The 54,752-nt window shown below is 47.7% G+C and carries 50 protein-coding genes, 1 tRNA gene and 1 pseudogene; 37 read left to right on the top strand and 15 right to left on the bottom strand.

Annotated elements, in window-relative coordinates; genetic code table 11:
• The coding region (locus NTW12_09665; GenBank protein MCX5846601.1) for a radical SAM protein at nt 1-552 on the top strand (552 nt) is incomplete at its 5' end.
• On the opposite strand, the gene NTW12_09660 is transcribed toward NTW12_09665, so the two are convergent.
• The 3 genes from NTW12_09660 to NTW12_09650 form a co-directional block, all read right to left on the bottom strand.
• Nucleotides 549-1,466, bottom strand: a complete 918-nt coding sequence (locus tag NTW12_09660; GenBank protein ID MCX5846600.1) for an MBL fold metallo-hydrolase — start codon at nt 1,464-1,466, stop codon at nt 549-551. The two genes, NTW12_09665 and NTW12_09660, sit on opposite strands and share 4 nt — an antisense overlap.
• 148 nt (nt 1,467-1,614) lie before the next feature.
• On the bottom strand, nt 1,615-2,085 hold the full coding sequence (locus NTW12_09655) for a TlpA disulfide reductase family protein (protein ID MCX5846599.1): 471 nt from the start codon (nt 2,083-2,085) through the stop codon (nt 1,615-1,617).
• A gap of 61 nt (nt 2,086-2,146) precedes the next feature.
• Nucleotides 2,147-2,854, bottom strand: a complete 708-nt coding sequence (locus tag NTW12_09650) for a sulfite exporter TauE/SafE family protein (protein MCX5846598.1) — start codon at nt 2,852-2,854, stop codon at nt 2,147-2,149.
• A gap of 280 nt (nt 2,855-3,134) precedes the next feature.
• Here NTW12_09650 and NTW12_09645 point away from each other — a divergent pair, with 280 nt between their 5' ends.
• The 6 genes and pseudogenes from NTW12_09645 (at nt 3,135) to NTW12_09620 (ending at nt 6,922) form a co-directional block, all read left to right on the top strand.
• A complete protein-coding gene (locus NTW12_09645; GenBank protein ID MCX5846597.1) occupies nt 3,135-3,974 on the top strand; it encodes a formate dehydrogenase accessory protein FdhE in 840 nt (279 codons plus the stop codon).
• 60 nt (nt 3,975-4,034) lie between these two features.
• The gene (locus tag NTW12_09640; GenBank protein MCX5846596.1) at nt 4,035-4,691 is read left to right on the top strand and encodes an endonuclease III; all 657 of its coding nucleotides are present in this window, start codon (nt 4,035-4,037) and stop codon (nt 4,689-4,691) included.
• A gap of 84 nt (nt 4,692-4,775) precedes the next feature.
• Nucleotides 4,776-5,635, top strand: a pseudogene (locus NTW12_09635) (type I glyceraldehyde-3-phosphate dehydrogenase).
• A 1-nt stretch (nt 5,636) separates the two neighbouring features.
• Entirely contained in the window at nt 5,637-6,386 is a 750-nt protein-coding gene (tpiA, locus tag NTW12_09630) for a triose-phosphate isomerase (GenBank protein MCX5846595.1), read from the top strand.
• Nucleotides 6,387-6,414: 28 nt separating this feature from the next.
• Nucleotides 6,415-6,759, top strand: a complete 345-nt coding sequence (secG, locus tag NTW12_09625) for a preprotein translocase subunit SecG (GenBank protein ID MCX5846594.1) — start codon at nt 6,415-6,417, stop codon at nt 6,757-6,759.
• A gap of 76 nt (nt 6,760-6,835) precedes the next feature.
• A tRNA-Leu gene (locus NTW12_09620) sits at nt 6,836-6,922 on the top strand.
• Between the two features lie 169 nt (nt 6,923-7,091).
• On the opposite strand, the gene NTW12_09615 is transcribed toward NTW12_09620, so the two are convergent.
• Nucleotides 7,092-7,334 (bottom strand): hypothetical protein, encoded by a 243-nt coding sequence (locus NTW12_09615; protein MCX5846593.1) that lies wholly within the window; start codon nt 7,332-7,334, stop codon nt 7,092-7,094.
• A 227-nt stretch (nt 7,335-7,561) separates the two neighbouring features.
• On the opposite strand from NTW12_09615, the gene NTW12_09610 reads away from it, so the two are divergent.
• The gene (locus tag NTW12_09610) at nt 7,562-7,741 is read left to right on the top strand and encodes a hypothetical protein (protein ID MCX5846592.1); all 180 of its coding nucleotides are present in this window, start codon (nt 7,562-7,564) and stop codon (nt 7,739-7,741) included.
• A 90-nt stretch (nt 7,742-7,831) separates the two neighbouring features.
• The gene (locus NTW12_09605) at nt 7,832-8,548 is read left to right on the top strand and encodes a Crp/Fnr family transcriptional regulator (protein ID MCX5846591.1); all 717 of its coding nucleotides are present in this window, start codon (nt 7,832-7,834) and stop codon (nt 8,546-8,548) included.
• Between the two features lie 13 nt (nt 8,549-8,561).
• Here NTW12_09605 and NTW12_09600 read toward each other — a convergent pair whose 3' ends face one another.
• The gene (locus NTW12_09600) at nt 8,562-9,488 is read right to left on the bottom strand and encodes a 2-dehydropantoate 2-reductase (GenBank protein ID MCX5846590.1); all 927 of its coding nucleotides are present in this window, start codon (nt 9,486-9,488) and stop codon (nt 8,562-8,564) included.
• A 236-nt stretch (nt 9,489-9,724) separates the two neighbouring features.
• On the opposite strand from NTW12_09600, the gene NTW12_09595 reads away from it, so the two are divergent.
• The 13 genes from NTW12_09595 to NTW12_09535 all read left to right on the top strand — a co-directional run bounded on the left by NTW12_09595 (nt 9,725) and on the right by NTW12_09535 (nt 21,057).
• Nucleotides 9,725-11,353 carry a 2-oxoacid:acceptor oxidoreductase subunit alpha gene (locus tag NTW12_09595; protein MCX5846589.1) on the top strand — a complete coding sequence of 543 codons (1,629 nt, stop codon included), beginning with the start codon at nt 9,725-9,727 and terminating at the stop codon, nt 11,351-11,353.
• A gap of 12 nt (nt 11,354-11,365) precedes the next feature.
• Entirely contained in the window at nt 11,366-12,193 is an 828-nt protein-coding gene (locus NTW12_09590; GenBank protein MCX5846588.1) for a thiamine pyrophosphate-dependent enzyme, read from the top strand.
• 930 nt (nt 12,194-13,123) lie between these two features.
• Nucleotides 13,124-13,672 (top strand): hypothetical protein, encoded by a 549-nt coding sequence (locus NTW12_09585; protein MCX5846587.1) that lies wholly within the window; start codon nt 13,124-13,126, stop codon nt 13,670-13,672.
• Between the two features lie 226 nt (nt 13,673-13,898).
• Nucleotides 13,899-14,465, top strand: coding sequence for a hypothetical protein (locus NTW12_09580; GenBank protein ID MCX5846586.1), 567 nt, complete (start codon nt 13,899-13,901; stop codon nt 14,463-14,465).
• Between the two features lie 2 nt (nt 14,466-14,467).
• On the top strand, nt 14,468-15,643 hold the full coding sequence (locus NTW12_09575) for a TIR domain-containing protein (GenBank protein ID MCX5846585.1): 1,176 nt from the start codon (nt 14,468-14,470) through the stop codon (nt 15,641-15,643).
• A 63-nt stretch (nt 15,644-15,706) separates the two neighbouring features.
• Entirely contained in the window at nt 15,707-16,192 is a 486-nt protein-coding gene (locus tag NTW12_09570; protein ID MCX5846584.1) for a DUF4468 domain-containing protein, read from the top strand.
• A gap of 96 nt (nt 16,193-16,288) precedes the next feature.
• Nucleotides 16,289-16,972, top strand: coding sequence for a hypothetical protein (locus tag NTW12_09565; protein ID MCX5846583.1), 684 nt, complete (start codon nt 16,289-16,291; stop codon nt 16,970-16,972).
• Nucleotides 16,973-17,066: 94 nt separating this feature from the next.
• The gene (locus NTW12_09560) at nt 17,067-18,398 is read left to right on the top strand and encodes a hypothetical protein (protein MCX5846582.1); all 1,332 of its coding nucleotides are present in this window, start codon (nt 17,067-17,069) and stop codon (nt 18,396-18,398) included.
• A 173-nt stretch (nt 18,399-18,571) separates the two neighbouring features.
• On the top strand, nt 18,572-19,102 hold the full coding sequence (locus NTW12_09555) for a hypothetical protein (protein MCX5846581.1): 531 nt from the start codon (nt 18,572-18,574) through the stop codon (nt 19,100-19,102).
• Between the two features lie 27 nt (nt 19,103-19,129).
• Entirely contained in the window at nt 19,130-19,630 is a 501-nt protein-coding gene (lspA, locus tag NTW12_09550) for a signal peptidase II (GenBank protein ID MCX5846580.1), read from the top strand.
• A 44-nt stretch (nt 19,631-19,674) separates the two neighbouring features.
• Nucleotides 19,675-20,379, top strand: coding sequence for a hypothetical protein (locus NTW12_09545; protein ID MCX5846579.1), 705 nt, complete (start codon nt 19,675-19,677; stop codon nt 20,377-20,379).
• Nucleotides 20,380-20,515: 136 nt separating this feature from the next.
• Nucleotides 20,516-20,746 carry a ribbon-helix-helix domain-containing protein gene (locus tag NTW12_09540; GenBank protein MCX5846578.1) on the top strand — a complete coding sequence of 77 codons (231 nt, stop codon included), beginning with the start codon at nt 20,516-20,518 and terminating at the stop codon, nt 20,744-20,746.
• The gene (locus NTW12_09535; protein ID MCX5846577.1) at nt 20,746-21,057 is read left to right on the top strand and encodes a type II toxin-antitoxin system PemK/MazF family toxin; all 312 of its coding nucleotides are present in this window, start codon (nt 20,746-20,748) and stop codon (nt 21,055-21,057) included. The genes NTW12_09540 and NTW12_09535 overlap by 1 nt, the downstream gene beginning before the upstream one ends.
• A 171-nt stretch (nt 21,058-21,228) precedes the next feature.
• Here NTW12_09535 and NTW12_09530 read toward each other — a convergent pair whose 3' ends face one another.
• A complete protein-coding gene (locus tag NTW12_09530) occupies nt 21,229-22,803 on the bottom strand; it encodes a cache domain-containing protein (protein ID MCX5846576.1) in 1,575 nt (524 codons plus the stop codon).
• Between the two features lie 388 nt (nt 22,804-23,191).
• Between NTW12_09530 and NTW12_09525 the strand changes: the two genes are divergently transcribed.
• The 7 genes from NTW12_09525 (at nt 23,192) to purF (ending at nt 33,194) form a co-directional block, all read left to right on the top strand.
• Complete coding sequence (locus NTW12_09525; protein MCX5846575.1) at nt 23,192-24,418, top strand: ammonium transporter; 1,227 nt, start codon at nt 23,192-23,194, stop codon at nt 24,416-24,418.
• Nucleotides 24,419-24,455: 37 nt separating this feature from the next.
• Nucleotides 24,456-24,851 (top strand): P-II family nitrogen regulator, encoded by a 396-nt coding sequence (locus NTW12_09520; protein ID MCX5846574.1) that lies wholly within the window; start codon nt 24,456-24,458, stop codon nt 24,849-24,851.
• 80 nt (nt 24,852-24,931) lie between these two features.
• On the top strand, nt 24,932-25,630 hold the full coding sequence (locus NTW12_09515; protein MCX5846573.1) for a gamma-glutamyl-gamma-aminobutyrate hydrolase family protein: 699 nt from the start codon (nt 24,932-24,934) through the stop codon (nt 25,628-25,630).
• Nucleotides 25,631-25,918: 288 nt separating this feature from the next.
• Nucleotides 25,919-27,097 carry a glutamine-hydrolyzing carbamoyl-phosphate synthase small subunit gene (carA, locus tag NTW12_09510; protein ID MCX5846572.1) on the top strand — a complete coding sequence of 393 codons (1,179 nt, stop codon included), beginning with the start codon at nt 25,919-25,921 and terminating at the stop codon, nt 27,095-27,097.
• Nucleotides 27,094-28,623, top strand: coding sequence for a glutamine-hydrolyzing GMP synthase (gene guaA / locus NTW12_09505; protein MCX5846571.1), 1,530 nt, complete (start codon nt 27,094-27,096; stop codon nt 28,621-28,623). The genes carA and guaA overlap by 4 nt, the downstream gene beginning before the upstream one ends.
• 6 nt (nt 28,624-28,629) lie before the next feature.
• Nucleotides 28,630-31,860, top strand: a complete 3,231-nt coding sequence (carB, locus tag NTW12_09500) for a carbamoyl-phosphate synthase large subunit (GenBank protein MCX5846570.1) — start codon at nt 28,630-28,632, stop codon at nt 31,858-31,860.
• Nucleotides 31,861-31,874: 14 nt separating this feature from the next.
• Nucleotides 31,875-33,194: an amidophosphoribosyltransferase gene (gene purF, locus NTW12_09495; protein ID MCX5846569.1), complete on the top strand. Its 1,320-nt coding sequence runs from the start codon at nt 31,875-31,877 to the stop codon at nt 33,192-33,194.
• Nucleotides 33,195-33,472: 278 nt separating this feature from the next.
• On the opposite strand, the gene NTW12_09490 is transcribed toward purF, so the two are convergent.
• The 5 genes from NTW12_09490 to NTW12_09470 form a co-directional block, all read right to left on the bottom strand.
• A complete protein-coding gene (locus NTW12_09490) occupies nt 33,473-33,865 on the bottom strand; it encodes a hypothetical protein (GenBank protein ID MCX5846568.1) in 393 nt (130 codons plus the stop codon).
• 190 nt (nt 33,866-34,055) lie between these two features.
• Nucleotides 34,056-37,865 (bottom strand): hypothetical protein, encoded by a 3,810-nt coding sequence (locus NTW12_09485; protein MCX5846567.1) that lies wholly within the window; start codon nt 37,863-37,865, stop codon nt 34,056-34,058.
• A gap of 74 nt (nt 37,866-37,939) precedes the next feature.
• Complete coding sequence (locus NTW12_09480) at nt 37,940-39,235, bottom strand: O-antigen ligase family protein (GenBank protein MCX5846566.1); 1,296 nt, start codon at nt 39,233-39,235, stop codon at nt 37,940-37,942.
• A gap of 312 nt (nt 39,236-39,547) precedes the next feature.
• Nucleotides 39,548-40,969: a caspase family protein gene (locus NTW12_09475; protein ID MCX5846565.1), complete on the bottom strand. Its 1,422-nt coding sequence runs from the start codon at nt 40,967-40,969 to the stop codon at nt 39,548-39,550.
• 223 nt (nt 40,970-41,192) lie between these two features.
• On the bottom strand, nt 41,193-41,645 hold the full coding sequence (locus tag NTW12_09470; GenBank protein ID MCX5846564.1) for an LEA type 2 family protein: 453 nt from the start codon (nt 41,643-41,645) through the stop codon (nt 41,193-41,195).
• Between the two features lie 676 nt (nt 41,646-42,321).
• Here NTW12_09470 and NTW12_09465 point away from each other — a divergent pair.
• On the top strand, nt 42,322-43,503 hold the full coding sequence (locus NTW12_09465) for a hypothetical protein (GenBank protein ID MCX5846563.1): 1,182 nt from the start codon (nt 42,322-42,324) through the stop codon (nt 43,501-43,503).
• A gap of 93 nt (nt 43,504-43,596) precedes the next feature.
• Here the strand turns inward: NTW12_09465 and NTW12_09460 are convergent, their stop codons facing one another.
• The gene (locus NTW12_09460; GenBank protein ID MCX5846562.1) at nt 43,597-43,833 is read right to left on the bottom strand and encodes a 4-oxalocrotonate tautomerase family protein; all 237 of its coding nucleotides are present in this window, start codon (nt 43,831-43,833) and stop codon (nt 43,597-43,599) included.
• A gap of 13 nt (nt 43,834-43,846) precedes the next feature.
• Entirely contained in the window at nt 43,847-44,878 is a 1,032-nt protein-coding gene (locus NTW12_09455; GenBank protein ID MCX5846561.1) for a sensor domain-containing diguanylate cyclase, read from the bottom strand.
• Between the two features lie 198 nt (nt 44,879-45,076).
• Here NTW12_09455 and thiM point away from each other — a divergent pair, with 198 nt between their 5' ends.
• The 7 genes from thiM to NTW12_09420 all read left to right on the top strand — a co-directional run bounded on the left by thiM (nt 45,077) and on the right by NTW12_09420 (nt 51,336).
• Nucleotides 45,077-45,880, top strand: a complete 804-nt coding sequence (gene thiM, locus NTW12_09450) for a hydroxyethylthiazole kinase (protein ID MCX5846560.1) — start codon at nt 45,077-45,079, stop codon at nt 45,878-45,880.
• A 2-nt stretch (nt 45,881-45,882) separates the two neighbouring features.
• On the top strand, nt 45,883-46,518 hold the full coding sequence (thiE, locus tag NTW12_09445; protein ID MCX5846559.1) for a thiamine phosphate synthase: 636 nt from the start codon (nt 45,883-45,885) through the stop codon (nt 46,516-46,518).
• Nucleotides 46,519-46,529: 11 nt separating this feature from the next.
• Entirely contained in the window at nt 46,530-47,366 is an 837-nt protein-coding gene (locus NTW12_09440) for a hypothetical protein (protein ID MCX5846558.1), read from the top strand.
• A gap of 31 nt (nt 47,367-47,397) precedes the next feature.
• Nucleotides 47,398-49,083 (top strand): energy-dependent translational throttle protein EttA, encoded by a 1,686-nt coding sequence (gene ettA / locus NTW12_09435; GenBank protein MCX5846557.1) that lies wholly within the window; start codon nt 47,398-47,400, stop codon nt 49,081-49,083.
• Between the two features lie 2 nt (nt 49,084-49,085).
• Nucleotides 49,086-49,712 (top strand): class I SAM-dependent methyltransferase, encoded by a 627-nt coding sequence (locus tag NTW12_09430; GenBank protein MCX5846556.1) that lies wholly within the window; start codon nt 49,086-49,088, stop codon nt 49,710-49,712.
• 41 nt (nt 49,713-49,753) lie between these two features.
• Nucleotides 49,754-50,368, top strand: a complete 615-nt coding sequence (locus NTW12_09425) for an NAD(P)H-dependent oxidoreductase (protein ID MCX5846555.1) — start codon at nt 49,754-49,756, stop codon at nt 50,366-50,368.
• Between the two features lie 77 nt (nt 50,369-50,445).
• Complete coding sequence (locus tag NTW12_09420; GenBank protein ID MCX5846554.1) at nt 50,446-51,336, top strand: MBL fold metallo-hydrolase; 891 nt, start codon at nt 50,446-50,448, stop codon at nt 51,334-51,336.
• 48 nt (nt 51,337-51,384) lie between these two features.
• On the opposite strand, the gene NTW12_09415 is transcribed toward NTW12_09420, so the two are convergent.
• A complete protein-coding gene (locus NTW12_09415; GenBank protein MCX5846553.1) occupies nt 51,385-53,322 on the bottom strand; it encodes an FAD-dependent oxidoreductase in 1,938 nt (645 codons plus the stop codon).
• A gap of 37 nt (nt 53,323-53,359) precedes the next feature.
• Nucleotides 53,360-54,286 carry a DUF475 domain-containing protein gene (locus NTW12_09410; protein ID MCX5846552.1) on the bottom strand — a complete coding sequence of 309 codons (927 nt, stop codon included), beginning with the start codon at nt 54,284-54,286 and terminating at the stop codon, nt 53,360-53,362.
• Nucleotides 54,287-54,752: the final 466 nt, after the last annotated feature.

The raw sequence follows: 54,752 nt of genomic DNA, 5'->3' as shown, positions 1-54,752 counted from the left end.
TGTCACAATATCAACTTTGTAACACCATCCCACGTGGTACCGCAAATCCTTCAGGGGCTTTTCATCGCCATCGAACGCGGCCTCAAGGTGCCCCTCGTCTATAATACAGGCGGATACGATAAGGTTGAGACATTAAAGATTCTAGAAAACGTCTTTGACATCTATATGCCTGACTTCAAGTTCTGGGAAGCAAGGTGGTCTGAAAAATTCTGCAAGGCCCCTGACTACAGGAAAATTGCCACGGCGGCCATAAAAGAGATGCACCGCCAGGTGGGCGACCTGCTCATCGATGAATCGGGTATTGCAGAAAAAGGTTTGCTCGTGCGCCACTTGGTCATGCCTAACGACGTTTCAAATACGGGGGAGGTCATGACATTTCTCGCCGATAAAATTTCGGAAGACACTTATGTAAATGTGATGGATCAGTACCATCCCTGCGGAAAGGTCTTCGGGGACACGACAATCAATCGCCGGATCACGAGAAATGAGTATATATCGGCTCTCCGCTCGGCAAAGGAAGCCGGTCTTCACAGGCTGGATTCGTGGATTTAAGCCGGTTTCTTATCCTTTTCCTTGAAGTAATCCCACATCCCCCGGATACTATTGAGAGAAAAAATCTTTTCCCGGGACTGTACATCTTTAGGCAAGGTGCTGTACAAAGATAGCCCCCGGTCGTTTTTCAACAGGTCCTCATAGATTTTGTCTTCCAATAACTCGCCTCCCCCTCGATAATGCTTTTCCACCGTGGCCATCCAGTTTTCCAACTGGTCGAAACCCGTGTCAAATACGTTCTTCACGTCTTCCCGGTAACCGTAATGGCCGAAACAAACATGGGATACATCTAAGGCCGCAACCTTTTCCAGAGAGCTCCGGTAAATCTCATAGACAAAGGGCGGGGGAGTCGCGATACGGAGGTAGAGTCCCTTATCCAGCGGATAGTTTATCCCTGCGACCTCTCCGAGAAACAATATATCCCCGATCTGATAGCATAGATGATTGAGTGCGTGACCGGGCGTCTCAAACACGTTGATCACTGCCTTCCCGGTGTCAAGCGGATTCGCATAGCTGAAATTCTTCTCGGGAACGGCAGCGATTTCCCCGTACACGTCGGCAACCTTTCCAAGGAACTTGCGGGAGCCCTCCCACAACTTGGAAGGATCAACCATGTGACGAACGCCCTTGGGATGGCAGATGACCTTCGCTTCCGGAAAATGCTGTACCAGAACCCCTGTGCCCCCGGCGTGGTCAATATGGATATGCGTCAGCAGGATATAATCCAACTTCTCCACGTTGAGCTGCTTCAGGGCCTCCACAAGAACCGGGATGGTGGAGCGTGGACCAGGGTCCACTGCCATAGTCAGGCCATCCTTCCTATATATCCAGCTGTTGAGGAAATTATAGAATCCCTCCAGCGGTTGATCCAGATCTACAATGGTGAGATTTTCCATGGGTTGATGTATTGCCATTTACGCCTCCTTACTTAATGTAATTATCAGTGTACATCCTACATTTGAGAGCTTTAAAAAACTTCCAATCTGTCATTTCGACTGAAAGGAGAAATATTACAACCTATTGATAGTAAATAATATTCATCTGAACGGCCGCCAAAGAAAATTACTTTTTCCCGAAGAGTGTTTCCAAAAGAATGTCAATGGCGAGATACTGTCTGCTTACTATCTTGCCGTCTTTGTCGATCAGGACCATGGCCGGTATGCCTACAATGCCGTAAGTACCGGCTATATCTCCATTTTCATCGAGAAGCGTTTTGTAGGAAATCTGGTATTTTGCCGCAAACTGCGACACTCTGTTTTTCGGCTCCTGAATGTCGATGTTCACCACTTCAAGGCCACGTTGGCCGTAGGTTTCATAAATGCTTTTGTAGTGCGGCATCTCAGAACGGCAGGTGGGACACCACGTTGTGATAAAGATCAACAGTACCGGTTTGCCCCTATGGGTACTGAGTTTGAATCTCTGATCAGACAAATCTTTCAGATTAAAATCCGGCGCCATTGCTTCGGGGAAACTTTTGCCCCTATCCGGTGATTTGCTTTCGGTGCATGAGATCAATGGAGGTAGCACAGCCATAATCAATCCCAAAACCACAAACAAGAAAAACCTGACCCTGGTATTCATAAAGTGAGTTCCTCTAAACCCATACGCTTCCCGCCATTATGAGAAAGTATTCTCCGATTGCCAGGAGTATCCATCCGGACATGTGGCTAATCCTTGTCATCCACATGCCTGATTTTGGTATACTGGCTAAAAGGCCGGCAAAAGTTCCAAGTATAATAAGAAATGTTCCCATTCCAAGAGCGAAAATAAAAAACAGACTCATTCCGAAGATTATGTCCTGGCTGGTTGCAACATAGCTCAACAGCACCGCAAATACAGGAGCCGTACAGGGACCTATAACCAGTCCTGAAACAGCGCCGATAAAAAAACTGCCCAACAAACCCTTTCTCCGTGATTGTACCTTCGTTACAAAGCCCGGTACGCGCACGGGCAGCGTAAAAACTTCAAGCATGGATAATCCCATGAGGATACATATATTGGCAACAATAAAATATGTCCAGGGGTTTGTCTGGATCTGTCCGAATAATTTGCCAGTTAAGGCGGCAACGGCGCCTAAAGCTGTATAGGTTAAGGACATGCCAAGAACGTAGACAATTGAGAGGACAAACCCTTTCACCTTAGAACCGCTGCCGTGGGCGCCGATAAAGGCAAGCGTGATGGGTATAACCGGGTAAATACAGGGAGTAAAACTGACGAAAACGCCTCCCAGGTAGGCGGCTAAGTAAGCTAAGATGAAAGACCCGTGCAGATAAACAGACAGGCCGTCAATGAAATTTTCCATTTACGTTTCAATCGGTAATAAGCCTTGAAATAGACACTCGTATCAATTAAACTAATAGAGGATTCTTGAATAGCATAACATCTTCCACTTATCAACTTTATACAGATGTTGCCTGCTTTAAGAAGGGTGTTCAGGATGTGCCCTTTTAACCTTCATTACGAGACAAGCTTTCCGTGATGGAGGCTTTGGGATATCATGGACGACACTTATCGCTTGCACCGGACACAGAAAGGATATATACAATTATATTAAATATAAAAAACAAGGAGATTTTGTTTGAATGGCTAAAATGTTGAAGGATGCGTTAAAAACCATCGAGAAATACAAAAGTACAACCCCCCACTATAGCGAGCTACTGGATATCCTTGGGGAAATATTAATTATCAGGGAAGAATACCGGCGCAAGATGAAAGAGATTATCTTTCCGATAGATGAGGGACTCATGAAGAAGAAAATAGCCGGTGGATTACCACTTATTGATTTTGCTAACGGAACTTTTGACCTGACAGCACCGAAACAGTACTTTTTGTCACTCCTGGAAATTGCCGAAAAGCGTGTTCCCGGGGAAACGAAAGAGATTGTTCAAAAGATTCAAGATGGCAGCTTCGATTTTGAAAAAATGATTTGTGACTCTTTCAGTTCACTCCATGATGATGATGATGATATTCCGGACGATCTGGACGAAGATGTGATAGATCTCATTGATCTGTTTCTTGAAGAAAGTCTAAGACCAGCCCTGGAAAAGGTTGCAGAAAAGTACGGGAAAATCATTACGGAGACCGGATGGAATGAGGGATACTGCCCGATCTGCAGCAAGGAACCGAAGATCGGAGAAATAAGAGAGGAAGAGGGAAGGCGGTATCTTTTTTGCACACAGTGCGGATTTGAGTGGCGTTTCAGACGCATCAAATGTCCGTTCTGCGGCAATGAGGAACAGCAGACACTGGCCTTCTTCAGCATTGATGGAGAGGAAAAATACCGGGTTGATGTTTGTCATGAGTGCAAGCGATATATAAAAATAGTGGATTTCAGAGAATCAAAAGAAGAGGCCAACCTCGATGTCGAGGATATTGCTACGTTACATCTTGATATGCTTGCCAACGAAGAAGGGTATGATTAACAACGACTGCTTTGCACAAAGTCACTATTTCGAGATCATCAACGCTGAAGCGCAGCATATATGAATGACAAAAACATCAGGGAAGTCATTCGCGACCTTGAAAAAGATTTTAGTAGATGGGAACTGCCAATCGTATCCTCGCTGGCCGAAAAGCATAGCGGTCCCTTCACGATCCTGGTATCAACAATCCTGAGTCTGAGGACAAAGGATGAAGTGACTGCAAAAGCGACGGAGCGACTCTTAGCCCTGGCGGTGACCCCGGAGGATATGGTAAAGCTCTCCGAAGAGGAGATCATCAAAGCTATATATCCTGTTGGCTTTTACCGAAACAAGGCGAAAACGATTCTGTATATCTGCAGAGAATTGATTGACCGCTTTGATTCACGTGTGCCCGATACCATCGAGCAGTTACTCACCCTGAAGGGTGTTGGCAGGAAATCAGCCAATCTTGTTGTAACTCTTGGATATAATAAAGAGGGGTTATGTGTCGATACGCATGTCCACAGGATATCAAATCGTTTGGGCTATGTCAGAACAAAAACCCCTGAGAAAACGGAATATGCGCTGAGAAACAAGCTGCCGTCAGAATACTGGATGAGATATAATACCCTGATGGTTGCATTTGGTCGGCACATCTGCCTTCCCGTCTCACCGTTGTGCAGCAGGTGCCCCGTTAAAATATACTGTGACAGGGTCAGTGTTGCCAGAAGCAGGTAAGGCGGAAAGGGTTGGGATGGTTGCCGGAATATATATGTTTTTCTTAAACGTGGAATCATCTGAAAATTGAAGAGGAGGTGTTTCATGGGCGTTAAAGTTGCTATTAATGGTTTTGGCAGGGTCGGCAGATATCTCGTCCGGGCGTGTCTGGGGCATGATGAAATCGAAATAGTAGCTATTAATTCGAGAGCAAAGCCGGGGACACTTGCCCATCTTCTTAAATATGATTCTGTTCATGGTAAAATCAAAGCAGATGTTGCGGTAGACGGAGACAATCTTCTGGTAGATGGCAAAAGAATAAGAATAACAAATATTACTTCAGGCTTGGCAGGCCTCCCCTGGGGGGAACTGGGCGCCCAGATAATTTTTGAATCGACGGGTAAATTCAGAAAAAGAGATGAACTTTCGGGTCATTTGTCCGCCGGGGCGAAGAAGGTGATACTGGCAGTTCCCGGAAAGGGGGTTGATGGTACATTCGTTATGGGTGTTAATGAAGGGACCTACAATCCGGATAAACATCATATCGTATCCAATGCGTCGTGCACCACCAACTGTCTTGCGCCTGTGGTTAAGGTCCTGCACGATCAATTTACGGTTGTCAGAGGTTTTATGACTACCGCGCACGCTTATACAATGGATCAGAGGCTTCTGGACGGCTCCCACAGCGATTTGAGAAGGGGACGGGCCGCTGCAATGTCGATCGTTCCGACATCGACGGGAGCAGCCACTGCTGTGGGTCAGGTAATTCCGGAACTGAAAGGGAAGCTTGACGGAGTGGCGCTGAGAGTTCCAACCCCCAACGTTTCGCTGGTTGATCTTGTGGTGGAAGTGGCACGGCCTGTTACCGTGTCAAGGTTTTTTCCTGGTATGATAACGAAAGCGGGTATGCATGCAGAATGAGGGATCTCGCCCTTTATATGGCAAAAAAATCGTTTGGAGCATGAAATGAGAAGACCCTTTATTGCCGGCAACTGGAAGATGCACAAAACGATCCGGGAAGCCGTTGATTTTGCAAATCAATTGAAGAATGCGCAAAGAGGGTATGATGACAGGGAGGTAGTTATTGCCCCCCCCTTTCCTGCACTGTACGCTGTTGCGGAGGTGCTGAAGGAATCGGGGATTCGTATTTCCGCCCAGAATCTCCATGAGAAGCCGGAAGGTGCATATACAGGAGAAGTGTCTGCCGGCATGCTGATAGACGCAGGGTGTGAGTATGTCATCGTAGGCCATTCGGAACGCCGGACGCTCTTTGGTGAAAAAAATGATGTCATCAACAGGAAGCTCAAAACCGCGTTATCATTCGGTTTGAGGCCGATATTCTGTATCGGAGAAATTCTGGAAGAGCGGGAAGAAGGCAGGACTTTTACCGTTGTCGAAAAACAGATAAAAGAGGGGTTGAATAATTTGACCACTGATGATATAAGGCACCTCTTCATTGCCTATGAACCGGTCTGGGCAATAGGTACCGGCAAGACGGCGACGCCTGAACAGGCACAGGAGGTGCATGCATTCATTCGTGACGTAATGGGCAAGGCATATGGAAGGGATGTCTCAGAAGATATCGCCGTGATCTACGGGGGAAGCGTTAATCCGGGTAATATCGGCGGTCTTATGGTCCAAGCGGACATCGATGGTGCTTTGGTGGGGGGAGCGAGTTTGGATATTGACTCGTTTGTCAGGATAATTCGATTTTAAATGGATTTTTTTAAAGGGATATAATAACGTGCAAATAGTATTTACGATCGTGCATATTGTGGCATGTGTCGTCTTGATCCTCGTTGTTCTCTTGCAGGCAGGCAAGGGGGCAAGCATGGGGGCGGCCTTTGGCGGATCAAGTCAGACAGTTTTCGGGAGCAGTGGTCCGGGAACCTTTTTAGGAAAGATGACAACAATTATTGCCACTGTCTTTATGTTGACGTCCCTTACCCTGTCATACACGGCACTTCACAGGGGGTCGTCATTGACGGAAAAAGCGGTACCGCAGACACAGCAGCAAACAGTGCCGGCGCCGGCAGAAAAAGCTCCGGCTGCCGCTGAACAGCAGGCGCCGCCAGTACAACAGAAATAGTTTTTTCAAAGTCATTCCCGACCCGATCGGGAATCCAGCTCTTTATAACGCTACTGTTAGCGAAACAAAAACAAATGCCGAGGTGGTGGAATATGGTAGACACGCTATCTTGAGGGGGTAGTGGACAAAATCCGTCCGGGTTCAAGTCCCGGCCTCGGCACCACTAATAAAATCGGGTGGTTAGCTCAGTCAAGGGTTAGCCCTCTTTGACTTTTCCACCTTAACCAAATTCTCACCACAAGCACAAAAGCGGTGACTTGCGTTTTACTTCTTGCGGCATATTGGACACTCTGCCAAAACCGCCATTTTCCTTTCTTGTTTTTCCTTAAAATCTACCTGATTAACATTCTCAAACAGACCACACCAAAATACAGCGCCGCAATTCCAAGTACAGACCAGCAGAAGAAATCAATCCATTTTCCCCCTTTCATGATTTCCTGGTCCCAATCGGTTTCTTCAATAAGATACTTGATTTTCCTGGTCATATCGCTCTTCCTTGAAATGATACGGGGAATCCGGTCGGCAGTATTGGTTGGAATGTCTAATTCATAGACTCTCAAATGTTTGACTCTCATAAGCGGTCCTTCTCTTCTTATCGGAAAAATGTATTGTTATTTTATGTAACCCAAACGCTATAGATGATATTTCCTGATAACGGCGGCCACGACACCTGCTATCCTCAATTTCTCTCATGGGTGCAGTGTAATAGAACAATCGTTCTATTGTCAAGATATTTTTTCTGTTGACCCATTATCTGTGCGTGGTAAGCTATGTAAGATTCATATTTACCAGGAGGATAAAAATGAAAAACGTTGAAATGAAAGTAGAAGGCAATGTTCTGACAATTCAGGTTGATCTTACAAAAGAATTTGGTCCATCATCTTCGGGAAAGACCATAATCATTGCATCAACAGAAGGGAATGTTTCCATTCCCGGGTATGAGGAAGCGAAAATAGGATTGAATGTCTATAAGAAGAAGTAAAACGGCAAATGCTGAAATTATCTATTACAAGGTGGTTATATCACTTTTCAGGTGTTGCGGAAAAGACAGCACTTATTGTATTCTACTGCCATGAGTAATAAAAAAGATAATAAGCCGCAGAAAACACAGTTTGATTTTCTTGTTCAAAAAATCCCATTTTTGGCCTGCCTTTCGGAAACTGAGTTAGCCGTATTCAAAAACCACATTATTGAAAAAGACTTCTTAAAAAACCAGGTTATCCTGCACGAAGCGGATACGCTCAATTACCTCTATTTTGTTTATTCCGGTAAGGTAAAGGCCATACAAATCAGCGCCGATGGCCAGGAGATGATTCTCGCTATTCGTAAAAGAGGTGATTTCTTTGGTGAAATGGCAATACTCGATGGGATGACGGCGCCGGCTACCGTTGTGGCTATTGAGGACACGAGGGTCGGCTTTATCTCAAAACAAGATTTTGAGAACCATCTGCTGCAGAATAGAAAGGCCCTTATGGAAATTATTTCCATGCTCTGCTCGCGATTAAGAGAGGCATGGTTAATGCTCAAGGTCTTGAGCTTTGCGGACGCCGATCAGCGGATACGGATGGTGCTGATAAATATCGGCGACCAGTTCGGGGTTAACGATCCGAGAGGAACAATAATCAATTTAAGACTTACGCACCAGGACATTGCCAATCTCGCAACTACCGCGAGAGAAACGGTGACCCGTGCCATAAGCCGTTTCGTTCAAGCGGGGGAGATTGAAATACTGGAAAAAAAGTATATTATTCTTAAACCTGACTTTATCAAAAATACTGATCTTTTGTGATCCGAAGGGTTTCTCAGACCTGCTGCGCTTTCAAATTTCCCGGCTTGAGCATTGCGTAAGCGAACTGCATCACCGGCGTGGACACGTTGTGTTGAGCGCCCATGCGTACGACTACGCCGATCATCGATTCCAGTTCGGATGGCTTTCCTGATTCCACATCGCGCTGCATCGAAGGCTTTATGCCCGGTGCGCTGCTGTCAATAAACGCGAGTGTCTTTTCTACCACATCTGTATCGAGCGTCACGCCTCTTGCCTGTGCAACCGCAGCCACTTCGCCGATGGCCTCGGTCAGCACGGCGCGCGCTTCCGGCACACTGCGGTACTCGCCGAATGTAACTCGCGTCAGGCTTCCCATCGCCATGACGGGTGCGATAAACACAAATTTTGTCCACAGGACTTTCAGGATATTGTCGCTAACTTCAACGGTTGCGCCGGCTGCTTGCAGCATGGAGTAAACCTCATCCAGCCGCGGCGTCGTCCGGCCGTTGAACTCGCCCAGCACGATACGGCGGAACTGGCTGTACTGGCCGATTACGCCCGGCGCTTCAATCGCTGCGGAAAGCCACGTCGCTCCGCCCAACATGTGTTCCCTTCCTGCCACGTCGCCGATGCGATCCGCTGCGTCTATACCGTTCTGGAGCGAAATGATCACTGTATCCCGGCCGACCATCGGTTTGATCAGTTTTGCCGCTTCGTCGGTCTGATGCGTCTTGGTCGCAAAGAGTATCACGTCCACCGGCCCGACCTCGGAAGGGTTATCGGTTGCTTTGGCGGGCACGATTTGGAAATCTCCATGGACGCTTTTTATGTGAAGACCTTTCTCACGGATGGCCTGAAGATGTGCCCCGCGCGCGATGAAGGTTACGTCCTGCCCGGTTTGTGCAAGCAGCCCTCCGTAATATCCTCCGACTCCGCCTGTTGCCATGATCGCGACTTTCATAGAATCCTCCTCTTCAATGACGAACACTAGGTACATTACATCAAAAAGGGAATAAATACAATGATTGCTGAGATTGGTTGAAGAGACGGAAAGGGGTGAGACGGTAAATCGTATTGCAAAGAGTTTCGTCTTGCAATATCATGCACTATCAGGATGCTGAGTGAAAATTCGAGCCTTATGGAAATTATTCATCGTATCCGCTCACTGCGGATTCATATGTAAAAGGGGAGGTCTCTATGGAATTTAATCTATTGGTAGGGGGAGAGGCGGGACAGGGGCTTGCTTCAATCGAAAATGAATTGATAGAGCTCCTTGCCCGGCTTAATTACTGTTATTTCGCGACGAAGAACTACATGTCCCGAATCCGAGGTGGCCACAATTTTCACATGTTCCGTGTTGCCGATGAGCCTGTAAGCGCTTTGAGCGGAAAGGATTGGGATATGATCATAGCCCTGGACGAAGAAACGGAAGCCAGGCATAAGCCCGACCTGAAAAAAGGCGGGATTTTCCTGTCAAGCAAGCACGTGCAGGAGATCGAAAAAGCGGCTGTTGATACGTATAAATCAGCTATTGCGGGTAATTCGATCATGGTGGGAATCATTTTCGGTGTTATCGGCTGTACACAGGAATCTATGGCAAAAGCAGTAAATGATCCTCAGCTTATTGATAAACTGCAGACAGGGTTTGCCTTTTCCGAACGCTGGAATTTAACCAACACGGCGCCGGTGATTCCGAAAGCAGGGGCGCGGTTGAAATTTGACGGCAATCAGGCCCTGGCCCTGGGGGCCCTCCTCGGTGGTTGCCAGTTCATGGCGGGTTATCCGATGACGCCGGCAACGTCAATCATGATGTATATATCGAGAGCTTCCCTGGAGTTACCCGTTCATTTTGAGCAGGCGGAAGATGAAATTTCCGCAATTAATATGGCCCTCGGCGCCTCCTATGCCGGACTGCGCTCAATGGTGGCCACTTCCGGCGGCGGTTTTGCCCTCATGCAGGAGGCGGTTTCATTGGCCGGTATGACGGAAACGCCTATCGTGATTATAGAGGCACAGAGACCGGGACCGTCTACCGGGCTGCCCACACGAACCGAGCAGGGAGATCTTAATTTTGTCTTGCATTCCGGTCATGGAGAATTCCCACGTGTAGTATTCGCCCCCGGTTCGATAGGTGAGGCAGTCGCCCTCGCCAAGAGGAGTTTCGAACTGGCAGACAGGTATCAGGTGCCGGTTTTTATTCTTACGGATCAGTATTTTGCCGATTCAATGCATGTTATCGAAGAAGAAATCCCAACAGATGTAAGTCAACGGGAGTATCAAACCTACGATGCTCGTTATAAGCGCTATCAATTGGTTCCCGACGGCATATCTCCGTTGACATATCCGGGGTTAAGTGATGCCCTGGTAAAAGTCGATTCCGACGAGCACACGGAAGAAGGTAAAATTACGGAAGATCTCGATCTGCGGGTCAGGATGGTGGACAAAAGGCTGAAGAAAATGGAGCTTCTCAAAAAAGAGGCCGTAATGCCCACACTCTTTGGTGATGGGGATGCGGATGTGTTTCTTCTGTGCTGGGGTTCCAACAAGCTTATCGTAAAAGAGGCCGTGGAAAGATTTCGTGCTGACGGCAAAAAAATGGGAGCCCTCCATTTCAGTCAGGTATTTCCACTTACCGGGGAGATGGTTGCGGCCTTCGATCTTTCTAAAAAGAGATTACTAAACATCGAAAATAATGCGACGGGCCAATTTGCGAAGCTGTTGAAGCGTGAACTGGACCTCAGCATATCCGACTGCATTCTGAAGTACAACGGAGCGTGCTTTACGGTTGAGGAGATTTACCAGTCAATCCGGAAAAAAATTGCCTAAAGGAGCTGAAAAATGAGTCTGAAAAATGAAACAGCATGGTGTCCCGGGTGCGGAAATTTCGGGATTCGCTCTGCCATTGAAGAGGTCTTGAGGGATATCCCCGTTTCTCCGCAGGATACTGTCTTTACTTCCGGGATCGGACAGGCCGCAAAGATGCCCCATTACTTAGATGTCAATTATTTCAACGGCCTCCACGGCAGATCAATTCCGGTTGCAGTCGGCATTAAACTCGCGAGGCCGGAATTAACCGTTATTGCCTACTCCGGCGATGGTTGTATCTATGGGGAGGGTGGAAACCATTTCATTCATACGATCAGGAAGAATATCGATATTACTATCCTCATCAGCGATAATAAAGTGTATGGTTTAACCAAAGGCCAGAGTTCTCCCACGACGGATACGGGTTCCAAGAACACCCTGGATCCGCAGGGAAATGCAAACATACCGCTCAATCCCCTGTCGCTGGCGATTACCATGGGTGCTCCATTCGTTGCGCGGGGCTTTGCCGGAGAACAGGAGCACCTGAAGGCTGTCATTAAAGAAGCGATCCTGTTCAGGGGGACGGCCATTGTGGATATCTTACAGCCCTGCGTCACGTTTAATAAGATCAACACCTATCAGTTTTACCGGGAACGGGTCTATAAACTCGATACTCCCGTTACCGACAAATACGAGGCGTTGAAGACGGCAGAAATCTGGGGAGAAAAGATCCCGATCGGCGTCATTTATAAGAATGAGAGCATCAGAGCGAGGGAAACGGAAAAGTGGTTATTCAGGAATCCTGTTTCAAAAGAAGGGATTATCGGTTTGTTGAAAACGAGGCATGCCACAGCGGCATAGGAACGGCGCTTCGAAACTGAGGCATATCTTCAGCAACCTAAATATTTTATAACAGACAAGATTTTCGAAATCCTGACTTTAAAAAGTTGACGGTTTCGAAAAAGTTGAGTTTCGTCTCAAATTGTCATTAATACGAAAGTAGCTTTACTCACCCCCTTTTCTAAAGGGGGCCGGGGGGATTTTTTATTCCCTCTGCAAAATCCCTCTAAATCTCCCTTTATAAAAGGGAGACTTAATAGAATCGAAAATTTGCATGCCTTCGCGGTGTCACCACAGAACATGATGGTTTCCCGCGAAGGCGGGGACCTGAGTGACATGGTTTTTGACTTGTTAAGAGTTCATCAATTTCAACAGGATTACTTTCTGGAGCTCACTGCCGGATATACTGCATGGGAAATCACTTCTGAAATGGTGTCACTGGTACAAAATCCCATATTATACGTACTATCTATTTTGTGATAATAAACAGATATTACGGAACAACCTAACAATTATTTGACAAATATTTCAAATACCTATACAAATTACTCAAATTTCGTTCAGCTTTTTTCAGGGGACCAGGAAAAGCGTACTACGTATATTAATTGTAAGGCGGGCCGCTTGAGCTGCGCCATGATACATTATAATAAAACAAACATTAATGGCGCATCTCCACGCTCTCGCTTCCTCGCTGTCCGGCTGTGCCGGACTGATTCGCTCGGTCGCTTGCCCGCCTTACGGGAAGCTGACCGGCTACATTCTGTCTCGCGTTTACCGGCGGACCGCTGACAGCGGCCCGCCTAACAAAAACGCTCGACCTGCGTTGTCACGTGCCTGCATGCTATGCAGCAGCAAGCACGCGCCACCGCCGGTCAGCTTCCCGTTAAACAGTAGAAATGAAAATAAATATCGTTCATCATAATTTTCAATTATGTCAGGAGGAATTATCTTATGTTAAATTCATCTCGCGTATTGTTACTGATGTTACTGTTATTCACTTTAATGTCTGGATGTGGCAGCACAAAAACAGGACTATCTGCTATTGCTGGACACAGTGGTTTTGATAACGCCCGAACAGTCAATATATATCCGCATGCAAATGTGAGTACTGGGCCGTCGATCTACACAGGACTTGGTGCGCAATGGAACGCATCACGTCCCGATACTGTATTAATAATTGTCGCTGTGTGGCAACTGCAATCGTACACGGGAATAACTGAAGCTGAGTTGAACATTGATGGCGAGAAAATTTTATTAACTCCACCTTCAGGTTCAACAACAGATTTTGATACAATTAAAAATTATTGGGTTTATCGACAGTCAACGCGGGCATTCGCAACAGACATTGCTATCGTTAAAAAAATAATAGCGTCAAAACGCACATGGTTGCGTATACACACACCTACAGGGTATATCGAGGATGCAGTAATTGACGGCGCAACAGATAGTAAAGCATATAACGCACTAATTCGCTTCATTGCAGCAGTCGAAGAGAAGTGATATTCATCCCAAATCTCGGCAGACTAGTAAAAGTAAACACCATATAAACCTATAATATCATGGCTCTTTTAATTATTTTCGGTTAAGCTGGCAAAACAAAATATATTGAGAAAAGCAAAAAAAAGAAAATAAAATCGTTCAACCAGACAATCCACCCGATCGCTACGCTCCGGGTGATTTTTTCGTTAGCAGTGCAAAAGATGTATAGATCAGAACGAAGGCACTTATGATAGAAACCATCAAAGCATATGATATTATAATCAAAGGTCTTAATGAAAATATCAGGGGCCTAAAAGCACATCCAAAAATTCTTGATAAAGAAGAGCATAAATATCTGCATCCAGTTTATGAAAAATCCATGTATATTGCAATTTGCTTATCCGATCTGATCATTGGTTTAAAGTATCTTGATGTCTCAAATGCATTGAAAAATGGCTATGAAACGAGCTATTTTTCTCGAAATGTTGCACACATGTCTTATGAGCTTATTAATCATCAGGAAAAGATAGTTGGCACAGAAGTGGCCAAGACAATCAAAAATCGGATAGGCGATGCGGCATTTTCTGAATTTAAAGGTAGCGCTAAAGAACTCAAGGATGTCAAAAAGGAATATTGCAAAAAGCTAAATTACATTAGAAACAATCTGTTTGGTCATAGAACTGCTAATGGTTCTGAAATGGCCGCAGCTATGCTGGAAATTGATGCTGCCGAAATCTATAAAATCGGTAAGCAAATATTTGATGTATACATTAGAGTAATCGTAGCCTACGTCAATTTATTGAGTAAACTATAAGCATGAAAAATGCAGCCAATCCAGCCGATCGTCGCGTTCCGGCTGATTTCTACGTTCATGCGTCAAAGGAGTCATTACAGACCATGTCGTTGAAGGACAAATGCACCGAAATCCAACGCTTGATCGACGCGTTTGAGGCCGAGGCTGGAAAGTTCCACGAAATCCAATTCCACACCTACCACATTACACAGGATGGCAGCCCAATCTTGACGCGTAAGTTCGTGCGCCCGAACCACGCGATAATGCTCTGGCAGTACTACGGGAGCCTCGACACCGACGAAGATATTGAGCAGTTCGTTGCGAACGTAAATGATAGCAACTTGCAGTGGGGGCTTCGCGGCTCCGCGCTTACACTTATGGGCGTCATTGAAGGTGATGCCACTCCTTTGTTTGTTCGCATGGCAATTCGAGCGGGGAGCCTTTTCAGCGAAGATGAGTCACGCTACATCAAATCGCGTGTAGTTTCGGAGATCCAAGAGAAAGAGAAGGCGAAATCAACGTCGGGAAAGTCTACAGCAGCAGTCAATGACAACCCACTTGCGATTTGGCTGAATTTTTTGCTGTACCACCTGTCTCTCTCGAACCCCGGCAGAGATCAGGCCCACCGAATTGAGCCGGAACCATTCGCACTGTCTCTATTGGCACTTGAGCGTCTCGCAGAGGGTATGGTGGTGGGCAAGATTGATCGTTCGACAATCGCACTGTCAGACCTGCGCTTCAAAGTTGCTGTGTCCTTTCCTGGCGAGAAACGGCGGTACGTCTCAAGAGTCGTCGATGCTCTTCGTTCACCGCTGGGCAAAGATTCCGTCTTCTATGATTTCGACTACCAAGCACAACTCGCCCGCCCCAACGTTGATACATTGCTGCAGCAGATTTACCGCGATCAGGCTGATCTCATCGTTGTCTTCCTTTGTGCCGAATATGCAAAGAAACAATGGTGCGGTTTGGAGTGGCGTGCGGTCCGGGAGATAATCAAAGCAAAGCAAGACGATCGTGTTATGTTCGTCAGGTTCGACGACGCGCCTATTAACGGGCTGTTGTCTATTGACGGCTATATTGACGGCGCCACACATACTACAAAGCAAATTGCTGACTTTATACTTATGCGTGTGGCGTCACTCAAAAAAACGCATAACCCCGCTGCGTCAGGGGACGGCGAAAAAGCGCGCCGCCCCTGAGCAGCCCGTTCATGCCGCCGCTTGCGCGGCGGCATGAATCTAATTGTCTAAAAGGAGAGAGAAATGCGGAAAAAACTGAATGTGTTGTTGGCCATTACTTTTTTCCTAATATCAGGCTGCGCGGTCACCAAACAAGCGCCGGTTGTGCCTCCTGAGGAGCTGACTCTCCAAGAGGTTCACGAAATTACTTTAAGTAAAAACGCAATATTTACGAGATCGCTCGAATGGATGGTGCGAACCTTCGTTGATTCTGCACAGGTAATTGAATTGCGAGATAAAGAGGATGGCAAGATTATAGGGAAAGGTATGACAGAGTTCTATAATGGAGAAATGTCCACTCCATGTCGTTTCACGATGATGATTGAAGCAAAAGACAATAAATACCGGGTCACTTATAGCAATTTCACCGGTATGTGGGGTGCGGCCCGCAACCTACCAAGGCCACTCTGGCACTCAGGGCACATCGAACAAGTGAAGGTGAAATTGAGAAAATTAGACGCCAGCCTTTATTCGTATCTTTCAGAGGAGAAAAATAGCAAGGATTGGTAGCAGGCATGCTCCGGTTTTCTACAAGAGCGCTAACCACGAACTTCATCGGAGCCGCAGAACAGCGGGCCGCTGAGCTTTTCGTTGGGGTAAATATTAATGGCATCTAGGATATCAAAGATAAAGTCTATTATTGAAATCATCATTGGCGTAGGTGCTATAGTTTCAATAATATTATCTTTTTGTAGCATAAGAATAGCTAACGAAGCTAATCAGATTGCTAAAAATACCGCTTCAGTTTCACAACTGCAATTTATTCAAGAGAACAGACCCTATCTAGAAGTTATCCCTGTTAAATTTGATGATGGATCATATATGGAGTTTGCGGAAATTGATACTAAGCAGTGTGAGATTGGTTTGAAATACAAAATTAATAATGTTGGAAAAGTTCCTGCAACTGATATTTTAGTGCCACAACTTGCAAAGCTTTCAGAAGACATGATTAAAAATGGTTCTAAATTAGAAGGCTTCAAATCACAACCTACTATCAGTTTAGCACCCGGGGAACATGTTTTTCTGAAAGTTAAAGAAATAATTAAGCCTCATACTGTTACATCCGAAGCTTATCTGAGGAACTATAAAGATGGAAGTCAGTCTGTGAGTCTGGAATTTCAAGTAATTTATCGAAGTGAAATAAATAAAGAAGAAATTTACTCAACTAAAACATGTTACAAAATATTTAAAAATAATTTAATTTTAGAATCATATAAACATACGAAAATAAATGATCCTGTATATGTGGAAGGTTATAATAAACTGTTTCATAGTTTTTCTAAACAATAGTGAATAAAGGACACCCCAACCAGCCGCTGCACCCGATCGCAGCCCGCTGGGCTGCTCCGGGTGAGATTTTCGTTGGGCGTAAAGGAACACAGGGATGCAGGAAATAAAGCCATTATTTGATTTTACCACCAATAAATCAAATACATTGATTCATCAATCTTCAGCAGAAATATCGATTAATCAACATACCTATACGGGGAATGGTGAGGTTCGATTAGAACTAGTACCTCGCGCCAATATATATTTCTATGGATATTTCCAAGGTGTATCTCTCAAGGATGCTATGGATGTTTTCTCAGGGCAGACCGATATTACCACCTTTTCAATTAATAGTCGTCAGTTTGAAGGATTTCGCCTGAGCAGTGGGGGTGATGCAAATTCTCAAGAATTTCATCTCAAATGGTGTCCAAAGTCGGAACCTGTTTATGGTGTTGGTGATGAATCAACTAAAATGTCATTACTTGTTTTTCACATATTCAATTTTGTTGATTTGTTGGGAACGCATAGTTCAGTACAGAAAGACGAAAATGGAATGCATAGGATTGAGCACGTAGACTTAATGTGCGTTCAATGGCATGTTGAGTTGAAGTCGCTACTCTCAACACGAGAGGAAATCAAAAAACTTAAGGAAGAAGGTGGATACCGCTTAACTCACGTTGGCGGCATTAAGCGAGTTGATAATGCATTGTTTTCTGGAAAAGATGCGCAAGAATGCTTAAAGGCACTACGTTTCTTTCTGTCCTTTGCCAAGGGTGGCTGGTGTGAACCAATATGTGTTGTTGGTTTCGACGAATCTGGCAATCGTGTTTGGGAGTCCTGGTCATCACCCATGGAGCCTTGGCATGTCCCCTTGTCTTGGTTTGACCACCATACTGGCTCTCAACTAACTGCCTTGTTTCCTATATTCATGAGGAAATGGGAAGATGGCAGCTGGCGAGATGCCTTGGAAGAAGTTATTTATTGGTATTTGAATGCGAATTTCTCATCTCGCGGGATAGATGCTGGCATCATTTTAACGCAAGCGGCAATCGAAAGGCTTTCATACGAATATGCGGTCAAGGACAAAAGGCTCCTCCTGTTAAATGGGTTTAAAGATCTATGGGCGTCAGATAAATTTCGCCTTCTATTTTCTTCGCTGAAAATACCGCTCGAAATACCATCGGAGACACCTGAGATAGCTAAACTTGCCCGAGATTTCAATTGGCTGGATACACCACATGCGTTAACAGAAATCCGTAATTCTCTTGTTCATCCCGAACACAAAAGACGTGGCCAACTTGATTCTGTTTATTATGAGGCCTGGAATCTTGGTTTGTGGTATCTCTCGATGGGACTATTGGCAGTCTGTGATTACGCTGAAACCTATGGAAACAGGTTAATGAAAAAAAGAATAGTGGGGCAAGTTGAGAAAGTTCCGTGGGGTTGAGTGATAATTATTGCCCAACCAAATAATCCAGCCGATCGCTAACGCTCCGGCTGATTACGTCGTTGGCGATAGAGAGCATGAGCAATGGGTAATGCGTGAATACGGTAGTGATTATGTCTATTTCGACAATGGGATTATGACATCATTACGGCAATCAAAATAAGGAGACTTAAATGAAAAAAGTAGCGGCAATAATCTTTATTTTTGTTATTTCGATCATGTTTTCTGTTCCGGTGTATGCTCAAACGGCAAAAGATATTAAGGGCTGGAATAAGGCTAAGTGGGGAATGACAGAAACGGAAATTGTTTCGGTATTTGACGGGTTAGTATTAAAAGATAAAGAAAACCCCCTCGACCAGTACGCAAGTTTAAGAATACCAAAATATTCAGTTGGTGGAATTGATTTTTTGGTTAGGTTTGAAATGGGCAGCGATGATAGGTTGAGGCGCGTGGTCTTAGTCCATGAAGGTTCAATAGCCTCTCATTTTGGACAGTTTGAGCAATTACTAACAACAAAATATGGGCAAGCGGCACAAAAAGACGAGTCAAAACCATCTTGGACAGGGTACGATAAAACAACAGCATGGGTGTTGCCATCTACTAAGGTAGGGTTAAACTACACATGCACACGGGGGATGGGGTGTGCTTTGATAATTAAATATGAAGACCGATCCTTAATGAAGGATGATGTGGATAAATTATAGCCCTGCCCTGCGGAGAAAGGATTGAATATGAAAAGATTAACAATGATATTTTTGCTTTTATTCGTTTGTGTTGGTTGTGATCAGAGCACAAAATACACAGCCAAACATTTCTTGGAAGGTCAGCAAACGCTGAGCTATATGGGAGATATTTTTAGGCTGAGTTACACTGAAAATACAGGAGCTTTTCTAAGTTTGGGGGCAGGCATGCCGGAAAAACTGCGTTATGCAATGTTGGTCGTTATGGTATCCATATTTTTATTTGGATTTTTGCTTTTTGTAATTCTCAGCAAAAAACTCAATTCCTTAGCGGTATTATCTAGCGCGCTAATAATTGGTGGTGGCTTGGGCAATTTGATTGATCGAATTATAAATAAAGGATCGGTTATTGATTTCATGAATATCGGTATAGGCACGATCCGGACTGGTATTTTCAATGTAGCAGATTTGGCTATTATGGCAGGTGTTTTAATGTTTGCAGCATTCTATGTAAAGAAACCGCATAACCAGGCAAATCCAGCCGACTCGTAAACTCGCGACTGATTTGCGTCGTTAGATTTCTCGAAAGAAGAACGATGAAAAGAGAAGAACGCATCGCAGAAGCATATCTGAAATCATTAGGCCTTGGAGACGTGGTTTTTGAGCCAAATGGCAATATCCCTCCCGACTTCTCGTTGAACGGAACAATTGCGATTGAAGTCAGACGACTGAATCAGCATTCTTTCAGAAACGGTGAAGTGCGTGGGCTGGAAGAAGCCAGAGTGCCTTTGTTCGGCCTCTTGCCGTCAGCGCTAAGCGAATTCGACTCGTTGTATGACGGACATAGCTACTGGGTTTCCGTAAGATTTCGTCGACCGATCGGAAAGAGTGCTGTCAATAAGAAGGCAATCGCCAAATCGCTGTCCGCCTTTCTAAAGAGACCTCTTCAACTTCCATGCGATCTAAAGGTGACAGAGAATATTTACTTTCATGTCTTTTCGAGCCAAGCAGTAGAAGGCAAGGTTTTCCGATTTGCTGGTGGAACAGACAGGGAAAGTGGCGGATTTGTTTTGTCGGAGTTTACAAAGAATTTCAAACACTGTGTGGAAGAGAAGATCCAGAAGGTCAAAGAGTACCGAGACAGGTATCCTTCATGGTGGCTTGTTTTGGTAGATCATATTGCTCACGGGTTTAAACAAACCGACAAGGATGAAGTGAAATCAATGATTGGACCGATTACTTTCTGGGATAAGGTGGTCGTTCTGGATAGCCTATCGGGGAATAGCATACTGCAAATCTAACAACCGCATGAACCGGATCGTGTCCCTATCGGGCCACTCCCGGTTATGCAGGCGTTAGCGCAATAATAATTATTTTGACTTACACGGTAATGTTGGTTATTATAGCTATAAATACCAACATGATTGGGAGCATTTTATGAGAACTATTCAAATGACCTTAGATGACGACTTGGTGGCAGCCGTTGATAGTGTTGTTAAAAAACTAAAGACAACTCGCTCTGCTTTTACCCGAAAAGCATTGAAGGATGCTATCAGGCAGGAAAATATCACCATGCTCGAAAAAAAGCATAAAAGGGGATACGAGCTTTACCCTGTTGACAAAACGGAATTTAGCATTTGGGAATCGGAACAGGAGTGGGGTGATTAATGAAGCGAGGTGATGTAAGATGGTACAAGTTCAAAAGTCCTGATAAGAAACGTCCTGTGGTTATTCTAACAAGAAATTCTATTCTGGAATATTTGGATGAAGTTACAGTCGCACCGGTAACTTCAACAATAAGAGACATACCAAGCGAAGTGCTTTTATCCCAAGAGGATGGTATGCATAATGATTGTGCTATTAATTGTGACCACATACAGACGGTTTCAAAATCAAGAATGGGATCATTAATCACTACCTTATCTAAAGAAAAGCTGGGCGAAATTCGTAACGCAATAAGTTTCGCCTTAAACCTTTAACTTCTATTGAGAATCCGCTAAAAAAGACCGAAAGAATCAATCCACCGGACACTCGTTCCTCGCGTTGGCAATTACCAATTACCTTACCCTTGATTAAAAAAAGCAGGACCAAACAGGTCCTGCTTCGAGGAAAAGAAGTGTTGGATAGTACACTTCGGGGTTAAAAAGACGTTATAAAAATTTCGTTTTGCGGTCTAACGACACTTTTGCAATGGTCCCTTTTGCCGGAAGAGGGAGAGCCTTCTTGTTTATATGAAGCACACCGGTGAGTTTTTTGCTCAAGGATTCAGACCGCCTTTCAGCTACAACACCATTTCCGGGGCCTACAACCAGCGCTGATAGATCACGGACAAAATGTTTCAACTGCTCTGCCTGGGCATTCATCTCTTCCGATGCACTGGCGGATTCCTCGGAATGGGCAGCCGTCTGCTGGGTGATTTGATCCATTTCAGCGACAGACTTGTTGATCAGTTCAATGCCCTGAGACTGCTCCTGTGAAGCAGCGGCAATTTCATCGATGAGTATTCCAATCTTCGCGGCAATCTCAACATTCTCTTTGAAGGCATCCCGGGTCAATTGAGTCAGTTCATTTCCGTGGATTATGCCCTTTATGGTGTTCTCAATCAGATCGCTCGTGTTCTTTGCCGCCTCCGCCGCCCTCATGGCAAGGTTTCTGACCTCGTTGGCCACGACGGCAAACCCGGCGCCGGCTTCCCCGGCACGTGCCGCTTCTACGGCCGCATTGAGTGCCAGGAGATTCGTTTGAAAGGCGATCTCATCAATCGTCTTGATGATCTTGCCGGTTTCTTTACTGGATTTTGTTACATCAGCAATCGCCTCAGCCATAGTAAGCATGTTTACATTTACATTCTCAACGATGCGCTGTACTTCTCCCATCATAGCTTTCGCCTGCCGGGCGTGGTCGGCATTCTGCTTTGTCATGGAAGCGAGTTCCTCTATGGATGACGAGGTCTCCTCCAGGGATGCCGCCTGTTCAGAGGACCCTTGTGCTAATTGCTGACTTGAAGAGGATAGCTGAGCTGAGGTTGAGGTTACCTGTTCGGCGCCGTCAGAGATGCCTGCGATGATGCGGTTGATCGGCTTTGATACGGATCGGGCAATAAAGTACGAAAAACACAATCCACCCAGGGAAATGACACAGATGACGCCAAAAATAGTATAGTATATCGGTATAAGGTCTTTTTGTATGTCGTCGAAATAGAGACCGGAGCCGATAATCCACCCCCATGGTTCAAAAAGTTTTACATACGATACCTTGGGAACCGGCTCGGTCATTCCTGGTTTCGGCCAAACATACTCTACGAAACCTTCCTGCTTGTTTTTACACACATTGACCATCTCGACAAAAAGATTTTTTCCGTTTGGATCTTTCATGCCCGATATATCCTTTCCATCAAGTTCAGGTTTAAAAGGATGCATGATCATTTTTGGTCCAAGATCGTTAATCCAGAAATACTCGCCATTACCATAGCGCAGACTCTTGATCCTGAGCATCGCCTCCTGCTGTGCTTTGTCCAGTGGAATATCTCCTCTTTTCGCCATTGCATCGTATTCAGACATTACCGTATAGGCTACCTCCACCACATTTTTCACATTAAGACACCCATAATCCAGCATGTTTCTTTTGAACCTGAAGCTCACTGCAATGAATGATAACGCGAAGCAGAGAATAATCACAGTGCCGAGGAGAAATATTTTTGTTGACAGTTTCATTGTGCCTAACATTGCTTATTTACCTCCCTCTCTCTTCGTTCATCTTACGGCTGGTTAAGCAAGCCTTTCATCTATATTGCATTCATTATCGGTACTAAGCTATTGATTCTTTAGGCAATTTAGTGCCAGATTATTATAGGGAAAATACGAGTATAAAACCAGTATTAAAGGAGGGATTCGTTGAGGATTGCCTGGTTTCTTAAAGGCGGGGTTGTTCATTTTTTTTAATCGTAACAATTATGTAATATTCCTTTGAGAAAAAACAATTATGTATTTTACGTGAAAACGAACATTTCATAAGTATTCGTATATATACACAAATATGTCTTGGCAAGATAATTGCTAAAGATTACTACAGATACTTCTCTCTAATCTTTAATTTAATAAGGATGGTGCGATCATGGTTAGTCAAATCAACTCAGGCGACACAGCCTGGATACTGGTGAGTTGTGCTCTGGTACTTTTAATGACACCAGCCCTGGCGCTTTTTTATGGCGGTATGGTACGCCGGAAAAACGTTCTTTCCACGTTAACCTTGAGTTATATCTTCATGGCTCTCATAGGGGTGCAGTGGCTGCTGTACGGTTATTCCCTTGCCTTCGGTACTGACATTGGTGGATTCATCGGCGGCCTGAACTTCGCGGGATTTAACGGCGTAGGCGCTCTGCCCAACGACGACTACAGCAAGACCATTCCCCATAGCCTTTTTGCCGCCTTTCAGATGATGTTCGCGGTCATCACACCGGCGTTGATCACCGGAGCCTTTGTGGAAAGGGTAAATTTCAAGAGTTTTCTACTGTTCAGTTTGATCTGGGCTACTCTGGTATATGATCCCTTGTGCCACTGGGTCTGGGGACAGGGCGGCTGGCTGAAACAAATGGGTGTCCTGGATTTTGCCGGGGGAACGGTAGTGCATATTGCGGCCGGTTTTTCGGCACTGGCCTTTGCGCTGGTTATCGGGCCGCGTAAGGGGTTCGGCAAGGCCCCTATGGAACCACACAATATCACGCTTACGGTCCTGGGGGCAGGTTTGTTGTGGGTAGGCTGGTTCGGCTTTAACGCCGGTAGCGCCCTGGCCGCGAACGGTGTGGCGGTGAATGCCCTCCTGACCACCAACACCTCTGCAGCAACAGCCGGTCTTGTCTGGATGATGCTCTCCTGGCTGGATGGCCGGCCCAGCCCTTTGGGAATCGCCACAGGGATGGTAGTAGGTCTGGCGGCAGTAACCCCGGCTTCGGGTTTTGTAACACCTTTGGCGGCTATGGTTATCGGGGCAGTAGCCGCGCCGCTGTCTTATTATACCATGCGTTTTCGGGACAGACGCAAACTGGATGAGTCCCTGGATGTGTGGGCATGTCACGGTATCGCGAGTTCCTGGGGCACGATAGCCACCGGTCTTTTCGCCACAGTAGCGGTCAACAGTGACGGCGCCAATGGCCTGTTTTTTGGTAATCCCAAGCAGCTCGGCATCCAGCTCCTGGCCGTGGCGGTAACCATAGTCTTTAGTTTTGGGGTCACCTTTGTGGTAGCCAAGCTGCTTGACTGGAGTATAGGACTGCGTGTAACGCCCATAGAAGAGGAGGTCGGCCTGGATATCAGCTCTCATGGGGAGAGGTCCTACTCATAAATATGAAAAGCTTATTTTATACTTTGGAGATTTTACCATGCTGAAAAAGATTGAAGCCATAATTCGTGAAGATAAGGTCAACGATGTAAAGGATGCCCTGATTGAAATTGGCATTGTGGGGTTAAATATATTTGAAATCCGGGGACATGGCCGCCAGGGCGGCATTAAGCTGTCAGGCCGTGCCGGCACCTACATGGTAGACATGCTGCCCAAGATACAGGTTAACATTATTTTAAGCGAACACAACCTGGAAGAAACGATTCAAGCCATTCTCAAAGCCGCCTATACGGGCGAACCCGGTGATGGACTTATTTTTGTCTATCCCGTGGATGAGGTAATTCGCATCCGCACCCGTGAACGGGGACAGGATGCAGTGATGTATCCCGGCGATATTGATGAAAAAAAAGGCCGGGGCAAGGCTATGGGCGTTTAAAGACGAGGACGGCTTTAATAAAAGCCGTCTTTCTCTATCCTAATAATATCTTGTTGAACGTATCAGGAGACAAAACCAGCATGATTCACGCTCTTTATCATGCTCCGACAGAAACCCTGGGACTTATCAAAACCTGCCTCGATAAAAGAGGCATGGACGTAGCAGAACATCACTTATACGCAGGATGCCAGATTCCCCCTTTCACACATGAGATCGAAGCCCTCATTGTTATGGGCGGGCCGATGAATGTTAATGAAACGCACCTCTATTCATTTCTGGATACTGAAGTGAAACTTATCAAACAAGCAACGCTGGCTGGACGGCCTGTATTGGGTATTTGTCTGGGCGCCCAGTTAATAGCAAAAGCCCTCGGTTCCCGCGTCTACCCAAACAGTGTTCGGGAGGTTGGATGGCGCCCAATTGAACTCCTTCCGGAAGCACGCACAGACAGGCTCCTTTCGGAAGCCCCACAGACATTCGATGTTCTTCACTGGCATGGCGACACCTTTGATCTTCCCCCAGGCGCCGTACACTTGGCCAAATCACATAATTGTGTTCACCAGGCCTTTCGCTGGGGCCCTTTAACCTGGGGACTGCAATTCCATCTGGAAGTCACCCCTGAGATGATCGAGACTTGGGTTCAAGGCGAAGAATCTGTTTCCTATATACGTGGCGCCGGGGAGGCCCCCCAGGCGATCGTCGAAAAAACACCGACCTCGTGTTCAACCCTTCGGCCTTTGGCGGAACAAATCTTTTCCTCGTTCCTTGATGCTATTTGATTCTTGAAGGTGATCATTTCCTGGTAAAAGGTATGAACGGGGCCAGAAATGAACAATTTTGTAGATAAATGTGCGTTCCTGAGGCCAAATTGGCTTAATGAGATTATTTTAGTACCTTATGAGTCAATATAAGATTGAAAGATATTTTTCCATGTTGTACACTTCTCAATAATCATAACGAGAGTAGGAAACAGCATTAATTGAAAACTCTTTCTCGTTCAGAATATATTCCTGTGGGGGAAGCCACCGCTCATCGATCGGTGGTTTCACGTTGATTGGAGACTTTATATGTCCATGTTAAGGCGGCAACGCCCAGCTCTGTTGGTTTTGGAAGATGGGAGCACGTACCATGGTTATGCCTTTGCAGGGTCCGGCGAGACACTGGGAGAGGTTGTCTTCAATACGGGAATGACCGGTTACCAGGAAGTTATTACAGACCCGTCCTACAAAGGACAGATTGTAACCATGACCTATCCTTTGATCGGTAATTACGGGATAAACCCGGAAGATATGGAATCCGACGGTATCCACCTGGAAGGATTTATCGTCAAGGAGTATCAGCCGTATCCGAGTAACTGGCGCAGCCGGACGAGTTTGAAAGAGTTTCTTGAGTCTCATGGTAAGCTGGGTGTCGAAGGTATCGACACGAGGGCACTCACCCGCCGCATTCGCCTGGAGGGAGCCATGCGCGGGATTCTTTCCACCGAAATGAAGGATATTGACCTCTTACTGCAGCGTGTCCGCGCATATCCCGGCCTTGTCGGTCGGGACCTTATAAAAGAGGTTACCTGCAAGCAACCGTATCGATGGCAGGATGGTGCGCCTCAATTACTCCCATTACAAGGTTTGTCAAAATCTTCCATAGCAGCAAAGTCAGGTAAAGGTGAACATCGGTTGCTCGTTGTTGTCATCGATTGCGGTGTCAAATATAATATCCTGCGAAACCTTGAGAGATTGGGTTGTGAAGTCCTGGTTGTTCCGGCAACAACGTCTGGAAAGGAGATTTTATCATGCAGCCCGGATGGTGTTTTGCTTTCCAATGGACCGGGAGATCCGGCGGCATTACCCTATATTGTTGAAGCAACAGAGCATATCCTGGGAAAGGTTCCCATCTTCGGTATCTGCCTTGGACACCAGATTTTAGGACAAGCTTTAGGTGGAAGGACAGAGAAGCTGAAGTTCGGGCATCACGGGGTAAACCAGCCCGTAAAAAACATCCGGTCAGGACGGATTGAAATCACATCGCAGAATCACGGTTTCGTAGTAGTCCCGGAATCTCTCCCCGGCAACCTGGACATGACCTATGATAACCTGAATGATAACACATCGGAAGGAATGTGCTCCCCGGAGTTAAATGCATTCAGCGTGCAATATCATCCGGAAGCGGCGCCGGGGCCCCACGACGTAAACTATCTGTTTGAACAGTTTGTATCTCTCATGAAAATAAATAAGGAACCATCCCTATGATTCTGATCATTGATTTTGGCTCTCAGTACAACCAGCTCATTGCCCGGCGTGTTCGCGAGCACCATGTATACTGCCAGATAGAGCCTCCGGAAATTGACATCAAAAAAATTAAATCTCTCCACCCGGAGGGTATTATTCTGTCCGGAGGCCCCGCAAGCATCTATGAGAAAGGGAGCCCGCGGGCAGACAGGGGTATCTTTGGCCTGGGTATTCCCGTATTGGGTATCTGTTACGGCATGCAATTTATGGTTGATGCCCTTGGCGGAAAAGTTATCGGAGCTGAAAAGCGGGAATACGGATTTGCCGAACTCAGCATCAAAGACCTGTCAGGCATTTTCTCTTGTGTGGATAAGGAAACCCGGTGCTGGATGAGCCACGGAGACTCCATCGGCGCCCTGCCGAAGGGTTTTAAAACCACGGCATCCACCCCAAATACGAAGATCGCTGCTGCAGAAAACGCATCGAAGCGATTATACGGATTGCAGTTTCACCCGGAGGTTGTCCATACGCCTGAAGGGAAAAAAATGCTGGAGAACTTTCTTTTTCACATTTGCAACTGCAAGAAAAGCTGGACAATGAAATCTTTTGCCCGGGACACCATCGCAGAGATTCGCGCCCAGGTTGGAGGGAACAAGGTGATACTGGGTTTGAGCGGCGGCGTGGATTCATCGGTTGCGGCCGTCCTCCTCCATCAGGCCATCGGCCGTCAGCTGCACTGTGTTTTTGTGGATAACGGTGTTCTTCGGGAAGGCGAGGCGCAGAAGGTTCAGGATGTTTTCCGAAAACATTTCCAGATCAACCTGCGATTTGCCCGTGCAAAGAAGCTTTTTTTGGACAGGCTGAAGGGCGTTGAAGACCCGGAAAAGAAAAGAAAGATTATCGGCCGTACCTTCATAGAAGTTTTTGAAAAGGAGGCCCGGCGGATCAAGGATGTCAAATTCCTTGCCCAGGGGACCCTCTATCCCGATCTCATTGAATCCCGCTCGGCCTTCGGCGGGCCAAGCGCGGTGATCAAATCCCACCATAACGTGGGCGGCCTCCCGAAAAAGATGCGTCTGTCCCTGGTGGAGCCCCTCAAACACCTCTTCAAGGACGAAGTCCGTATGCTGGGCAAGGAGTTGGGGATGTCCGATGAACAGGTCTGGCGGCAACCATTTCCCGGTCCGGGTCTGGCTATCCGCATCATCGGGGAGGTTACGGAAAAACGGCTGGCTATCCTGCGCAAGGCCGACGTGATCCTCATGGATGAGATCCGGGCGGCGAATTTCTACCGCAAGCTGTGGCAGTCCTTTGCCGTCCTCCTGCCGATCAAGAGCGTTGGGATTATGGGGGATCAACGGACCTACGAAAATATTCTGTCGATACGGGCGGTCACCAGTGACGATGCCATGACGGCAGACTGGGCGAAACTACCCCATGACCTTTTAGGTAAGATTTCCAACCGCATCATCAATGAGGTCAGAGGCGTGAACCGGGTAGTCTATGATATCAGCTCCAAGCCGCCCAGCACGATTGAGTGGGAATAACAAAAGATGCCGAAAAGAAACGACCTGAAAAAAATCCTTATCATTGGTTCCGGGCCGATTATTATCAGCCAGGCCTGCGAATTTGACTATTCCGGCACGCAGGCATGTAAGGCGCTGAAAGAAGAGGGTTACCAGGTCGTCCTGATCAACAGCAATCCGGCGACAATAATGACTGATCCCGAAACGGCGGACAGGACGTATGTGGAACCGATCACGCCGGAGGCCGTGGCAAAGATCATTGCCAAGGAACGTCCCGATGCCCTTCTTCCAACGCTGGGTGGACAGACAGGTCTGAACACTGCTGTCACTGTTGCGGAAAACGGTGTGCTGGAGCAATACGGCGTGGAGATGATCGGCGCATCTCTCGAGGTAATCCAAAAAGCGGAGGACCGCGAGAAATTCCGCGACGCCATGGAACGGATAGGACTCAGGGTACCCAGAAGCGGATTTGCGAAAAATATGGATGAAGTATTTGCAGTCGCTACACATATTGGATTCCCTCTCATTATTCGTCCCTCTTTTACCCTTGGCGGTACGGGAAGCGGTGTCGTCTATAACAGGGAGGAGCTTGCGGAACTCGCCAAGGTTGGACTGGCCGCCAGCATGATCCATGAAATCATGCTGGAAGAATCAGTTCTGGGGTGGAAAGAATATGAACTCGAGGTGATGCGAGACAGGGCGGACAACGTCGTCATTATCTGTTCCATAGAAAATTTTGATCCCATGGGCATTCACACCGGCGAGTCGATTACGGTTGCCCCTGCCCAGACCCTGACCGATGTGGAGTATCAGCGGATGAGGGATGCAGCCATCGCCATCATGCGGGAAATCGGTGTGGAAACCGGCGGATCGAACGTGCAGTTCGCTGTAGATCCCCAAAACGGAGACATGGTTGTTGTCGAAATGAATCCCCGTGTGTCGCGGTCTTCCGCCCTTGCCTCCAAGGCAACAGGTTTTCCCATAGCAAAAATTGCCGCAAAACTTGCCGTCGGCTACACACTTGACGAGATTCCCAATGATATTACCAGGGAAACGATGGCATCCTTTGAACCGACCATTGACTACTGCGTTGTTAAAATTCCCCGCTGGACGTTTGAAAAATTTCCGGAAACCGAAGACGTGCTGACGACGTCCATGAAATCGGTAGGAGAGACCATGTCCATCGGCCGTACTTTTAAAGAGGCGCTCCAGAAGGCGGTTCGCTCACTGGAAATCGGCCGATTCGGTTTGAAAGCAGCTTTACCGGCGGAAATCGGCAATGCCGGGGAATTCTTGTCTTCTCAATTAAAGACGCCGAACTCCCTGAGACTGTTTTATATCGCCGCCGCCTTTTACCACGGCATGAGCACTGAAGAAATATCCCGTTTGACCTTGATCGACCCCTGGTTTCTGAACCAGATACAGACTATTGTTGAGGCGGAAAAGCTTCTCGAGACGACACCGCCTTCGGTTGAGGTATTGCGGGAAGCCAAGCAGATGGGTTTTTCTGATCGATATCTTGGCGAGCTCTGGAAAATATCTGAAGCCGATATCCGCGAGATGCGCTTTCGTGAAAATATCCTGCCCGTTTTCAAGCTTGTCGATACCTGTGCCGCTGAATTCGAGGCCTATACACCTTACTATTACTCTACATATGAGGTTGAAGATGAAGCGCGGCCCTCTTCGAAACCAAAGGTGGTGATCCTGGGTGGGGGCCCCAACCGCATCGGTCAGGGGATCGAATTCGATTACTGCTGTGTGCATGCATCGTTTGCCCTTCGTGAAGAGGGGTATGAAAGCATTATGGTGAATTCAAACCCGGAAACGGTGAGCACCGACTACGATACATCGGATAAGCTGTTTTTTGAGCCGGTAACCCTGGAAGATGTCCTTCATATCCTGAAGACGGAAAATCCTCTGGGGGTAATCGTACAGTTCGGAGGACAGACTCCCCTCAATCTTGCCAAGGCTCTGGAGGCCTCGGGGGCAAGGATACTGGGGACATCTCCCGATGCGATAGACCGCGCCGAAAACAGAGAGCGTTTTCAGGAAATTGTTAAACGTTTGGACCTTAAGCAACCGGACAACGACACCGTAACGGATATCAATGGAGCGCTCAAGGCAGCCCGGAGGATCGGTTACCCCGTCCTGGTCAGGCCTTCCTACGTCCTGGGAGGGCGATCCATGGAGATTGTGTATGATCAGGAATCTTTGAAACAATTTATGGAGAAGGCAATTGCTGCTTCTCCGGATCATCCTATACTGATCGATAAATTTCTCGAGGACGCCATAGAAGTCGATGTGGACGCCATCTGCGACGGTACGGATACCGTCATCGGAGGCATCATGGAACATATTGAAGAAGCGGGTATCCATTCCGGAGACAGCGCCTGTGTGCTGCCGCCTATCACGTTTTCAAAGGAACTCCTTGAGACAATTGAGAAGCAGACAAAACTGATCGCCCGGGAACTGGGAGTGATCGGTCTGATGAACATTCAGTATGCTGTAAAAGACGGCATTCTTTATGTACTGGAGGTTAATCCGCGTGCATCCCGGACTGTTCCCTTTGTCAGCAAGGCTATCGGCGTACCCCTTGCCAAACTGGCAACCAAGGTAATGCTGGGGAAATCCTTAAAGGAATTGGGATTCACGAAGACCATATGGCCGGAACATATCTCTGTAAAAGAGGCAGTCTTCCCCTTCAACCGGTTTCCAAACGTGGATGTACTCCTGGGTCCTGAAATGAAGTCCACGGGTGAAGTGATGGGAATTGACCGTTCTTTTGGAATGGCCTTTGCCAAAGCACAGATGGCCGCCGGTTTCCGCCTGCCCCTTGAAGGGGGTGTATTTATCAGTGTAAATGATGTACATAAGGATAAAATTGTGCCCGTCGCCCGTTCGTTTTACAATATGGGTTTCTCTATAATGGCCACCCGTGGTACGGCGGCCCACCTGCAGAGACACGGCATCACGACGGAGACCATTCTCAAGGTGAGCGAAGGCCGTCCCCACATTGTAGATCGCATTAAAAATGGTGATATTCAAGTGGTTATCAATACGAGCGTTGGACGCAGGTCAACTTTTGACGCCTATCACATTCGACGAGGCGCGCTCATCTACAATGTACTCTACACAACGACCATTGCCGGGGCAAGAGCCCTGACCGAGGCTGTTATGGCATTGAAAAAGGAACCGTGGGAGGTATTTCCACTCCAGGATTATCATTCCGGAATAAAAAGGGACATGGGTCAGGGATAAGGGGGGTAAATATTATGGAAGAGAGAAGACCAAGGGAAGAATGCGGTGTATTCGCTGTTTACGGAGCACCGGAAGCGGCGCGTATCACATTTTTCGGTCTCTTTGCCCTCCAGCATCGTGGACAGGAGAGTGCGGGCATCAACACGGCGGATGGTTGTCAGGTATGGGGACATAAGGGTATGGGCCTGGCATCTGAAGTGTTCCGGGAAGATACCTTCTCTAAGTTGCCCGGTCACTTAGCCATTGGACATGTTCGTTATTCGACAACAGGGTCTTCTGTTCTTTCCAATGCCCAGCCGTTTTTGGTGCATCACGCCGACGACTACTACGCCCTGGGCCACAACGGAAACCTCATTAATGCCCAGGCATTGCGTTCCGAACTCGAAGACAAGGGCTCCATTTTCCAGTCCACGATGGATAGTGAAGTGATCGTTCACCTGATGGCCAAGCATCTAAAAAATGGAATCGATGAAGCCCTGACAAAGGCACTCACCCAGGTTCAGGGAGCATACAGTATCGTGATGCTGACGAAAGACAAAGTGATTGCAGCGCGCGATCCCCGTGGCTTCCGTCCTCTCTCCCTCGGAGAACTCAATGGCGGGTGGGTTATCGCTTCCGAGACCTGCGCATTCGATTTGGTGGGCGCCAAGTACCTGCGCGATGTAAAGCCCGGCGAGATTATTATTATTGACCAGGCAGGATTACACAGCATTACTCCCTTCCCTCAGATAAGACATGCCCATTGTATCTTTGAACTGATCTATTTTGCGCGGCCCGACAGCCAGGTCTTCGGTGAGAATGTGTACATGTGCCGGAAACGTCTGGGACACCGCTTGGCGAAGGAATACAGGCCGGATGTAGACCTTGTCATGCCGTTTCCCGATTCAGGCAACTACGCCGCTTTAGGCTATGCTGAAGAAAGCGGCATTCCCTTTGAGATGGGCATGATCCGCAATCATTATGTGGGGCGCACGTTCATTCAGCCGACCCAGCCCATGAGGGATTTTGGTGTGCGGGTCAAATTAAACCCCGTGAAGCCTTTGCTTTTCGGGAAACGGGTTCTGATTGTGGAAGATTCCATCATCAGGGGAACAACCAGCCGCAACCGTGTCCGTAATCTTCGTGAAAACGGTGTGAAGGAAATCCACATGGTCGTAAGTTGTCCGCCCACACGCCATCCCTGTCCGTACGGGATTGATTTTTCGTCGAAAGGTGAGCTTATCGCCGCGCAGCAGGATAATGTTGAAGCTATTACCCGGTTCATCGGGCTGGATAGCCTGAACTACCTGTCTTTGAAAGGCAGACTTAAGCACTTTGACCCCCCTCTTTTCTAAAGAGGGGTTGGGGGAGATTTTACGGAATGCAATTAAAATCCCCCTGAATCCCCCTTTACAAAGGGGGACTTGAAAGAGATAATATTCTTAAGTCAGCGACATTGATCGTGGATTTATAAAAATATTATAGCAGATGAGCACCGTTTTAATAAAGGTTCATCCGTACATTTGAGTTGATAATCTGTTGAATTGAGCCTTGACTGGCTTACACCTACCTACTCCACACTCATGGTACATTGAAGACATCAATGATTATCAAAAGAAATCTTTACTCAAGCCTACCTTAGGTCTGCCGCTTTTTGAAGAATGTAGATCGCCTCGGGCATTCCAATCTTGCCGTCGCTGTTGACTTCGGCACTCTGAACGATCGATTGATTGGGGGTAATCCCTGAGAGGACCTGCATGGTCATAATGGCGTCAGCCAGAGTGATGAAGGTATCCCCGTTGAGATCGCCTGTCACGATAATTTTTGTTATTTTTGAAAGCCTGTTTCCCGCTGCATCGTACTGGTAGATAATCGTATTACGGCTCGTCCCCGCATTATAGGTGGCTGACGTCAGGCGGTTGAGCTTGTCGTAGGTATAGGTCGTTTCGTATGCAAAAAGTGTAACCGCAGACAGCCCGATAAAAAATAAGACAAAAACCAAAGAAATCAAGATCTTATTTTTCATAACATTTCCCCTCTCAATGGATTGCTTTATTGTCATCTTAGATTACCGACAAAAAATATAGGCAACAAAATGACCTTGTTGATTTACATGAATCGCATCCTTGTCATATCTTCCATGCTCTTCCCCCTTTGCTCCGTAACGTTCTTCATGCTTAAAGGAAGAACGCTGATGCCATGATCTATGGCTAGAGCTATTTTTTGCCTCCAGTCCAATCCTGTACTGTTTGCTTCCCTTTTTTTTCTACAGGCTTTTCTTGAGTTGTCTTTCCTTTTCCTTGCATTTCAGTCGAAATCGTGTCGGCTGCTTCTTCCTGAGGAGTTTGAAGTTTTTTCGTATTTTTTTCAGCTTCCTTTTTTTGTTTCTTGGTCATGTCTGAGTATTCGGTTTTATCGCTACATTTGCCTTTTTTCAGAGCTTTATTTACTTCCGTCGTCACTTTCGTAATTTCTCTGGCACTTGGGCCATCATCCTCATCTAAAGGTACAGGGCCAAAATTCGTTCTCTCTTTTTTGTTTGGTATTGGTTTATCGTCACTAAAAGGCCATATTAACCCGATTGGATCGATATAATTGATCGGATTATTGCCGACAAAGCCGTATAAATTTAACCCGCCCCTTTCTCCTATCGGGTCCCTTGTCGTCCATCTCCCGGCGGATGGTGAATAGAAACGCTTCCCGAAATACGAGAGGCCGGTTGCCAGATCATAGGGTTTTGTGGAAAATTGGTAGGGCTGATCCAGGGCTCCTGTCCTGGTCAATAAATTGCCGAAGGGATCGTAGGTATATGCGGCCACCACCGTCTGAGAGCTGTCAATTACCGCCGTTACATTGCCCTTTCCATCGTAGAGGTAGTAATAATTCTGCCCTCCCTGTTTCAGGCTCAAAAGCCCCCCTATGCCCCCGCCTTGATGGAGCCCCCAGGTATATTCACTGAGAATGTTGTTGCTATCATCGCGTTCCTGCAAGGGCAAATAATCGTCTGCCACATACATGACCTTTTTGGTCCAATATGTGCTTGTGGAATATTTGGAATACTCCACTTCCTTCTCTCCTATATGGCCGTCATCCCCATACTCATAGGACACTTTATAGGATTCGGATTCCAGGGTCGGGATGGTGGTAAAATATTCCCATCCAGTCGATCCCAGGCGATTTCTGATATCATAGATTCCGGTAAATGTTTTACCTTCAGGACTGTTCCATTGGGTCATGTTACCTTCGGCATCGTAAGTGAAGGTCTGAGCAGGATTTGTAGCGCTGAGCAGCTCGTTTATGTTGTTGTAGCTGTAAGTTGTCTGCCCGTTGACAAAAGACGTTACGGGCGCTCCGCTGGTTGCGGTTTCGCCGGCGATAAGGTCCTTATCGTTATAGGTATAACCGTACTGGCTGATTATTTCGCCCGAGGATTTCTTGTTCGCTACCGAAACAAGACGATTCAGAGAGTCGTACTGGTAATCGGTATAACTTCCGTTCGGCCGGGTCAGTCGCGTGACCAGCGGGCTTGCACCAGTGTAGGAGTAAGTAAAATTCCCGGCGCCTCCGTTGATTGCCGTCAACCGGTCAAGGGCATCGTTAGTATAGGATACGGTCTGGCCCAGCTCCAATGAGTAGCTCTTCACCTGGCCTTTCGCATCATACTGATAAGTAATGATATCATTGTCCAGGGGTCCGTCGATGCTTGTAACAAGAGAATCGGCGTTGTAGCTGTACGCGGTTGTGCCCAAGGCGTCGGTCATACCGGTAAGACGCCTGTATGCATCGTGTTGATACATGGAAGGCATTGTGTAGTATTTCACATCACTTGTTGAGTGCGATATATATGCCAGGTTATTATTTGAATTAAACGTATAAGAGGTGGACAGGTTTCTGGGACCGGTGTAGGAAGCTATCCGGCTTAAGGAATCATAAGTGTATGAAGAGGCTGTTCCATCGGCAAAGGTTTTCGTGATGAGCCTGTTGCTATTGTCATAATCAAATGAGGTGACCTGACCTTTGGGATCGATCAATTGAATTTGGTTCCCGTTGGCGTCATAAACGAACCCGGTTATCCCTCCGTCCGGATGCACTATCCGGGTAATATTTTGTGAAGAGTTATAAACGTATTGGGCCGTTCTTCCGCCCCGGTCTGTGATGGCTGTGATAAGATGGGGAAATACGATCGAATAGGTTATGCTTACGTATCTGCCGTCGGGATAGGTGATCTTCGTAACATCGTTCAGGATGTTGTATTCATAGGTGATAGTCATTCCGGTGGCATCGGTGTATGTCTGGACTCTTCCGAGGGCGTCGTAGGTATAGCTATTCAGGACCTGCCCACTCCGGGTGATCTGGGTGAGACGATAATTCGCATCATAGATAAAATTCGTCGTTATGTTAAGCGGATCGATCTTCGAGATGATATTTCCGAAAGCATTGTAGGTTATTGATGCCGTATTCCCCGAACGGTCCGTGTGGGATGTGATATCGTGTGCGGTATTATAGGCAAGAACGATGGTCCCCAGTCCATTAGTGATTCCGGTCATATCAACGTCGTTTGCCGCATAGCTGAGGGTCGTAACCGCATTATTAGAATCAGCGATAGATGTGACTTTCCCCATCGTATTATAAGTATAATGAATGTTCAAATAGCCATTGGATATGCCGGTAAGATTACCGGTGTCGTCGAACGTGAAATCCGTGACGTCTCCTTCAGGGGATTCGATGGAAGCAAGTTCCATTCCTATAATATCATATAAGGTTTTGGGAGCATTGCTTGCGTAATTATTGTTGCTTGCATCTATGTAAGGAATATAATTCTTAGGACTGATATACCAGGATAATGAGCCCGAGCGATAGTACTCTTCCTTGCCGCCAAAGGGATTGGTCACAGTGATGCGGGAGTTGTAAGACATCGAGGTTTCCGGGGCGGGGTAGGAATCTGTACCCTCAAGGCCATCGGCCGGCTCGAAATAAAATCCCCAACTGCCCCCGGCATTTGTCAGACTTTCCAGATAGTAATCCGTCAACACATAGTGACGGTAGGTGAAACTTGTCCAGTAACCGCCCATGTCGGTTATTTTCGCCAGATTTTTGTTGGCGTCATACTCAAACGCAGCAGTGCGGCCGAAGGGGTCGGCAGCCTGGATTACAAGCCCATCGTTGTTATAGGAAAGGGTTGTCACTTTGCCCAGCGCATCGGTAATCGTCATCAATTTACCATTCGCATCATAGCCCATGCTCAGCTTCTGCCCATAGGCGTCCTTCATCTCCGTGAGAAGCGAGATGTCGACGGCTGTTCCCGTGGGAATGTTGTAGACGTATACCTCGCCGTCGGGGAATTTGAGCTCAAAATGGTTTTCCGTAAGTTCCGTGAGAGTGTTGAAAACATGATAGGGGGGCTTGAAGACGCCCGCACCGATGGGAACATAAAGATCCTGATTCCCGTCGGGCATGACGACCATGATGCCGGCAAATGCTCCGTTATTATCCACCGCCCGGTAGAGATAGCTTCTGTAATTCAACTGCCACTTGCTTCCGAAAGGTCCGCCGAGAGACGTTTGCGAATTGTAGCTCAGCTTCAGCTCCACCGAAGGCCCAATCGGGCTATTGTACCACAACGGCGTATCCGCCATGTAGAAGTTCAGATTGACCATGTTCACCTGCCAGACAGGCGCCCCTTTGGAGGATGGCACGCATGACGCCTGGGCAGATCGGCTGGCGCTCAACGCAGACGCCGATCCTCCCCCTCCGCCACTGCTGCCGCCGACATTCTGGCATGAGGGTTCGCCCAGATCCGACTCCGGGGTGGATGATTGTCCTGACGTGTTGGAGAGATCAAGGGCTTTCCTCACTGTAGCAAACGCAGTCCGAACGGCCGCCACTTTGGCTTCGTAACTGCTCTTGGTCTGAATCGTACTTGTGTTTTCGGGGGAGGATTGTGCCTGGACGCTGACTCTCAGGGGTCCAAAGAAGAGCAGAGTGGCGGCCAATAAGGCCCATCCGATGATGCGTTTTTCTCTCATGTGCACTCCTTTTACGATAACTGTTTCTGAGTGACGAAAATGCGTGAAGAATACCTTCATAAGGCCCCCTCAATTCAATGTATGCCCTGTGCCGTTCGACCGGCCTTCCGCCCCGCGCTTGTCGAAGGGCTCCCGGCCAGTTCAGGCCCGGTTGGTAAGAAGACAATCGCCATCAGGGTCCAGAGAAGGAAAAGCTCTGCCGGCCGGTGGAACGGGAAGTCGACCATGGCGACTGCGGCCAGGGCAACCACCCCGGCAGAGGCCCCGGTCGGAAGATCGCCAGACGCATCCCTCTCTATTTGAAAAGCGGAAGTAAAGAATGATCCCAACAGGAATCCTAAGCTGAGAATTGCGGCAAAGCCGCTGTCCACGATGGTCTCCAGGTAGTCGTTGTGGGCATGGGCCTGCAGACCGGAAAACTTCCGCTCGTCGGAGGTGCCCAGGCCGTCAAGCCAGTGAGCGGTTTCCCATTCAATGAATTTTGGCTCAAACGCCCCCGGTCCGTATCCAAACACCGGGCGTTCCAATAGATGGGAAGCTGTGACCCGCCAGATGTAGAAGCGTCCTTCGAGCGTGTTCATAAGCGAGCGGGACGGCATCCATGGAAGCAGAAGGAGCACGGTCAGGGCAACCGCCGTCATCAACCGCCAGCGCGCAAATTGTCCAAGGGCGCCTATCCAAACCAAGGCGCCAATGAGGGCGACGATGGCCGCGCGTGAGCCTGTGGCAAAAACCGCCGCTACTTGAAGCGTGATGGCCAGGTAATATAAGGCCCGAGATTTGAGCAGCTTTCCCAAATGAATGGTTAGCGGTATCCCGGCCACAAGAAAGGCGGCCACAAAATTGGGATTCCCGAGCGTTCCTAACACGCGCATCCGGGGGCTTCCATAAGCGGGCGTTGCCCATCCGAAGAGGCGGAAGGGATCAAACCCCAGGTATTGCAATAAGGCGATGGCAGCGATAACGGTGCAGGATGCGGTAACCGCCATGGCCAAGTGCATGGACTTTGGCCGGAGGGCCATGACCAGTACGAACCACCCCAAAGAGAACAGGGCCAGCCAAAGGGTCTCTAATGAAACAAATTTCCCGAACAGGGCTGAAATGATTAACGTAGAAGGCCAAGCGATCAGGGAAAGAAGAAATCCCCGAGGCAGGGTGGGCCATCGGAAATTGCCCGTGCTCAGGGCCAAGATTCCTGCAAGAACAACGAATCCCCCAAGAAGAATAATCTTGGGCGTGGAAAAGGGCCGCTCAATCCCCGGTAATATAACAAAAGGGAAAAGAGCCGTCATGGAAATTATGGCCCCGCGGAGCCATCGTACAGCCCTTCCGGTCTCGAATTCCCTCGGCAGATTCTTTCCACCTCTCACAATATTCTCACTATTATCCTGAGGACAAAATGTGTCAAGGTTGCTTTGAAATAAAGGGTTTCAGTGCATTGGGGCCGAGTAAACCGGCTTTCCCAACACTGTATGTCGAAGTTTTTTCTCCCTGCTTACAGCCTGCATGGTGGTGCTGCAACACTTCTAAGGATTACAATTTGTACTCTCGCATGGTTCTCGAAAACAGTCAATCATTGAGTTCAGGAAGAAGCAAATGACTTATCAGGCCACGGGACCGGGCACCTCACTAACGTGCCGCCCTGTAACCGAAAAAAGAAAATAATCAAAGAACCAAATAACCTATTTGCCAGAACGCACCGGGAGTGCCCGGTAGATGGGGCCGGTCCCCGGGGGAAACCAGTACCGCCCGCCACCGTTGAAATCGAATTGGGCAGCAACGGAACCGCGCGTCTCAGATGCCCAGGGAGCAACACAAGTAAGACGAATCAATTCCGTTAAATGGACATCATAACCGCAGCCAGATTTATAAGTTTTACCCGCATCATATAACCCCGCCAACTCATCCAGCGCCGGCATCCGCCAGTCCGTGTACCCACCTCCCCGATAATTCTCACAATAGTTCTTGGCATCTTGCCAGTTAATTCCAGACCCATTGTCCCTCGCCGCCCACATCTGGTTCGTCCGCGTGTCCAGGACTGTCCCGTTGTCATAGGCAATAAAACGACCGTCCCTGGCGGTTTCCCCGGCTGTGGGTTGAGAGGGGCGTTTCGCCATGGCGAGGGTCGTGCTCTTTTTCGCCTCCAGAGAAGCCTTCTCCTCGTCTATTTTCTGCCGTTTCTCCTTCAGTGCTTTCTTTTTCTCCAGCAGCACCTTCTCCTTTTCCAGCTTGCGCTCTTCATCTTCCAATTTCCTGCTTTCGTCATCCAGCTCATCTGTGACTGATATATTGGATTCATATTTGTCTGTTAGCGATTTTCCCGATGGAGAGACGTCTGTTATCCTTTTCTCCGATCCGGGCATGAAATAGAACTGTCCCTCCAGAGAGGATAATTCCCAGGGCACCTGACCCGTTTCCTTCTTCACCTTTGCGCGCACATTAATGAATACATCGCTTATGGTCAGTCCGGGGGCCTGCATATACTTGAGCAATGCCGCCGTGTATGGGCTGTTACGCCCGTCTCCATCCCGGGCTACGTTTCCGGGGCTGGTGGAATAGGAAATGAAAGTGCCCGATGGCGCGCTGCTGACGATAGCCAGACCCCTAGTGGCGTTTCGGAAGCTGCGGGCGAAAGGATTGTCCCGACAGGCATCGAGCATGACAATATTCAAACCATTGTTGGCGGTGGCCATTTCATCGAGGATTTTATTGGCATCGACAGCCTGATATTTGACGTCGGCCTCCTTGTTTATCTTCGCGCCAATCGGCAGCAGGTAATTCACGCCATTAACCTGCACGCCGTGGCCGGCATAGTAAAATAAACCCACACCGCCCCTCTTCAGGCGGTTGCCAAACGACTCAATGGCCTCTTCCATTTCCTGCAGGCTGGCATTTTTCTTGAGCGTAACGGAAAACCCAAGTTTCTTCAGCATGGCGGCCATATCCGCGGCGTCATTGACCGGATTCTTCAGAGGACCGGAACTGTAGGCGCTGTTGCCGATGACGAGTGCGCTGCGCTGCTCCGTCGCTGCCTGCAATGCATACGGACGGATAAGAAAAAGGATAAACAGAATAAGGAAGATTCTTATAGACATGGCTTGCATAGAAATACCCCCTATTTAACAAATCGATATTTCTTATAATTCAACCATCAACAAATGGCAATTAGATGTTAAGGTTTTCCGATTGAACAGTTGTATAGATAGAAAAAAGTTGGCATACTATATTATGGAAGAAGTGCTTGCTGAAAACAACTACTTATCCTTAACATCGCGATGTCATGAAAAGTGAGGATTACGGGTTGCAGATTTGGGGTCACCCATTGCGTTAATTTTTCAAATTAATATGCCCTTCTTTTGAAAAAGGGAAATTGAGGCATCCGAAGGCCGTTTTGATGTCGGTCTTTCCTTCTATCTTATAAGGCAAGTCATCACCGGTAATAATGGTCTTCAGGCTTCCACCCAAGTCTTTGAACTTTGCAACGACAGGTACCTGTACCCGTGTTATTGATGACGAGGGAATCAGGAGTTCCTTTTCCAAACGCCCGTTCCCGATTTCTTCACTGTTAAGGTAAATAGTGTATTCAAAAGACTTGAGCGTAAGGTCAAAACGATTCGGATTTTGTACCTCGAGACCGAGGAGAAGATTCATCTCTGTAAAGGAGCGGGGTCTGAGGATGATCTCGCGAAGGACAAAGGAGGGCTTTTCCAGGATCCAACTCAGGCAAGACACAAGCAGAATAGAAAGGGCAAAGACGCTGATAAGGCATTGCTTTTTCACGGTGGGAGTATATGAAGAAGGATTTTGTGTGTCAAGAGGATTTTGGCCACAAATTGTTAGGTGTGCTGTCGATGTTTGTCGTCGGACGTGAATTGTGTTTATTCCGTGTTGAAGTTCTGCATTTTCTTTGCGCTTGCCGATTTGTGGAGGAAGTATTCATCAACCGGATGAACCATAATAAATTCCTTGACAATTTATCCGTTACCCTTTAATTATAGTAACACTATTGATTCATTCATTTTTCATTTGGCCACTCTCTTTTTCTTTAAGAATTTAGGAGGGCAAGTGATTATCAAATTCATCATACAACCTTCCTGTCAGCGCTCTTAGCTGCCAGGAAATCCCTTCTGAAGTCACTGTCAATTCGTTACCCAGTTCCGTTCATATATATGAGAGACTGGGTTTCCATCCTGAAAAACCTGAAATGATGGCAAGTAATATTCCCTATACTCCCATGTATCTTGAATTATCAAAGGTTAATAATCTGCACACCATCGGAGTCAGGTCTCAACATTGACGCTCTACGCAACAGGTTGCGGGGAGCGTCAATTTCTGTTATTTAATTAATGTTATAAATGTTATAGAGGATGAAAAACAACTATCGGAGATTCACCGATACGTTTCTGAGCTGACAAAAAGCTCATTCTCGATTTATCAGCCGTATAAGGTTCAATGCATGAAAAAGAAGGGGACCACAATATTTTTCTTTGCCCTTTGCGTATCCCTTCTCATCTCCGTTAGTGCAACGGGGTTGCGAGCCGCACAATTGCGACCGAACCAGCTCCGCTCCTGTCTCAGGCAGGGAATTGAAAAAGTTTTTAACATGGAAACCCCGATCGCAAACGCCAATCTGCAAAAAGCTGTGGAACTGGACCGGGAAGACCCGACCGGATATGCCTTCCTTGCTTTGACTTATTTGGTCTCCTACGAGACGAGCTTCGAACCGAAAGAGCGAGAGCAAAACCAAGAATCAATGCTGCATTACGTAAACGAAACCCGAGCCAGGGGAGAGAAGAGGATTAAGAAGAATTCTCAAGACGGCCAGGCTTATTTTGCCATGGCCCTGGCGAAAATCGCGAAAATTCGTTGGGCGATTACACAAAAACAATATCTTACTGTAGCACAGGAGACTTCGAATATCTGGAATTATTTGGAAAAAGCGAAGGAGGCAGACCCGTATAATTATGATATTTATTTTCTCATGGGCATGCTCCATTACCATCTCGACCATCTCCCGGACCTCGTCCAGTTCTTTTCTTCCCTGTTGATCACTTCCGGGGACCGCCAAAAAGGCCTTCAGGAACTGGAATTGGCGGCTCAAAAAGGGGATCTTCTCAAAGAACTTGCACAGGCTGAACTGTCCCAGATTTATATGAATTTTGAAAAACAACCTGCCCGGGCTTTGCCTATTATCCGAGGATTAAGGGAAAAATATCCCCGCAATTATAATTTTTCTTTTGCGCTGGCCGGTACTCTTTCCGACCTCCATCGATTCAAAGAGGCTTTTGCCATAGCCCGGGAGATTGAAAAAGGTGTTCGGTCAGGCCTTCCGCCCTTTGTTCCCCAGCTCCAACCCCGTTATGATCAGTTAGTGGGGAGAATTTTTTTCAGCCAGGGGGACTTCGCAAAAGCCACTGAATATTTCCAAATGGCTCTGAAGGATACTTCTCCTTATAACGCCCGGGTTCGGGTCTGGGCCTTTGTGCGTCTGGGGATGATTCATGATGCCCGCAACGAGATGGAGCAGGCTGAGGATTACTACTCAAGAGCCCTGAATGTAGAAGGCGGGGAAGGTACCGCTCAGGTGGAAGCAAGGAAATATCTAAAAACTCCTTATGTGCCCCTACCTAAACCGTAACCGGGGACACATCCCTCAGCCCTCGCCTTGTGAAAAGATCCTCACTTATAAGGAAAATGCCGGCCTGGGAGCGAGGAGTTTTGATAAGATAGTTCATTGTTTGCGCTGTCGACGTACGGTGACAGTTTCCCCACCGATACCCCAGTTGTCTGTATCGATTTCTTCTATGACAACAACCGTTGTTTGAGGATTTTTACCTAACACATCCGCAAGAAGTTTTGTTACTCCATGAATAAGCTGGGCTTTTTTTTCTGACGTAACACCTTCCTTGGTTATCTTGATATTTACGTAGGGCATAGATCCTCCTTTCCCAAAGACAAATTTGCCTATCACATAAATGGATTTACAGGTGGGAGTGCCTTGTACTTTTTTTCTTCTTTGCCTTGTAAAGCATCTTATCCGCCCTTTTCAGGAGAGACATCGCATTATCAGTTCCATCTCCTGCGTAAGATAGCCCATAGCTTATTGAAACGTGGATCGCAGTGCCTTCGAAATCCATGGGGTAATTGACAAAAAAAGTCTTCAGTCGATTTGCAAATTCATGTGCTTCGTCAAAGGGCGTATTTGGAAGAATTATGACAAACTCATCGCCCGCAAATCTCGCGACGATGTCGGTCCCGCGAGTCATGTGCAACGAATTGGTTGCCACGTACTTAAGCACATCATCACCGGCTTTATGACCGTATCGATCATTTACCATCTTGAAGTCATCCACGTCGAGGAAGACGACAGTCAGAGGTGTTCTGTATCGTACGGATCTCTCAAACTCCCTTTTGAGGATTTGTTCCATAACCCTGCGATTTAACAACCCTGTGAGTGAGTCTCTCGATGCTAAAAAATTGAGTCTTTCATGGGCCATAACATTCGACAGACAGATAGAGACAATAGTGGCAAGTTGTTTAAGGAGGCTTGTTTCCATATCAGGCAGGTATCTGGACTCTGAATGGTCGCCATGGTTAAGGCTGCCGATAATCTCGCCGTCAAGTGTTAGTGGAGCAATGGCAAGAGACCTGATATGATCTTTATACTGTGGGGGAAGCAATGTAGAGAAGGCGGTTAAATCATCATTAACGAGGATAGGCTCTGTCTTATTCTTGATAAGTTTCAGAAATACATCTCTGTCGATGATATTCGTGCGCTCTGTCAGGATTTCCGATGGCGCCGATTTTTGAATCATGTCAGTGAGATCACTCTTATCAATCATTGAAATCCATACATAGGGAATCTCTCTTTTATCCTGGATTTCCGTTAACAGTTTTTCTAAAAAATCCTTAAAATTGAGGATTGATAAAATGCTCGTTTCGATCTCGAAGAATTTTTGAGCAATATCTTGATTTATTTTCAGTGTTTCAATAATTTGTTTGATCTTATCCATGTGTACTCCGATTATGGAAAGGAAAAGATGATCTTCACTTTTAGCCTGGAATTCATTACACGGTTGAAATTACTCTATTTGATAAAAATAAACAACGGGATAAAAAAACATATTAAGCGCTACATCCCGTTTACAATCTAATGTCTCATGTGATACATTCAAAACCAATTCCATTGATATAAGGAGAAAAATCATCATATGAAAGTTTCTGCATCCAGTATCTGGTCATCCATCAAAGAGATCCGACAGAATTCACCGGTGGTTCACAATATCACCAATTATGTTGTCATGAACAACTCGGCCAACGCACTGCTGGCTATCGGAGCCTCGCCGGTTATGGCGCATGCAGAGGAGGAAGTGGAAGATATGGTAAACATTTCTGGCGCTCTGGTCATTAACATCGGGACACTGAGCCCCCAGTGGATACGAGCGATGCTCCGGGCTGTGTATCAGGCCAGAAAACAGAATATTCCGATTATTCTGGATCCCGTTGGGGCAGGAGCAACCACCTACCGCACAAACACGGCGCAGGAGTTAATTCAGGAAGTACCGCCGGCAATCATTCGGGGTAACGCCTCGGAAATAATGGCTATCCTGGATGACGATGCGAAAACAAAAGGGGTGGAAAGTATCGCCTCCTCCCATTCGGCAGTGGCCGCCGCCCGCCTGATAAACAAGACTTACGGAAGCGTTGTCTGTGTCAGCGGAGAAACGGACTATATCATTTATGGTGATGACGTAACGAAGGTCATGAACGGACACCCCATGATGACGAAAGTCACCGGTATGGGGTGTATTGCAACCGCTCTCTGCGGCGCCTTTGCTGCCGTCAACCACGCATACGCCGAGGCGGCGGCCCAGGCAATGGCGGTTATGGGTATTGCCGGAGAGATTGCCGCGGAAAATGTTCCGGGGCCGGGAAGTCTGCAAGTTCGTTTTCTCGACGCCCTTTACCGGCTGACAGAAGAAGATATCAATAATTACCTCAGGAGTGAGGGGTGATTGTGCGAGGAGTATACCTGGTTACCGACCGCACATTATGCGGCAACAAATCACTTGAAGATGTGGTGCTCCAGGCCCTGCGGGGCGGGGTTATGTGTGTACAATTGCGTGAGAAAGATGTATCAACCCGTTTTTTCGTAGAAGAGGCACGGAAAATAAAGGCGCTTACAGCCCAATTCCGGGCGCCTCTCATCATAAACGACCGCCTTGATGTGGCCCTTGCCGTAAAAGTCGATGGAGTTCATATCGGTCAGGAAGACATGCCTTATGCGGAAGCCAGGAATCTCATGGGACCTCAGGCAATTATCGGCCTCTCCGTGGAAACCTGGGATGATGTGGTGCAGGCCGAGGAACTCGATGTCGACTATCTCGGTGTCAGTCCCATTTTTGAGACGCCGACGAAAACCGACACAAAAGGGAGCTGGGGACTGGAGGGACTGGCCAGAATTAAGGCATATTCACGCCACCCGCTGGTAGCTATCGGCGGCCTCAACGCATCCAACGCTGCTGATGCGGTCATGGCGGGCGCCGACGGTATCGCTGTTGTATCCGCTATCTGCGCTGCTCCCGATCCTTTACATGCTTCACAGGAACTTCACGACATCATCCAGGCAGCTTTAAATAAGAGAGTGACCTAAAGGACCTTTACATGCCTCCCAAAAAGCTGATCATCTTCGACTACTCGGGAACCCTTAGCCTTGAGGCCACGCTATTCGCCGAACCTGATTACTTAATGAAACAACTATCAGAGAGCGGATTGATGGGACTGGGGATCGTAAGCCCCGAAATATTCTGGGAACAGATTGTCAATACCACCTGGCTGGAAGGGAGTACGACGTCCGCAGGCTATAAAAAGGTCATAGAAGACAGGATCAGTGCCATTTGTTATCAAAAGATGTCCACCATACCATGTGTTACAATTTCTGATGCGGCTTCCCTGTTTGTAGACAGTTACCTCAGCCACTCCCGTATTGATCACCGCTGGCGGCCCACCCTGAGTAAATTGACCAGACATCCTTCCATCAGAGTAATCATTGCTACCGACCATTACGCCGAAGCAACCGGTTATATTATACGATTTCTTAACGAATTCCAGATTCAGGCAATGGCTGCAAAAGACGCCTTTGCCAATCCGCGCTGTATACCCGTTGTCGTGGCCTGCTCTGCAGACCTCGGAGTTCACAAAGCCGATCCCCGGTTCTGGGAAAGCCTTAAAACCGGCTTGAATATGAATGAAATCATAAATGTTTTACTTATCGATGATTTTGGATATAACGAGCAGAGGGGGGACAGCTACGGTACTAAGGAAAAAGTGGAACAGAGGAAACGCGATACCGCAAGGTTGTTACAGGAGGTGTTTTCATCTGAAGTTCAAACCATACCATTCATGATAGAAGGTAATGAGAGAGAAAAGGCTTTTGGCGATCTCATAACGCAAACATCCGTAATAATTGACCGTTATCTTGCCGACGCAAATGACGGATAACAATAATAAAGGAAGGAGATTATCAGGCTAAATGGCAACTGAAACAACGAAAGTCATCTACTCCATGATCGGGGTGAGCAGGTATTACGACAAAAAACCGGTACTGAAGGATATTTGCCTGTCCTATTTCTACGGTGCGAAGATAGGTGTTCTGGGTCTTAACGGCTCCGGAAAGAGTTCTCTCCTGCGCATTCTGGCAGCAGTTGATCAGGACTTCAACGGCAATACGATACTTTCCCCGGGTTATACAGTCGGGTTTCTCGAACAGGAGCCACGACTGGACGAAGCGAAAAAAGTGCGGGAAATTGTGGAGGAGGGAGCGCAGGAAACGGTTGCACTGCTCAATGAATTCAACCGTATCACAGAACGATTCAGCGAACCGATGTCGGATGATGAGATGAACAAGCTCATCGAACGTCAGGGGGAGGTTCAGGAGAAGCTTGACGTCCTCGACGCCTGGGATCTGGATGCGCGGCTGGAAATGGCGATGGACGCCCTGCGCTGCCCGCCCGGAGACACTCCGGTGAATGTCCTTTCCGGCGGGGAGAGGCGGCGCGTGGCACTCTGCAGGCTTCTGCTTCAGAAGCCGGACATACTCCTTCTGGATGAACCGACCAACCATCTTGACGCCGAAACGGTCGCCTGGCTGGAGCACCACCTGCAGCGTTATCCCGGCACCATCATTGCCGTGACCCATGACCGGTATTTTCTCGACAATGTGGCGGGATGGATACTGGAGCTGGACCGGGCCCAGGGTATTCCCTGGCAAGGCAACTATTCGTCATGGCTGGAACAGAAGCAGAAACGCCTTCAAGTAGAGGAAAAAAGAGAGACCGAGCGGCAGCGGACCCTGCAGCGTGAACTGGAATGGATAAGAATGTCGCCGAAGGGAAGGCATGCGAAATCAAAAGCACGTATCAATTCCTATGATGCGCTTCTGAAACAGGAGGGCGAAAAGACAGCCAGGGACCTGCAAATATATATCCCCCCGGGACCGCGACTGGGTAAGGTGGTCATTGAGGCCGAAAAAGTGAGCAAGGCTTACGGCGACCGGCTCCTGGTAGATGGGATGTCCTTCTCTCTGCCGCCGGGCGGTATTGTGGGAATAATCGGCCCAAACGGTGCAGGGAAAACCACTCTGTTCCGAATGATTACGGGCCAGGAAACGCCCGACTCCGGTACGATCAGGATAGGTGAAACGGTCAAGCTGGCCTACATGGATCAGAGCAGGGACGTTCTCGATCCCGATAAGTCCATCTGGGAGGTAATCTCTGAAGGTTACGACACAATCCAGCTCGGGAATATCGAAGTCAACTCCCGTGCCTATGTAGCACGGTTCAATTTTTCCGGGACCGACCAGCAGAAAAAGGTCGGCACACTTTCCGGAGGCGAGCGAAATCGAGTCCATCTGGCGCGGATGCTGAAGGAGGGGGCCAATGTGCTCCTCCTCGACGAACCGACCAATGACCTCGACGTGAATACCCTGCGCGCCCTGGAGGAAGCGCTGGAGAACTTTGCCGGTTGTGCCGTGGTGATCAGCCATGACCGCTGGTTCCTCGACCGTATCGCCACCCACATTCTTGCCTTCGAGGGTGACAGCAAAACAGTCTGGTTTGATGGAAACTACTCCGAGTATGAAGCGGACAGAAAATCCCGCCTCGGCGCCGCGGCCGATCAGCCACACCGGATAAAATACCGGCAGTTGACGAGGATGTAGACGTGGACAGCAGAACAGTAAGTAAGCGCTTTGACCGTATCGCCTGGATTTACGATTTCATGGAATCCCCAATGGAGATGATCTCGGTTTCTGCGTGGAGAAGAGAGCTGCTGTCAAACGTCAGGGGAAAGGTTTTGGAGGTGGGCGTGGGAACGGGGAAGAACCTGCCCTATTATCCGGAGGGGATCGAACTTACAGGCATGGACATCAGCCTCAAGATGCTGGAGAGGGCGAAACAAAGAGCCGATACTTTAAAAATTAAAGCCGAGCTGCTCTTAATGGACATCGAAAAGATGACCTTTCCTGATCGATACTTCGACACTATCGTTTCAACATTCGTTTTTTGTTCCGTACCCGATCCTATTCAAGGACTGCGGGAAGTGAAAAGAGTCCTCAAAGATGACGGCGTAGCTCTTTTTCTGGAACATGTAAGAAGCGAAAACTGGTTCCTCGGCAAAATGATGGACATTTTCAACCCCATGGTACGATCACTCATCGGCCCGAACATCAATCGCAGGACGGTGGAAAACATCCGGAAGGCCGGACTGAACATCATTTCTGTGGAAAATATGGGGAGATCGAAGATTATGAAGAAGATAAAAGCGACACGCCCCGTTGATGAAAAGTGAAAAAAGGATTCCGTTTATTTCAATTTCAACCAGGTAAATCTATGAATGTATTAGTAGTCGTCGCACATCCGAATGTACAGAGTTTCAATCGGGCCATTGCTGAAACCGCTGTACTAACGTTGCAAAGAAACGGGCATAACGTCCGGTTTCACGACCTCTATGAGGAAAGATTTGATCCCGTCCTCCCGGATGTGGAAATCCCTAAGGATGCTTTCCTGCAACCTGCCATTGAAAGGCATTGTTCGGAAGCAGCTTCTGCGGAGGGATTTGTGATCGTTCATCCGAACTGGTGGGGACAACCACCCGCAATCCTCAAAGGATGGATTGACAGGGTGTTCCGGCCCGGAGTGGCCTATGAATTTCAAGAAGGCGACAGTGGCGAAGGGGTTCCCAGCGGGCTGCTGAGGGCCAATGCTGCCATTGTATTCAATACGTCGAATACATCAAAGGAAAGGGAAATGGAGGCATTTGGTGATCCCCTTGAAATTCTATGGAAAAACTGTATATTCGATCTTTGCGGAGTGAAGAATTTCTATCGAAAAATGTTTGGGATTATCGTCACGAGCACACCGGTGGAGCGCAGAGAGTGGCTCAAAGAAGTGGAAAAGACGATCAATCACTATTTCCCTGCGATTCTATCATCAAAACAGAAGTAATGATAGTTGGCTCATAAAGGTATTGGACTTTTCAAACATTTCGGTTCCCATTTAATACATCGACAGCGAGCAGCACTATGAATACACATCAAAGATATGCCTCATTACCGGAAAAATTGGCCGACGGCCTTTGGCTTCTGGGGAATTCCTATTTTAATCTCTATCTGGCACGGGGGGATAAGGCCTCCGCCTTTATGGAGATGGGGGTCTCCGCTATGGCTGATGAAGTTGCCGACCAGCTCGGAAAAATGGGGGTAACTCCTGATTATCTCATAGTGATGCACCCCCACGGGGATCATTTGAATGGTCTTCCGATCCTGCGGGAGTACTTCCCCTCTGCCCGGGTGATTGCCGGTGAGGGAGCCCCGGAATTTCTCGTCCATCCCAAGACGGCGGCCGGCCTTATTTCGGATGATCGCTATTTTTCAGAGTTTCTCGCCCGGAAGGGTCTTGGCAGCACTCGCCCGCCGCTCCGGGAAGCTCCTTCATTGGAAGGAGCGGTCATTGTGCAGGATAATGAAGAATTGGACCTGGGCGGTCTTACCCTCAAGTTTCTTGATGTAGAGGGGCATGCCCTGGGGAATCTTGCCGTTTACATCCCTGAGATCAGGACCCTGATGCCCTCGGACAGCCTTGGATTTCGTATTCCCGCTCTTGGCTTTTTCCCCATTTTTTTTACGGGTTACGATGCTTACATGGCAACCCTGGACCGCTTGGAGGCTCTCGATCCTGAGATCCTTGGTCTTCCCCATCAGGGCCCTCTTTTTGGCGAGGAGATCCGGGAAGCATTCATGACGGCCCGTCAAAACGCAAAAAGTCTGTGGGAAACAATACGGAACGATCTGAGGTCTGAAGAAGAGATCATTGCAGAAATTTATAGAGATTATTACCGGGACGAGCTCACCCTCTACACGCCTGAGAACATAATCACCTGCTGTAAACTGCTTATTCGCCGGAGCAGGGCATGAAACGGGAAATGAGCAATCGTGAGTTTTTGAAAATTTGCTCGCAAACCTCTAAATTTTTGTGCCGATCCAAAAACCTTCTTCAATAGCCTCTTTTATCATGCGGGGCTTAACACAATCTCCGATGGAATAGACCTCCGGAATTCTTTCCTGGATCTTTTCATTGAACGGGTTGTTCGCCGTATAGCCCACAGCAAGCACGACGAAATCTCCTTTGATAAAGGTGGCGACTCCTTTCTGGTTTACCGTTACACCCTGTTGCGTTATCTCTTGTACGGTTGCGTTCGTTTCCATTTTGATTCCTGCTTTTTTCAACCGTGTGAGAAAGAAAGGCCTGTACGTGGGAGATACATTATCCGCCATTCGGTTCAACATCTCTAAGACGGTTATATGGGTTACATCTTGTGCGTGCTCGAAGAGAAATTCCGCCGTCTCGCAGCCCACCATGCCGCCTCCGATAACCAGAACATTGCCGCTTACGGTCTTGCGGCCGGTCAACACGTCTTCCGCCAGGACGACATTTCGACCATCAACACCAGGGATAGGCGGAATAAGTGATGTAGCGCCGGTTGCCGATATCAGGACATCCGGCTTCCCTTCCTCTATTGTCTTCGGTCGCACGTCACTCTGCAGCCTGATTTCCACACCGGCCTTTTCCGTCCGGATCGCCAGGCTCTTTGCCAGAGACTTAATTTCATCTTTGTAAGGTGGCAGAGAGGCGATGAGAAGTTTTCCCCCTAACTCATTTCCCCTGTCATAAAGGGTAACTTTGTGGCCTCTTACCGCCGCTGTTATCGCCGCCTCCATTCCGCCCGGACCGCCGCCGATAACGAATACCTTTTTTGACCTTTCAGCAAGCTTGATAACAGATTCCACCTCTTTTCCCGCACGAGGATTGACCGTGCATGATGTTGATACCGGTTTTCCCCAATCTTTGTATGAGGTGAGGATCTCCGTGAGGCAGTTGGAACATGCTATGCAGGGAACAATCTCATCACTTTTTCCTTCTTTTGCCTTATTGGGAAGTTCGGGATCGGCTAACAGCGCCCTGGCCATACCGACCAGATCAGCCTTCCCTTCGGCCAATATCGCTTCGGCAACAAGAGGGTCATTTATTCGATTGGCTGCAATGACAGGGATGCCGACCCAGCCTTTCACCTTCTCTGCAAGATGCGCGAAGGCGCCTTTCGGAAGTGATGCCTGGACGGTGGGCACAGGCGCCTCATGCCAGCCGGTGTAGATGTTAATCATCTGGATATCTGCCTTTTCAAGGATTCGCACCACTTCCCTGGAATCCTCTATGGTGTGACCTCCCTCCATTTGCTCTTCGACATTGAGACGGCAACCGATAGGAAAGTCTTTCCCTACTTCTCTCCTCATGCTTTCTATAACTTCGAGAATAATCCTCATCCTGTTTTCCAGGCTGCCGCCGTATTCATCTTCACGTTTATTGCTGATGGGAGACAGGAAGCGATTCAGCAGATAGCCTCCGCCTACAAGCACCTCGACAGCGTCAAAGCCGCCCTGTCGGGCTCTGCGGGCCGCCTGTCCGTATTCCTTTACAATACGGTGAATTTCTTCAACAGTAAGCGGTCTCGGCGTGCAGCGCATCATCTGGTTTAATACCGGCGATGGACCCACCACTTCAGGAACCCCATCATTCAGTATCACATGATAAGAGGTGATGAGCTGTGCGGCAATCTTCGCCCCGTAAGCGTGAATTGTGTTTGTTAATCTGCGTACGTCCGGAATAAAGCGGTCATCGTATAAGCCTGGTTCCATAGGCGATCCTGCGATAACCGGGGAAAAGGGAACAATAATCAGCCCGACCCCTCCTTTTGCCCTTGCCGCGTAAAAGGCAATGAAGCGGTTGCCGACTGTCTCATCGTTTTCGCAGAACCCTGTCGTCAACGGCAACATTACAATCCTGTTTCTGATTTCCATTGTGCCTACATCGATGGGGGTAAATAGATAGTTAAACTGATGCATTATCAATTCTCCTTATGTAACCGGCCATATGATCCTGCTATTGCTTGAGTTTTCTGGCATGCAGCCAGGAAATCAGGATAAAGTATGCGACGATTGCAATGGTCGCCAGCGGGGAAAACCACTCGGGGACATGGATACCGAAACCATGGGCGATCATGGCACAGCCCAGGACTAAAACGGAATACATGGCCCCGTTCTTAAGATAGATGTATTTCTTGATTTTGTCCACGTTATACACGGTAAGTTGTCGGACAACAATGGCGCCGATGCCGTTTCCCAGAAGAATCAATGGCACCGACAGGGTAAAAGCAAAGGCCCCTACGACACCATCGATGGAAAAGGTAGCGTCAATTACTTCCAGATAAATTATCTTTGAGACATCAGACAGATGATTCTCGCCGCTTAAGAGTCGCTCTTCCTGGTGCTCGGCATGACGTTTGAATCCATGCGTGATGAAGAAGGCGGTCGATCCGACAACGGCTCCGAATGCAAGCATCGGGTCTTTTTCCAGAGCAAACCAGACGATGATCATCAGGAGAATCGAGACAACAGCATAAAACCAGGCCCCCTGACGGGAAAAAAAACTTTCTCCGGGTAATCCGAATTTTTTTGGTTCAAGAAACAGCCAGTGAAAGAAGAGAAAAATGAAGAACACCCCGCCGCCGATAAGAAGGACAGGCGAGCTTTGCTGAATAGCGCGAAGAGCCGTTTGATCGCCCGTCAATGTGGCCGTGAAGGCCTGCAATGGCCCCAATCCCGGTGCTATAACCCAGACGATCAGCCAGGGTAGAAGACCGCGGACGCCAAAAACAGCGAGGCCTATTCCCCAGGTCAGAAACCACCGCCTGGCTCGCGGGTTCATGGTAGTCAGCACTTCCGCATTAATGATGGCGTTGTCAATGCTGGTAATGGACTCGAAAAGAGCGAGTCCTGCTATGGTCAGGATGGCAGAAGTGATGTCCATGTTTTCCCTTCACTACTGGATTGGAAATGATTGTACAGAAACAATATTGGGAAGAACTTCACTGTGTCAAGGTAAAAAACTGAAAAGTTTGGAGACCGCATGAAAACCGATTCTCATAATGAAGGCAAAGATGTGTAAAGCTTTTTCTTGCCACTGAGCCATCACGAAATTTTTCGCAGCCATATACCATTGACACGTACCAGTCGCCTACGTATAATCACAAAAGGGGACCTCTGCAAAACTGTATAAAACCAGCAATTATGTCATTCCGGCGAAAGCCGGAATCCAGTATTATCAAGTATTTCCTAGATTCCGGGTCAAGCCCGGAATGAGTGCGCCTGGGAGCAGGCGCGATTGGGGAGGTGAAAGTCTTCTCCTGGGAGAATGCCCACTCCCGGTAGCCGAAGGTAACTGCGTCGCTGTGAGGCGGGGTGGAGAGCAACCGGAGGCGAACATGCAGTCCGTA

The sequence above is a fragment of the Deltaproteobacteria bacterium genome (genome assembly GCA_026388545.1).
Taxonomy (GTDB): domain Bacteria; phylum Desulfobacterota; class Syntrophia; order Syntrophales; family UBA2185; genus JAPLJS01.
Note: the sequence above shows the minus strand (reverse complement) of the source record. Positions and strands in the feature narration are given on the sequence as shown.

Excerpts from the sequence above, each read along its gene's own strand:
- NTW12_09660 (MCX5846600.1), bottom strand. The coding sequence starts at position 1,466 with ATGGCAATACATCAACCCATGGAAAATCTCACCATTGTAGATCTGGAT.
- NTW12_09655 (MCX5846599.1), bottom strand. The coding sequence starts at position 2,085 with ATGGCTGTGCTACCTCCATTGATCTCATGCACCGAAAGCAAATCACCG.
- NTW12_09650 (MCX5846598.1), bottom strand. The coding sequence starts at position 2,854 with ATGGAAAATTTCATTGACGGCCTGTCTGTTTATCTGCACGGGTCTTTC.
- NTW12_09645 (MCX5846597.1), top strand. The coding sequence starts at position 3,135 with ATGGCTAAAATGTTGAAGGATGCGTTAAAAACCATCGAGAAATACAAA.
- NTW12_09640 (MCX5846596.1), top strand. The coding sequence starts at position 4,035 with ATGAATGACAAAAACATCAGGGAAGTCATTCGCGACCTTGAAAAAGAT.
- tpiA (MCX5846595.1), top strand. The coding sequence starts at position 5,637 with ATGAGAAGACCCTTTATTGCCGGCAACTGGAAGATGCACAAAACGATC.
- NTW12_09615 (MCX5846593.1), bottom strand. The coding sequence starts at position 7,334 with ATGAGAGTCAAACATTTGAGAGTCTATGAATTAGACATTCCAACCAAT.
- NTW12_09610 (MCX5846592.1), top strand. The coding sequence starts at position 7,562 with ATGAAAAACGTTGAAATGAAAGTAGAAGGCAATGTTCTGACAATTCAG.
- NTW12_09605 (MCX5846591.1), top strand. The coding sequence starts at position 7,832 with ATGAGTAATAAAAAAGATAATAAGCCGCAGAAAACACAGTTTGATTTT.
- NTW12_09600 (MCX5846590.1), bottom strand. The coding sequence starts at position 9,488 with ATGAAAGTCGCGATCATGGCAACAGGCGGAGTCGGAGGATATTACGGA.
- NTW12_09595 (MCX5846589.1), top strand. The coding sequence starts at position 9,725 with ATGGAATTTAATCTATTGGTAGGGGGAGAGGCGGGACAGGGGCTTGCT.
- NTW12_09590 (MCX5846588.1), top strand. The coding sequence starts at position 11,366 with ATGAGTCTGAAAAATGAAACAGCATGGTGTCCCGGGTGCGGAAATTTC.
- NTW12_09585 (MCX5846587.1), top strand. The coding sequence starts at position 13,124 with ATGTTAAATTCATCTCGCGTATTGTTACTGATGTTACTGTTATTCACT.
- NTW12_09580 (MCX5846586.1), top strand. The coding sequence starts at position 13,899 with ATGATAGAAACCATCAAAGCATATGATATTATAATCAAAGGTCTTAAT.
- NTW12_09575 (MCX5846585.1), top strand. The coding sequence starts at position 14,468 with ATGAAAAATGCAGCCAATCCAGCCGATCGTCGCGTTCCGGCTGATTTC.
- NTW12_09570 (MCX5846584.1), top strand. The coding sequence starts at position 15,707 with ATGCGGAAAAAACTGAATGTGTTGTTGGCCATTACTTTTTTCCTAATA.
- NTW12_09565 (MCX5846583.1), top strand. The coding sequence starts at position 16,289 with ATGGCATCTAGGATATCAAAGATAAAGTCTATTATTGAAATCATCATT.
- NTW12_09560 (MCX5846582.1), top strand. The coding sequence starts at position 17,067 with ATGCAGGAAATAAAGCCATTATTTGATTTTACCACCAATAAATCAAAT.
- NTW12_09555 (MCX5846581.1), top strand. The coding sequence starts at position 18,572 with ATGAAAAAAGTAGCGGCAATAATCTTTATTTTTGTTATTTCGATCATG.
- lspA (MCX5846580.1), top strand. The coding sequence starts at position 19,130 with ATGAAAAGATTAACAATGATATTTTTGCTTTTATTCGTTTGTGTTGGT.
- NTW12_09545 (MCX5846579.1), top strand. The coding sequence starts at position 19,675 with ATGAAAAGAGAAGAACGCATCGCAGAAGCATATCTGAAATCATTAGGC.
- NTW12_09540 (MCX5846578.1), top strand. The coding sequence starts at position 20,516 with ATGAGAACTATTCAAATGACCTTAGATGACGACTTGGTGGCAGCCGTT.
- NTW12_09535 (MCX5846577.1), top strand. The coding sequence starts at position 20,746 with ATGAAGCGAGGTGATGTAAGATGGTACAAGTTCAAAAGTCCTGATAAG.
- NTW12_09530 (MCX5846576.1), bottom strand. The coding sequence starts at position 22,803 with ATGTTAGGCACAATGAAACTGTCAACAAAAATATTTCTCCTCGGCACT.
- NTW12_09525 (MCX5846575.1), top strand. The coding sequence starts at position 23,192 with ATGGTTAGTCAAATCAACTCAGGCGACACAGCCTGGATACTGGTGAGT.
- NTW12_09520 (MCX5846574.1), top strand. The coding sequence starts at position 24,456 with ATGCTGAAAAAGATTGAAGCCATAATTCGTGAAGATAAGGTCAACGAT.
- NTW12_09515 (MCX5846573.1), top strand. The coding sequence starts at position 24,932 with ATGATTCACGCTCTTTATCATGCTCCGACAGAAACCCTGGGACTTATC.
- carA (MCX5846572.1), top strand. The coding sequence starts at position 25,919 with ATGTCCATGTTAAGGCGGCAACGCCCAGCTCTGTTGGTTTTGGAAGAT.
- guaA (MCX5846571.1), top strand. The coding sequence starts at position 27,094 with ATGATTCTGATCATTGATTTTGGCTCTCAGTACAACCAGCTCATTGCC.
- carB (MCX5846570.1), top strand. The coding sequence starts at position 28,630 with ATGCCGAAAAGAAACGACCTGAAAAAAATCCTTATCATTGGTTCCGGG.
- purF (MCX5846569.1), top strand. The coding sequence starts at position 31,875 with ATGGAAGAGAGAAGACCAAGGGAAGAATGCGGTGTATTCGCTGTTTAC.
- NTW12_09490 (MCX5846568.1), bottom strand. The coding sequence starts at position 33,865 with ATGAAAAATAAGATCTTGATTTCTTTGGTTTTTGTCTTATTTTTTATC.
- NTW12_09485 (MCX5846567.1), bottom strand. The coding sequence starts at position 37,865 with ATGAGAGAAAAACGCATCATCGGATGGGCCTTATTGGCCGCCACTCTG.
- NTW12_09475 (MCX5846565.1), bottom strand. The coding sequence starts at position 40,969 with ATGCAAGCCATGTCTATAAGAATCTTCCTTATTCTGTTTATCCTTTTT.
- NTW12_09465 (MCX5846563.1), top strand. The coding sequence starts at position 42,322 with ATGAAAAAGAAGGGGACCACAATATTTTTCTTTGCCCTTTGCGTATCC.
- NTW12_09455 (MCX5846561.1), bottom strand. The coding sequence starts at position 44,878 with ATGGATAAGATCAAACAAATTATTGAAACACTGAAAATAAATCAAGAT.
- thiM (MCX5846560.1), top strand. The coding sequence starts at position 45,077 with ATGAAAGTTTCTGCATCCAGTATCTGGTCATCCATCAAAGAGATCCGA.
- NTW12_09440 (MCX5846558.1), top strand. The coding sequence starts at position 46,530 with ATGCCTCCCAAAAAGCTGATCATCTTCGACTACTCGGGAACCCTTAGC.
- ettA (MCX5846557.1), top strand. The coding sequence starts at position 47,398 with ATGGCAACTGAAACAACGAAAGTCATCTACTCCATGATCGGGGTGAGC.
- NTW12_09425 (MCX5846555.1), top strand. The coding sequence starts at position 49,754 with ATGAATGTATTAGTAGTCGTCGCACATCCGAATGTACAGAGTTTCAAT.
- NTW12_09420 (MCX5846554.1), top strand. The coding sequence starts at position 50,446 with ATGAATACACATCAAAGATATGCCTCATTACCGGAAAAATTGGCCGAC.
- NTW12_09415 (MCX5846553.1), bottom strand. The coding sequence starts at position 53,322 with ATGCATCAGTTTAACTATCTATTTACCCCCATCGATGTAGGCACAATG.
- NTW12_09410 (MCX5846552.1), bottom strand. The coding sequence starts at position 54,286 with ATGGACATCACTTCTGCCATCCTGACCATAGCAGGACTCGCTCTTTTC.